Source organism: Fulvivirga sp. AWR4_260, from assembly GCF_056158185.1.
In genome coordinates, this window is the sequence record NZ_JBSWSU010000015.1 from 2,825,903 (window position 1) to 2,883,573 (window position 57,671).

The 57,671-nt window shown below is 36.0% G+C and carries 53 protein-coding genes (2 of these 53 running past the window's edge); 16 read left to right on the plus strand and 37 right to left on the minus strand.

Annotated features, from left to right (window positions below):
* From ACXACQ_RS18215 to ACXACQ_RS18260, 10 genes are all read right to left on the minus strand, one after another.
* On the minus strand, window positions 1–867 hold the start of the coding sequence (locus ACXACQ_RS18215; RefSeq protein ID WP_474977412.1) for a glycosyl hydrolase. 3,798 nt of this gene lie to the left of the window's left edge; 867 of the gene's 4,665 nt are visible here — the first part of the coding sequence; the start codon lies at window positions 865–867; the stop codon falls past the left edge of the window.
* Window positions 868–1,374: 507 nt separating this feature from the next.
* Window positions 1,375–1,881: a hypothetical protein gene (locus tag ACXACQ_RS18220; RefSeq protein ID WP_474977413.1), complete on the minus strand. Its 507-nt coding sequence runs from the start codon at window positions 1,879–1,881 to the stop codon at window positions 1,375–1,377.
* A 60-nt stretch (window positions 1,882–1,941) separates the two neighbouring features.
* On the minus strand, window positions 1,942–3,006 hold the full coding sequence (locus ACXACQ_RS18225) for a nucleotidyltransferase domain-containing protein (protein ID WP_474977414.1): 1,065 nt from the start codon (window positions 3,004–3,006) through the stop codon (window positions 1,942–1,944).
* Window positions 3,003–3,758: a nucleotidyltransferase domain-containing protein gene (locus ACXACQ_RS18230; RefSeq protein ID WP_474977416.1), complete on the minus strand. Its 756-nt coding sequence runs from the start codon at window positions 3,756–3,758 to the stop codon at window positions 3,003–3,005. The genes ACXACQ_RS18225 and ACXACQ_RS18230 overlap by 4 nt, the downstream gene beginning before the upstream one ends.
* Before the next feature lie 123 nt (window positions 3,759–3,881).
* A complete protein-coding gene (locus ACXACQ_RS18235; RefSeq protein WP_474977417.1) occupies window positions 3,882–5,495 on the minus strand; it encodes a sodium:solute symporter in 1,614 nt (537 codons plus the stop codon).
* A gap of 282 nt (window positions 5,496–5,777) precedes the next feature.
* Window positions 5,778–7,286 carry an L-arabinose isomerase gene (gene araA / locus ACXACQ_RS18240; RefSeq protein WP_474977418.1) on the minus strand — a complete coding sequence of 503 codons (1,509 nt, stop codon included), beginning with the start codon at window positions 7,284–7,286 and terminating at the stop codon, window positions 5,778–5,780.
* 27 nt (window positions 7,287–7,313) lie between these two features.
* Window positions 7,314–8,015: an L-ribulose-5-phosphate 4-epimerase gene (locus ACXACQ_RS18245; protein ID WP_474977419.1), complete on the minus strand. Its 702-nt coding sequence runs from the start codon at window positions 8,013–8,015 to the stop codon at window positions 7,314–7,316.
* On the minus strand, window positions 8,008–9,693 hold the full coding sequence (locus ACXACQ_RS18250; RefSeq protein WP_474977420.1) for a ribulokinase: 1,686 nt from the start codon (window positions 9,691–9,693) through the stop codon (window positions 8,008–8,010). Before ACXACQ_RS18250 ends, ACXACQ_RS18245 begins: the two co-directional genes overlap by 8 nt.
* Before the next feature lie 156 nt (window positions 9,694–9,849).
* Window positions 9,850–11,829: an alpha-L-arabinofuranosidase C-terminal domain-containing protein gene (locus ACXACQ_RS18255; protein WP_474977422.1), complete on the minus strand. Its 1,980-nt coding sequence runs from the start codon at window positions 11,827–11,829 to the stop codon at window positions 9,850–9,852.
* A gap of 7 nt (window positions 11,830–11,836) precedes the next feature.
* Window positions 11,837–13,390: an alpha-N-arabinofuranosidase gene (locus ACXACQ_RS18260; protein ID WP_474977423.1), complete on the minus strand. Its 1,554-nt coding sequence runs from the start codon at window positions 13,388–13,390 to the stop codon at window positions 11,837–11,839.
* Between the two features lie 247 nt (window positions 13,391–13,637).
* Between ACXACQ_RS18260 and ACXACQ_RS18265 the strand changes: the two genes are divergently transcribed.
* Both ACXACQ_RS18265 and ACXACQ_RS18270 read left to right on the plus strand, forming a co-directional pair.
* Complete coding sequence (locus ACXACQ_RS18265; protein WP_474977424.1) at window positions 13,638–14,327, plus strand: NUDIX hydrolase; 690 nt, start codon at window positions 13,638–13,640, stop codon at window positions 14,325–14,327.
* Window positions 14,328–14,456: 129 nt separating this feature from the next.
* Entirely contained in the window at window positions 14,457–15,575 is a 1,119-nt protein-coding gene (locus ACXACQ_RS18270; RefSeq protein ID WP_474977425.1) for a hypothetical protein, read from the plus strand.
* A 185-nt stretch (window positions 15,576–15,760) separates the two neighbouring features.
* Here the strand turns inward: ACXACQ_RS18270 and ACXACQ_RS18275 are convergent, their stop codons facing one another.
* From ACXACQ_RS18275 to ACXACQ_RS18285, 3 genes are all read right to left on the minus strand, one after another.
* Entirely contained in the window at window positions 15,761–16,270 is a 510-nt protein-coding gene (locus tag ACXACQ_RS18275; protein ID WP_474977426.1) for a GreA/GreB family elongation factor, read from the minus strand.
* A 160-nt stretch (window positions 16,271–16,430) separates the two neighbouring features.
* Window positions 16,431–17,843 (minus strand): MBL fold metallo-hydrolase, encoded by a 1,413-nt coding sequence (locus tag ACXACQ_RS18280; protein WP_474977427.1) that lies wholly within the window; start codon window positions 17,841–17,843, stop codon window positions 16,431–16,433.
* A 124-nt stretch (window positions 17,844–17,967) separates the two neighbouring features.
* A complete protein-coding gene (locus tag ACXACQ_RS18285; RefSeq protein ID WP_474977428.1) occupies window positions 17,968–18,315 on the minus strand; it encodes a winged helix-turn-helix transcriptional regulator in 348 nt (115 codons plus the stop codon).
* A 101-nt stretch (window positions 18,316–18,416) separates the two neighbouring features.
* On the opposite strand from ACXACQ_RS18285, the gene ACXACQ_RS18290 reads away from it, so the two are divergent.
* On the plus strand, window positions 18,417–19,160 hold the full coding sequence (locus ACXACQ_RS18290; protein ID WP_474977429.1) for an SDR family oxidoreductase: 744 nt from the start codon (window positions 18,417–18,419) through the stop codon (window positions 19,158–19,160).
* A 62-nt stretch (window positions 19,161–19,222) separates the two neighbouring features.
* On the opposite strand, the gene ACXACQ_RS18295 is transcribed toward ACXACQ_RS18290, so the two are convergent.
* Window positions 19,223–20,275 (minus strand): FkbM family methyltransferase, encoded by a 1,053-nt coding sequence (locus ACXACQ_RS18295; RefSeq protein ID WP_474977430.1) that lies wholly within the window; start codon window positions 20,273–20,275, stop codon window positions 19,223–19,225.
* A 237-nt stretch (window positions 20,276–20,512) separates the two neighbouring features.
* Here ACXACQ_RS18295 and ACXACQ_RS18300 point away from each other — a divergent pair, with 237 nt between their 5' ends.
* Window positions 20,513–21,313: a M57 family metalloprotease gene (locus tag ACXACQ_RS18300; protein ID WP_474977431.1), complete on the plus strand. Its 801-nt coding sequence runs from the start codon at window positions 20,513–20,515 to the stop codon at window positions 21,311–21,313.
* Window positions 21,314–21,369: 56 nt separating this feature from the next.
* Here the strand turns inward: ACXACQ_RS18300 and ACXACQ_RS18305 are convergent, their stop codons facing one another.
* Both ACXACQ_RS18305 and ACXACQ_RS18310 read right to left on the minus strand, forming a co-directional pair.
* Window positions 21,370–22,692 (minus strand): hypothetical protein, encoded by a 1,323-nt coding sequence (locus ACXACQ_RS18305; protein ID WP_474977432.1) that lies wholly within the window; start codon window positions 22,690–22,692, stop codon window positions 21,370–21,372.
* Window positions 22,693–23,031: 339 nt separating this feature from the next.
* The gene (locus tag ACXACQ_RS18310) at window positions 23,032–25,200 is read right to left on the minus strand and encodes a TerD family protein (RefSeq protein ID WP_474977433.1); all 2,169 of its coding nucleotides are present in this window, start codon (window positions 25,198–25,200) and stop codon (window positions 23,032–23,034) included.
* Window positions 25,201–25,315: 115 nt separating this feature from the next.
* Between ACXACQ_RS18310 and ACXACQ_RS18315 the strand changes: the two genes are divergently transcribed.
* The 6 genes from ACXACQ_RS18315 to ACXACQ_RS18340 are packed head-to-tail and all read left to right on the plus strand — an operon-like array spanning window position 25,316 to window position 31,131.
* The gene (locus tag ACXACQ_RS18315; RefSeq protein ID WP_474977434.1) at window positions 25,316–26,326 is read left to right on the plus strand and encodes a helix-turn-helix transcriptional regulator; all 1,011 of its coding nucleotides are present in this window, start codon (window positions 25,316–25,318) and stop codon (window positions 26,324–26,326) included.
* 31 nt (window positions 26,327–26,357) lie between these two features.
* Window positions 26,358–27,512 (plus strand): glycosyltransferase, encoded by a 1,155-nt coding sequence (locus ACXACQ_RS18320; RefSeq protein WP_474977435.1) that lies wholly within the window; start codon window positions 26,358–26,360, stop codon window positions 27,510–27,512.
* Between the two features lie 3 nt (window positions 27,513–27,515).
* Entirely contained in the window at window positions 27,516–28,559 is a 1,044-nt protein-coding gene (locus tag ACXACQ_RS18325) for a hypothetical protein (protein ID WP_474977436.1), read from the plus strand.
* 4 nt (window positions 28,560–28,563) lie between these two features.
* Window positions 28,564–29,664, plus strand: a complete 1,101-nt coding sequence (locus tag ACXACQ_RS18330) for a glycosyltransferase family 4 protein (RefSeq protein ID WP_474977437.1) — start codon at window positions 28,564–28,566, stop codon at window positions 29,662–29,664.
* Window positions 29,639–30,310, plus strand: coding sequence for a hypothetical protein (locus ACXACQ_RS18335; RefSeq protein WP_474977438.1), 672 nt, complete (start codon window positions 29,639–29,641; stop codon window positions 30,308–30,310). Before ACXACQ_RS18330 ends, ACXACQ_RS18335 begins: the two co-directional genes overlap by 26 nt.
* Entirely contained in the window at window positions 30,307–31,131 is an 825-nt protein-coding gene (locus tag ACXACQ_RS18340; protein WP_474977439.1) for a hypothetical protein, read from the plus strand. The genes ACXACQ_RS18335 and ACXACQ_RS18340 overlap by 4 nt, the downstream gene beginning before the upstream one ends.
* Window positions 31,132–31,134: 3 nt before the next feature.
* Here ACXACQ_RS18340 and ACXACQ_RS18345 read toward each other — a convergent pair whose 3' ends face one another.
* The 11 genes from ACXACQ_RS18345 to ACXACQ_RS18395 form a co-directional block, all read right to left on the minus strand.
* The gene (locus ACXACQ_RS18345) at window positions 31,135–31,542 is read right to left on the minus strand and encodes a hypothetical protein (RefSeq protein WP_474977440.1); all 408 of its coding nucleotides are present in this window, start codon (window positions 31,540–31,542) and stop codon (window positions 31,135–31,137) included.
* Between the two features lie 68 nt (window positions 31,543–31,610).
* Window positions 31,611–32,624: a transglutaminase domain-containing protein gene (locus tag ACXACQ_RS18350; RefSeq protein WP_474978488.1), complete on the minus strand. Its 1,014-nt coding sequence runs from the start codon at window positions 32,622–32,624 to the stop codon at window positions 31,611–31,613.
* Window positions 32,624–33,358, minus strand: coding sequence for a carboxypeptidase-like regulatory domain-containing protein (locus tag ACXACQ_RS18355; RefSeq protein WP_474977441.1), 735 nt, complete (start codon window positions 33,356–33,358; stop codon window positions 32,624–32,626). The genes ACXACQ_RS18350 and ACXACQ_RS18355 overlap by 1 nt, the downstream gene beginning before the upstream one ends.
* 230 nt (window positions 33,359–33,588) lie before the next feature.
* Complete coding sequence (locus ACXACQ_RS18360) at window positions 33,589–33,939, minus strand: hypothetical protein (protein ID WP_474977442.1); 351 nt, start codon at window positions 33,937–33,939, stop codon at window positions 33,589–33,591.
* A gap of 1,239 nt (window positions 33,940–35,178) precedes the next feature.
* Window positions 35,179–36,990: an AAA family ATPase gene (locus tag ACXACQ_RS18365; protein ID WP_474977443.1), complete on the minus strand. Its 1,812-nt coding sequence runs from the start codon at window positions 36,988–36,990 to the stop codon at window positions 35,179–35,181.
* A complete protein-coding gene (locus ACXACQ_RS18370; RefSeq protein ID WP_474977444.1) occupies window positions 36,990–37,472 on the minus strand; it encodes an ABC-three component system middle component 2 in 483 nt (160 codons plus the stop codon). Before ACXACQ_RS18370 ends, ACXACQ_RS18365 begins: the two co-directional genes overlap by 1 nt.
* On the minus strand, window positions 37,472–38,521 hold the full coding sequence (locus tag ACXACQ_RS18375; RefSeq protein WP_474977445.1) for an ABC-three component system protein: 1,050 nt from the start codon (window positions 38,519–38,521) through the stop codon (window positions 37,472–37,474). The genes ACXACQ_RS18370 and ACXACQ_RS18375 overlap by 1 nt, the downstream gene beginning before the upstream one ends.
* Window positions 38,522–38,576: 55 nt before the next feature.
* A complete protein-coding gene (locus ACXACQ_RS18380) occupies window positions 38,577–39,041 on the minus strand; it encodes a hypothetical protein (RefSeq protein WP_474977446.1) in 465 nt (154 codons plus the stop codon).
* Between the two features lie 228 nt (window positions 39,042–39,269).
* Entirely contained in the window at window positions 39,270–39,488 is a 219-nt protein-coding gene (locus tag ACXACQ_RS18385) for a hypothetical protein (protein WP_474977447.1), read from the minus strand.
* A gap of 412 nt (window positions 39,489–39,900) precedes the next feature.
* A complete protein-coding gene (locus ACXACQ_RS18390) occupies window positions 39,901–40,269 on the minus strand; it encodes a DUF779 domain-containing protein (protein WP_474977448.1) in 369 nt (122 codons plus the stop codon).
* A 92-nt stretch (window positions 40,270–40,361) separates the two neighbouring features.
* Window positions 40,362–41,885 carry an aldehyde dehydrogenase family protein gene (locus ACXACQ_RS18395; RefSeq protein WP_474977449.1) on the minus strand — a complete coding sequence of 508 codons (1,524 nt, stop codon included), beginning with the start codon at window positions 41,883–41,885 and terminating at the stop codon, window positions 40,362–40,364.
* Window positions 41,886–42,077: 192 nt separating this feature from the next.
* Here ACXACQ_RS18395 and ACXACQ_RS18400 point away from each other — a divergent pair, with 192 nt between their 5' ends.
* A complete protein-coding gene (locus ACXACQ_RS18400) occupies window positions 42,078–43,007 on the plus strand; it encodes an AraC family transcriptional regulator (RefSeq protein ID WP_474977450.1) in 930 nt (309 codons plus the stop codon).
* On the opposite strand, the gene ACXACQ_RS18405 is transcribed toward ACXACQ_RS18400, so the two are convergent.
* Both ACXACQ_RS18405 and ACXACQ_RS18410 read right to left on the minus strand, forming a co-directional pair.
* Window positions 43,004–43,909: a DUF72 domain-containing protein gene (locus tag ACXACQ_RS18405; RefSeq protein WP_474977451.1), complete on the minus strand. Its 906-nt coding sequence runs from the start codon at window positions 43,907–43,909 to the stop codon at window positions 43,004–43,006. The two genes, ACXACQ_RS18400 and ACXACQ_RS18405, sit on opposite strands and share 4 nt — an antisense overlap.
* 84 nt (window positions 43,910–43,993) lie before the next feature.
* Window positions 43,994–44,458, minus strand: coding sequence for a ferritin-like domain-containing protein (locus ACXACQ_RS18410; protein WP_474977452.1), 465 nt, complete (start codon window positions 44,456–44,458; stop codon window positions 43,994–43,996).
* Window positions 44,459–44,679: 221 nt separating this feature from the next.
* Between ACXACQ_RS18410 and ACXACQ_RS18415 the strand changes: the two genes are divergently transcribed.
* Window positions 44,680–45,030 carry a hypothetical protein gene (locus tag ACXACQ_RS18415; protein ID WP_474977453.1) on the plus strand — a complete coding sequence of 117 codons (351 nt, stop codon included), beginning with the start codon at window positions 44,680–44,682 and terminating at the stop codon, window positions 45,028–45,030.
* Here ACXACQ_RS18415 and ACXACQ_RS18420 read toward each other — a convergent pair.
* Window positions 45,027–45,929, minus strand: a complete 903-nt coding sequence (locus ACXACQ_RS18420; protein WP_474977454.1) for a histone deacetylase family protein — start codon at window positions 45,927–45,929, stop codon at window positions 45,027–45,029. The genes ACXACQ_RS18415 and ACXACQ_RS18420 overlap by 4 nt on opposite strands.
* A gap of 10 nt (window positions 45,930–45,939) precedes the next feature.
* A complete protein-coding gene (locus ACXACQ_RS18425; protein WP_474977455.1) occupies window positions 45,940–48,489 on the minus strand; it encodes a M1 family aminopeptidase in 2,550 nt (849 codons plus the stop codon).
* Window positions 48,490–48,633: 144 nt separating this feature from the next.
* Here ACXACQ_RS18425 and ACXACQ_RS18430 point away from each other — a divergent pair, with 144 nt between their 5' ends.
* Window positions 48,634–49,566, plus strand: coding sequence for a YihY/virulence factor BrkB family protein (locus ACXACQ_RS18430; RefSeq protein ID WP_474977457.1), 933 nt, complete (start codon window positions 48,634–48,636; stop codon window positions 49,564–49,566).
* Here ACXACQ_RS18430 and ACXACQ_RS18435 read toward each other — a convergent pair.
* The 3 genes from ACXACQ_RS18435 to ACXACQ_RS18445 form a co-directional block, all read right to left on the minus strand.
* Window positions 49,563–49,952: a DUF2721 domain-containing protein gene (locus tag ACXACQ_RS18435; protein ID WP_474977458.1), complete on the minus strand. Its 390-nt coding sequence runs from the start codon at window positions 49,950–49,952 to the stop codon at window positions 49,563–49,565. The genes ACXACQ_RS18430 and ACXACQ_RS18435 overlap by 4 nt on opposite strands.
* A 71-nt stretch (window positions 49,953–50,023) precedes the next feature.
* Window positions 50,024–50,743, minus strand: a complete 720-nt coding sequence (bshB1, locus tag ACXACQ_RS18440; protein ID WP_474977459.1) for a bacillithiol biosynthesis deacetylase BshB1 — start codon at window positions 50,741–50,743, stop codon at window positions 50,024–50,026.
* A 129-nt stretch (window positions 50,744–50,872) separates the two neighbouring features.
* A complete protein-coding gene (locus ACXACQ_RS18445) occupies window positions 50,873–51,301 on the minus strand; it encodes a hypothetical protein (RefSeq protein WP_474977460.1) in 429 nt (142 codons plus the stop codon).
* A 242-nt stretch (window positions 51,302–51,543) separates the two neighbouring features.
* Here ACXACQ_RS18445 and ACXACQ_RS18450 point away from each other — a divergent pair, with 242 nt between their 5' ends.
* Window positions 51,544–51,732 (plus strand): hypothetical protein, encoded by a 189-nt coding sequence (locus ACXACQ_RS18450; RefSeq protein ID WP_474977461.1) that lies wholly within the window; start codon window positions 51,544–51,546, stop codon window positions 51,730–51,732.
* Window positions 51,733–51,784: 52 nt separating this feature from the next.
* Here ACXACQ_RS18450 and ACXACQ_RS18455 read toward each other — a convergent pair whose 3' ends face one another.
* Entirely contained in the window at window positions 51,785–53,470 is a 1,686-nt protein-coding gene (locus ACXACQ_RS18455; RefSeq protein ID WP_474977462.1) for a sodium/sugar symporter, read from the minus strand.
* 306 nt (window positions 53,471–53,776) lie between these two features.
* The gene (locus ACXACQ_RS18460) at window positions 53,777–55,609 is read right to left on the minus strand and encodes a T9SS type A sorting domain-containing protein (protein WP_474977463.1); all 1,833 of its coding nucleotides are present in this window, start codon (window positions 55,607–55,609) and stop codon (window positions 53,777–53,779) included.
* 333 nt (window positions 55,610–55,942) lie between these two features.
* Here ACXACQ_RS18460 and ACXACQ_RS18465 point away from each other — a divergent pair, with 333 nt between their 5' ends.
* Window positions 55,943–56,599: a peroxiredoxin-like family protein gene (locus ACXACQ_RS18465; protein ID WP_474977464.1), complete on the plus strand. Its 657-nt coding sequence runs from the start codon at window positions 55,943–55,945 to the stop codon at window positions 56,597–56,599.
* Window positions 56,600–56,649: 50 nt separating this feature from the next.
* Here the strand turns inward: ACXACQ_RS18465 and ACXACQ_RS18470 are convergent, their stop codons facing one another.
* A complete protein-coding gene (locus tag ACXACQ_RS18470) occupies window positions 56,650–57,351 on the minus strand; it encodes a VIT1/CCC1 transporter family protein (protein WP_474977465.1) in 702 nt (233 codons plus the stop codon).
* A 120-nt stretch (window positions 57,352–57,471) separates the two neighbouring features.
* Here ACXACQ_RS18470 and ACXACQ_RS18475 point away from each other — a divergent pair, with 120 nt between their 5' ends.
* Window positions 57,472–57,671, plus strand: the start of a protein-coding gene (locus tag ACXACQ_RS18475) for an HD domain-containing protein (RefSeq protein WP_474977466.1). 409 nt of this gene lie beyond the right edge of the window; 200 of the gene's 609 nt are visible here — the first part of the coding sequence; it begins with the start codon at window positions 57,472–57,474; the stop codon falls past the right edge of the window.

Below are 57,671 nucleotides of genomic sequence, written 5' to 3' on the forward strand. Positions count from 1 at the left end.
TGCTAAATGCGCCCATTGGTGAGGTAAAAGACCTAATAAAACAGTGTTATTAGTACCTTCTTTTACATCTGGAGTTACTTTAAAGGTAGTTCTTACAGTAGATGTACTTTCGTTATAGTTCCAGCTTACATCAGTTTTACCAGGAAATACGTAAGCGAATCTTTGGTAATCATTGATAAACTGGTTCACATCCATACCTTCGGGCACCATACCCATAGACCAATAATTTCTACCAGCTAAAGTAGAAGTGTAAGTAGAACCACTACCCGTCCAAGAAGCTCCTGATGGTCCAAAAACCACATAATTAGAGCCATTCATATTATTGGTAATGATCAGTTTGTTTCCTGAAATAGATACTCCATTAGGGTTAAAGTTTACTTCCACCTTGGCTGTATTACCTGCGGCCTTAGTAAAATAAACAAAGGGCATACCCATACCAGCTGTAGCTGAGAAGTTATTTCCAGCAGCTTCCCAATTGGCGGTGAATGTCCAGTCTCCATAATCAGAAACGGTAGAACGAGAAGTACTAAGCCCTGTAACACCTACTTTAACGGCATCAACAGCACTCATTGGTTCTCTGAAATCATTAGGAGAAGCTGATAGAGGTTTAGTGTAATTAATAACTATACCTTCTGGCTCAGACCTAAATGATAGTGGGTAATTGAAAGCCTGACCTCCATGATCTTCTTTCATAAAGTTTGCCCACCAAGTATTACTTGATACAGGTTTATCTGCCGCTGCACCAGAAACCTGAGGGCTACCTTGTGGGTAAGTATTTCTTCCTGCCTCGTCAGTTCCCGGAAAAGTAGTAGTGTAACTACCGCTACCTACCGGTACACTTTGAGCATGAGCAGAAGAAAAACTCAAGTGTATGAATACAATAAAAATTAAAGCTTTGACTATAGAACAACAATTAAAAAATGTAACCGTTTTATTGTTACAACTATCGCGATGTAACAACCAGCGATTACTCCTAGAATTAGGTTTCATACAATGGGTTTTAGGTTTGAAATTTTACAAATTCGAAGTTTCTAACAATCGTTAGGAAAACAAAGAAGTTACATACTACAAATGCTCATCTAGCAATCGTTTTCTATACATCAATTATACATCATTTTACAAAAAATAACTGAAAAACAGCTAGTTAATTAAAAAACACGTTTCACGAGTACCCTACAAGAAAATTTTATTTTGAAAATTTAAGAATGGTTTTATTAGCTTAAATAGCACGTACAATTGATCCAATATTGTGTCTAAAATCCATAAATAAAAAAAGCTAGTGCGCATGCACTAGCTTTAATATTTTTAACGATTTAAAACGTTATTTAGCAATTAATATTTTATGTATATTCTGGGATATATTGTGTTAATATTTTACTCAGAAATAAATGTTGAATTTTCAGTAACATCGGACTCTTCATCTTCATCATAATAAGTGTAGGAAACTTCCATTTTAGTAGATGTTAAGCTCTCAAGTTTATGCCCAAATAAACCTTCATCGAATACTACACTCGGGTCATCCTTTTTTTTCTCATCATAAGTGAATATACTATCTTGTGCATCGTTGAACCTCCATTTACCAATAATACTTACAATATCACTATCACCGCAACCTTCCATTTCTGTTACATCACCATTGTCATACTCAAACTTACCATCTGCATAAAATGTAAAATAGTTATCTTGAGTTACCTTTTCATATCCTTCACAATCTTCTTGTTCAACTAATGGTGTAATTTGCCATTTCTTCGAAGAACCTCCTGTTAGTAGCGTTGCTTTTGAAATGTTATCACCTGAATTCTCATCTGAATCATCATCAGAACAAGAATAGAAAGCAGCAGAAGCTACTGAAAGCAAAGAAAATAATAATACTTTTTTCATTTTTAAATAATGCAATTAAGATTTATAAACCCAAACTTACATTATTAAACAAAATAAATATCATAAATTATAAATATTATTATAAAAATTATTTCTCACTAATCTTAACACACTATTAACTAGATCATTATCTAAGTCATCGGGTAAATGAGAAGAAGCATAAACTTCTTCTATAAATTTAAATGTACCATGCGCGTATTTTAATAGTTCTTCATACGTGCGAAGTCCTCTCTTTATATCTAATAATTCCTGTCTATCATTTCTTTTCACATTAATGGTCTGCTGCTCGGCTATTTCCGCACACATTCTTAATAGCCTAATGGTATGCATCATATTTTTAGAATCGTAATTCATTCCATGGGCCATGTTCGCTTTATAGCGTCTCTCACTTCTATGAGTGACCCATTCCCAGTATTGTTTATAAGATTTACAATAATTAGAATAGGCCTGTTTGTTAAAATACAAGTATGCTTTGGGCAACTCTCCTTTTCTAATTTTACTAAAATGAATATCATTCGAATTCTCTTTTTTAATAATACCTTCGTAGTCCATCTCACCAAAGTAAAGTGCATATAAATCGGCTATATGCGGTATTCTAGCCACACCGCATGTTTGCTGACTAGCTCCATGTTCATTTAAATAATCTAGCAAAAGCATACTCCCATTATTTACGGTAACATAGCAGAAGTCTAAAATCCCTTTTTTATCTTTTTCAACAGGGGTTAGCATCTTCTTTTTAAGTCCCTTAGCCTTATTTATCTGCTCCTTTGCATACCCTCCAAAACTATCCTTACAACGCTTAGACAACCAATTCACCTTCAAAAATTCATTAAATACCGGGTGTATATATCTAATACATTCGGATGGTGTATATAGCATTTCTAGCACTGTAGGGTTACTTTTTAGCAATAACTCTGCAAACTTTTTCAACTCATAAAATACAATGTCATTATTATTATCGGATACCTGACCGATGTAATTCATCCCAAAAAATTGTTCTGCAGGTAGTACAAATACCCCTTTTATATCTACATCAGAGCCTTCGGTCTCAAGACCATAGGCATGGCTTCCACTAATACATTCAAAAATAATTAACCCTTTTTCTCTAATTTGCTCTATAGTCATGATACAAGTAGGTTATAAAAAAATTCATTTAAATAGCCATCATCACAAATTTCAGCGTCTTTCAACGCACCAGCTTCTGCTGCATTTAACTGAAATGTCTCCGTCAAAAAAGAATCAAGCCAAAGCAGCCTTTCGGTATAAAACGTTTCATTTTTACCGGATTTATACTCGATAAGCTCTTCTATTTTTGTTATCAAATCTGCACTGAGCATGCTGAACATACTGTCCATTTTTATATCAGGTATTTTTCCTGTTTTCACTATCCATGTAGCACAGATAGATGCTCTTAATGCGTAAAAATATTTTTTCAACTTTACTGCTTTACCTGATGCATTGCATTCTTCTATATAATTTCTGGCCATACTCTGGTAGTGATAAAAGCCCCGCTTGGGAGAAAAATACATGTTACTAAGCCTTCTCAATTCCTGGACTACAGCAGGCTCTTGATGATACATGATGGGCGACTGTAGTCTTTCGGCAACTGCCATATTTGACTTATGAATAAGCCTAAGTACCTTCTTCAGTTCCCAACCAGTTATGTCAAGGTCTCCTTTCATTCGCTGATATGAATCTTTACCAGAATCTATTGAAAGGTGCCAGTTTATATTTTTAGAATAAATAACTCTAACATCATAATCACTATCAGGAGAAGGAAAGCCCCAAGCCCTAGAACCGGTTTCACAAGCTAATAAGATGCTACACTGTTCGTTGGCTTCTATATGTTGTAATGTTTGTATTATACTATTTTTCATGCTTCGTTTTATTTGAAGCAAAGAAACAGCATCACTACGCATCCTTTTTGCGTAGTGAGCCTAAAACAAAAAAAAACGCTACCATTACTGATAGCGCTTGTCTAGTTTTTTAAGTAATACTACTCAACTGCCATTAAAATATATCATTACGCTAACTACAATTACCAGAACCACTATCGATGTAGCCACATCTACCCAAGAATAGCTAGATTTGGATTCGCGTTTATTTTGTTCAGACAGTGTACCAAATGTTAAACCAGCGGTTTGTTCTGGCTTAGGCGCTGGAGTTAGCAGGCTCACCACAATAGTTAAAGCCACACAAAACAAGAAAAAGAAAGCACTGAATGTAAGGAAATTCATTTCGGCCAGTTTATAGAGTATGCCCGATAAGTTGGGCTTAAGCAATTCTAATGTAATTCGTAAGGCAGCCACAATTAACCCTACAACTAATGTTGTGAAAGCCCCCTGTGCATTGATTCGTTTTAAGAATATTCCCAGTAAAAATATAGCGGTTATGGGTGGGGCTATATAGCTTTGAACACTCTGCAAATATTCATACAAAACCCCAGAAATATTGGCCATAATAGGAATCCATGCTATACCACACACCACTACTATAGCCGTAGCCACCTGCCCTATTTGTACTAATTTTTTTTCAGGCGTATTAGGTCTAAGCTTTCTATAAATATCAACCGTAAATAACGTAGAACAAGAATTAAATACAGAGGCTAAGGAACTCATTAAAGCAGCTAATAAACCTGCCGCTACTAAGCCTCTTAAGCCAGAAGGCAACAGGTTGCTCATTAAAACAGGAAAAGCCTCATCAGGAGAATCCCAGTTCAATTCTCCTCTTTGCTTTAACACCAGCGCCACCACTCCAGGAATTAAAAATAAGAACACCGGCAATAACTTTAAAAAGCCTCCCCAAATAGTGCCTCTTCTCCCCTCCTTAATATTCTTGGCCGTAAGTACTCGTTGTACTATGTATTGATCTGTACACCAATACCATATTCCAACAATGGTACTACTGAAAAATAAGCTAGGCCACGGGAAATCAGGATCTGAAGCTGGCCGCCACATATTAAAGTATGCTGGTCCTAATGTGGCCTTCATACTATCAAAGCCTCCTACTGCATTTAGCCCTATGAAGGTAAGGGACAATGCGCCTATAATTAAAACTATGGTTTGTAATGTCTCTGTATAAACTACAGCTCGCATACCTCCAAGAATCGTATACGCACCTGTTAAGATTACCGTAGCCAAGGCTCCAACCCAGAAGTCAATATGTAATAAAGAAGAAACTACTATGCCTCCAGCATATATAGTCACCGAAATTTTTGTGATCACATAAGCTATTAATGAAAAGACAGAAAGTATCCACCTTGAATTCTCACTGAATCGTTTTTCAAGAAATTCAGGCATGGTAAAAACCCCACTTCGGGCATAAAAAGGTAAAAAAACCCACCCTAACATAAGAACAACCCACGCATGGAGTTCATAAATTAACATTGGAAATTTGTTACCTGCCCCAGCACCAGCCAAACCTACTACATGCTCAGAACCTATATTTGAGGCAAATATTGATGCCCCTACCACAAACCACCCCACATTTCTACCTGCAAGAAAGTAATCTTCTGTATTTTCCTGCTTTTTATAAATAACCCATAATGCTACACCAAGTAGCACTATAAAATAAATACCTATAAATACCCAGTCTAGGGTGTCCAATGTTTTCATGTATTATTTAGTTTTCGTTATAGGTTGAATAAGGACTGGCGCTTGTTGACTTATATTCAAAAAGACCATAATAGTCATAGTGACTATATTTAAACTTAAATAAATTTTCAAGCAATACAAACGATTGCATAAATGGCTAAATCCCATCTATTTACTCAAAAATGAAGAATCTATCAGCTAACTCTATTGAGAATGAAACATTTATGAAAAATGAAAATGATACAATTTTTTCATTTTTCATGTACTCATTATAACAAGAAGGAAGAAATACCATGAGAGCTCTTATAATCCATTTTTAAATAAATGAAAATACACTTCATTGGTTTTTAGTGTCTCTTTAAAATTCCTGAGCTCTGTATTTTGATCAATAACTACTAGTTCAATACCTGCTATTTCGGAAAAGTCTTCCATAAATTCTGTGCTCAGCGCCTGACTATATACAGTATGATGAGCCCCTCCCGCTAAAATCCAGGCAGTAGCTGCAGTTTCAAGATTAGGTTTAGCATCCCAAAGCACTCTGGCTACAGGCAACCTAGGTAAGTCCGCCAATGGTTTTACAGCCTCTACTTCATTTACAAGTAACCTAAACCTATTTCCTAAATCAATTAATGAAGCATTAATGGCATTGCCTGCTGCGGCATTAAACACCAGCCTAACAGGATCTTCTTTACCTCCAATAGACAGCGGGTGTATTTCGCAAGCCGGCTTTTCTGCCGCTATAGAAGTGCATATTTCCAACATATGAGAACCTAAAACATAAGACTTGTCAGGTGCAAAATGGTAAGTGTAATCTTCCATAAATGAAGTACCTCCATCCATACCATAATTCATTACTTTCATAGCCCTTAACAAGGCTGCTGTCTTCCAATCACCCTCAGCACCAAAGCCATAACCATCAGCCATCAGACGCTGAACTGCTATCCCCGGGAGTTGCTTTAGAGTTCCTAAACTTTCGAAAGTATCGGTAAAAGCCTTAAATTGACCATTTTCTAAAAAGCTACGCAGTCCTAGTTCTATACGGGCAGCTTCCTCTAAAGCATTGCGATCTTTACCACCACCTTGCAAAGATGTTGTTAATGTATAATTTGCTTCATACTCATCTATAAGGCGTTTCACCTCAGCGGCAGTTACCTCCTTTACATGCTGTATCAAGTCCGGCATATCATAACCATTTACCGAAAAGCCAAACCGCATTTGGGCCTCCACTTTATCCCCTTCAGTAACCGCTACTTCACGCATATTATCACCCAACCTAGCTACTTTGGCACCTTGTAAGTCATGCCAACCAGCTGCTACACGGCACCATACACCTATTTTTTTATGAACCCTGGTACTTTTCCAATGCCCAGTAATTACTTTGCGAGCTTTCCGCATTCTCGTCATCATAAAACCAAACTCTCTATCACCATGAGCTGATTGGTTCAAATTCATAAAGTCCATATCAATATCACCCCAAGGAATAGCATCATTATACTGTGTATGTAGGTGTAAAAATGGTTTTGTAAGAATATTTAGCCCTGAAATCCACATTTTAGCGGGTGAAAATGTATGCATCCAAGCTATTACCCCAATGCAGTTTTGAGAATGATTAGCTGCTACCATTAATTCATAAACCTGCTCTGGGGTTGTCAACAAATGTTTATAAATTATTTGTACCGGAATATCATCACTAGCATTAAAAGCAGTAGCAATAGACTGAGAGTGTAATGCTACTTGGTCTAAAGTATCTTGTCCGTATAAATGCTGACTGCCAGTAATAAACCATACTTCATTTTTGGATATATCTATCATAGTTATTAGTCATCTATAATTTCACTATTATTTCTGTCCGTAATAGGCATTTTTTCCGTGCTTACGCTCATAATGTTTATTAATAAGTGCCTTTTTTAAACGAGGTGCATTTGGATTAATTTGCAAGGTTAGTAAAGCCATATGAGCCAGCTCCTCCAGCACTTTGCTATGGTAAACGGCCTTTTCAGCACTCTTTCCCCAAGTGAATGGACCATGATTACCTATAAGCACCATCGGCACCTCTTGGTATAAAAGGTTTTTATCTCTAAAACAATCTAAGATTTGCTGTCCGGTCATATGCTCATAATCGCCCTCAATGAGTTGATTATCCATAGGGGGTGCACATGGTATATCTGCGGTGAGGTGATCGGCATGAGTTGTGCCGAAAATAGGTATATCTTTTTGTGCCTGTGCCCAAGCAACCGAATAGGTAGCATGGGTATGAGCTATTCCTCCAATATCGCTCCAATGGCTATATAAATATGCATGGGTTTTAGTATCAGAAGAGGGCCTCAAGCTGCCTTCCACTAACTGATTATTAAAATCCACAATAACAATATCTTCTGGCTTTAATATTTCATAAGGAACACCACTTGGTTTTATAGCAAAAACACCATTATTTCTATCTACTGCGCTTACATTACCAAAGGTATATACCACTAATCCAAGTTTAGGCAACTGCATATTAGCTTCATAGCACTCTCTTTTCAGTTCAATGTACCTAGTCATGAACCACCTCCTTTACGCTGTTGATAGTACTTGTTTCTACAAAATTTCCTAACAAAGAATATTGGCGATATCGACTTGCATAAACAGGTGTTACCTCAGGCATGGGCTCATAAACTCTTTCTATTTTACTTCCCATGTTTTTTGCTGCTGCTAATACATCAGTATAGAGCCCTGCAGCTACTGCTGCGTATATTGCTGCTCCTAAAGCCGGAGCCTGTTCACAAGCCGCCACTTTGATAGGCATATTCAACACATTAGCTAATGTTTGCATTATGTAAGGCGATTTTTTAGCCACTCCACCTATGCCTATCACACTGTCTATATGCACCCCCTCTTCTACAAAGCGATCTACAATTTTTTTAGCCCCAAAACATATGGCCTCTACCAAAGCTTTAAAAATATGTGGGGCCTCTGTTCCCAGAGTTAGGTTGGTAATAGCAGCCTTCAAAGCTTGGTTAGCATCAGGAGTACGCCTACCATTTATCCAGTCTAAAGCTACTACTGCTGTCTCTTGCAGGGGAATTTTCTCTGCAGCCAAACTTAGCTGCCGTAATAATCCCGCTTTTAATGCCTCTTTTTGTTCTTCTGACCAATCCATATCAGATGTTACATGGTCTAAAGGCCAAGTCAATAAGTTGGCAAACCAAGCTAAAGCATCTCCAAAAGCCGATTGTCCAGCCTCTAGCCCTATCATTCCAGGTACTACTGATCCATCTACCTGGCCACAAATGCCTTCTACTAAATTGTTTTCTATATCCTGATGGGAGGCTACAATAATATCGCAAGTGGAAGTACCCATTACTCTTACCAGTGTATGCTCTTCGGCTTTCACGCCCATAGCACCAGCATGAGCATCGAAAGTGCCCACCGCCACTACCACATCTGGAGACAACCCTAATTTGTTAGCCCACTCTTCACTCAAATGACCTGCTACCTGATCTGATGTATAAGTAGATGTGTATAAATGCTTCTTTAAGGTTACTAAAGCTGGGTCAAGCGCAGATAGAAAAGCATCATCAGGCAGGCCTCCCCAGTAGGAATGCCACATGGCTTTGTGACCAGCAGCGCACCTGCTTCGTTTAAATGTCGTTAGGTCTTTATTTGAAATAAGATGGTAAGTCAGCCAATCACAATGTTCCATCCATGTCCAAGCTGCGGCCTTTACTTGAGCATCGGCACGCATAACATGAAGTATTTTGGCCCAAAACCATTCTGAGGAATAAATCCCACCCTCATATTTGGTATAATCTTCTCCGCCCCACTCCTTCGCCCATTTATTGATCTCAGCGGCTTCTGAAATGGCTGTATGGTCTTTCCATAATATCATCATAGCATCAGGGTTATCCTCAAAACCCGCCACCATGGCTAGTGCCCTACCATCTCTATACACAGGTAGTGGTGAAGAGCCGGTAGTATCAATACAAATACCTTTTACATCGTTAACTTCAATACCAGAAGAAACCAACACACCTTTAATGGAGGCCTCCATGCCTTCCAAGTGATCGAGAGGATGCTGCCTAAATTGATTGAGAGCTGGTTGACAAAATTCTTTGTTTCTCCACCTGCTATACCAATGTACCTCAGAGGCCGCTTCTGTTCCATCGGCAACATTAACCAAAACGGCTCGTACTGAATCGGTCCCAAAGTCAAGACCAATAACATATTGTTCATTTTTCATAACTGTAGGCGTTTTTAATTAAAATTAAGTGTATTTTTTACACTTAATTTGAGTGTAATTATCCATAAAAAACCTTGGGTTTAGGATTCTAACTCAAGATTTCAAGCTTGCATACATTGCGAATTTGGATTGAGAAATAAATAATAGCTGTATTAATTATTTCACCTTTCCACTTATTACATAAAATGAATATGGTTTCAGCGTTAAATGCAGTTCACCTTTAATAAATGATACCTCCTCAGTAGTTGGACTGACTTTAGCGGGCTCTATAATAGAATTCACCTCCTCCAAATTATCAGCTGTAAGCAGTTCCACCTCGGCCTTTCCAGTAAAGCGGTGTCCTTTAAGCGTAATATTAATTTCTCTACGCTCACCGCTGGCATTTACCGCTTTTACTATAACTTGTTTCCTATTATTATTTAATACTGCAGACGCATATAAGTCCTTTTGTCCTTTAATAGCATTACCGTCACTAGTAATATATATTAGCTCCTCCCCTTTGTTATTAGAAAATAGTTTCTGCACATAATAATTAGGAGTTCCGTAGGCTTTTAAATTATCAAACCAAATAAGATCAGGAGACCACTGCCAAGCATTAATATGCGCAAATAATGGCGCGTAAGACGTCATGTATACTACATCGGCATTTCGCTCTAGTCCAGTTAAGTACGCTGCTTCTGCCAAAGCTGTATTCCAATTATTTTGATTTTCAGCACTGGCTATGGCATCACTTTGAGCAGCATATTCTCCTGCAAAAATTTTATAGTTATTTCTATCGTAATTATCATATCTTCTTGCATTTTCAAAAAACCAATCAGGTGTACGATAATAATGTTCATCCACAATTTCGGCTCGCAGTTCTTTAAGTTTATTTTCTGCAAAATCAAATTGTTCTCCATCAGGAAATGGCCCAGTACCAGAAACAATAACCATTTCAGGATATTTTGCTTTGATCGCTTTAATAAATATCTCTAATCGCTCAAAGTATTCTGGTCCCCATTGCTCATTACCTACACCGATAAACTTAAGATTAAAAGGCTCTGGATGCCCCATTTCGGCTCTTACCTTTCCCCAAGCAGACTCAATATTACCATTTGCAAATTCTACCAAATCTAATGCGTCTTGTACGTATGGGTCTAGTTCATTGAGAGGTACTAGTTCTGCTGTGTTGAATTGACATGCCATTCCACAACTTAAAATAGGCAATGGCTGCGCACCTAAGTCCTCGGCTAATAGAAAGTACTCGTAAAAGCCAAGGCCAAAACTTTGAAAATAATCTGGCGTTCTTTTGTGTGCGAACTCAGTATTCCACCTATTAACCAAAACAGGCCTATCTTCTACCGGTCCAACAGTTTTCTTCCACTGATACCTTTTTGCCAAAGTTCTCCCTTCAACTATGCAGCCGCCCGGAAACCTCAAGAAACCCGGTTTTAGGTCAAATAACAGTTGAACTAAGTCTTTTCGCAGCCCGTTAGGCCTTCCTTTCCATGTATCTTTGGGAAATAAAGAAATCATATCCAGGTCAACAGTACCTGTACCTTCAAAAGTTATCAGCATTTGAGCAGCATCGCTGGTTTTAATCGGGCTCAATTCGCAACTATACGATTGCCATTCACCTTTAATTAAATCGATTTTGCATGCGCTTAAAACCTCACTTCCACCTTGAATTAACGAAAATTTCACACTTTTTATACCGGAGTTAACCTTAGCTTGAAATGATAACTTATATATTTTGCCTTGCTCTACCCCCATTCCTCTAAAGCCTTCATTAATCAATCTATATCCTTCGGAATTATTGACCTTCACATTCAAATAGTGATTATTTGCCGCCATATTGCGCCTTATAACTGCAGCCATACCTGCCCCCTCATTTAGTGAATGTCTATCTGAATTTGGTTGCACCCAGCCCATCAATGGGTCTTCAAATTCAAATGACCGATTTTTAATCATTTCAGCATAAATACCTCCGTCTGCTGCAAAATTGATATCCTCGAAGAAGATTCCATACATGGTGGGTTGAATACTGCTGACTACATGCTCTGTATCTACCTCCCAATGCTCTGTTGATTGAGCAAATGAGAACATAGCCGCATGACAAGTCATCATTACTGAAAGCAGTATTCTTTTATATATCATTTTATACTTAAGGTTTAACTTCTATTACTATAACAGAGAAAGCAGGTATATTTAGTTTTATTTGACCTTTTCTGTATTTAAAGTCTTGGAATGAAACAGGCTCAATCTTATTGGGGGTATCGAAAGAGTTGTAGTTCTGTAGTTTTTTTGATGTAAGTACCGTTGCACTTACCGCTTTTGCATTTAGTTTACCCAAACTAATACTGACCGTTTTGCTATTGTTGGCATCAATATTCACCACTGAAATATGTACCACACCTGATTTATCTTTTGAAGCAGAAGCGGATATGGCTGGCAACTCGTAACCTTCAAATTCATAATTTTCAGTGTCAATATGCAATGGAATTAATTGAGCATCTTGATGTACTTTGTACATGTTCATAACATGATAAGTAGGTGTCAGTATCATTTTATCTTCATTGGTAAGAATTACCGCCTGAAGTACATTTACTGTCTGCGCCAAATTTGCCATTCTAACACGATCGCTATGATTATTAAAAATGTTGAGCGTAGTACCAGCAATCATAGCATCACGCATGGTATTTTGCTGAAACAGGAAGCCAGGGTTAGTACCCTCTTCAACGTTATACCACCCACCCCACTCATCTACTACTAAAGCAATCTTTTTGTCCGGATCGTATTTATCCATTATTTCAGAATGTTTAGTAACTAATTCCTCCATTTTTAAGGCCGTTTGCATGGTTGAGTAATATTGAGCTTCATTAAAATCAATGGCAGAACCTTTCTTGTCCCACTCTACAAAAGAGTATGAGTGCAATGCCACTCCTTCAATCAAATGCTTTGGAACATCCCTCATCAGAACTTCAGTCCAGTGGTAATCATCAACATTAGCACCTGATGCAATACGAAAAAGACCTTTGTTATTAGTCCAGTCTGTCATAAATGTTGCATACTGCTTATACAAGTTGGCATAATATTCTGGTGTCATGTTTCCCCCACAGCCCCACATTTCATTACCTACACCCCAATATTTTACTCCCCATGAGTTTTTTCGACCGTTTTCTAACCTCAATGCTGCCATAGGACTTACACCATCATGGTTTACATATTGCACCCAGTCTGATAGCTCCTTTACTGTACCACTGCCTACATTCGCAGCCAAATAGGCCTCAGCTCCAAGAAGCTCACACATATCTAAAAAATCGTGCGTACCAAAACTATTATCCTCTGTTACGCCTCCCCACCAACGGTTAACCATTGTAGGCCGTTGGTCTTTTGGCCCTATACCGTCTTGCCAGTGGTAAGTATCTGCAAAACAGCCTCCTGGCCATCTTAAATTAGGGATATTTAAATCTTGTAGGGCTTTAATAATATCATTTCTTACTCCATTAGTATTAGGAATTTCGTCATTGCCTTCCCCAACATAAAAGCCTTCGTATATGCAGTGTCCCAAATGCTCAGCAAAATGCCCATATATATTTTTGTTAATCACAGGCGCACTTTCAATTGGCTTCAGCTCAATGGTATTCTCTTGTGCATACCCAAAAAAGGCGCTAAAAAACAAAATGATGCTTAAGTAATACTTACGTGTTAAATTCATTTAAGTGTATTATTTACATTTATAAATGTGGTTAAGATTTCAGATATAATCAAGCAATTTAACCCAAATATTTATTTTGCAATCGTTTGTATAATTCAAATCAAGAGCCAAATAATGCTAAAAGCATCTATTGATGAGTTAGTTATAGTATAAATACGTACAAAAAAATTCTCCTATACTCTCGAAAAAGATTATATTTCAAAGTAGAGTAGCTTTTCAAGGTCAGATTTAATTTTTTTGTATTCCCATGAAGAATAATTACAATAATGAAGACAAAGTACTACTGGCCGTTGACTGTATTATTTTTGGCTTCGATAACGAAGAATTGAAATTACTGCTAATCAAAAGAGACTTTGAGCCAGAGAAAGGCAAGTGGTCTTTGATGGGCGGTTTTTTAAAACAACAAGAAACACTTGACGAAGCGGCCAGCCGAGTGTTACATCACCTGACCGGATTGCACGATGTTTATATGGAGCAACTTCACGGTTTTAGTAAAATAGATCGTGACCCCGTAGAAAGAACAATTTCTTTAGCTTACTATGCACTTATCAATATTAATGATCATGATAAAGAGCTTATTGCTAATTACGGAGCTAAATGGTTCTCATTGGATAAAATGCCTTCATTAATTTTTGACCATAATGAAATGGTTGAACATGCGATCAGCCGTTTGAGATACCGAACTTCAACAGAACCTATAGGTTTTGAATTGCTACCTCCAAAATTTACTATGCGCCAATTGCAAAAACTGTATGAGGCGATATATGGGCATGAAATGGATAAGCGCAATTTCAACAAAAAAATTAACGCCATGCACCTGCTTATTCGGTTAGATGAAAAGGATATGACCTCATCAAAAAAAGGTTCTTATCTATTTAAATTTGATGAAACCAAGTACCACAATAAGGTGAAGGAAGGCTTTTCTTTTAAAGTTTAAATAAATATAATTTTAAAATTAATTTTTATACCTTTTAAGTAAATTAATGATATATTTATAACCAAAAAATTCATATAATATCTTATGAAGAGATTGGTTGTTTGCTTTATGTTATTGCCTTGCCTGGTTATGGCAAAAGAAAATAATGCTGCTATTGAGTCGGTACTTTTACAGAATACTCATTTAATAGACCAGCTTGCGCTATTGGCTCCTATGTCTATCAACCCATACATAGCTGTGTTTTTTACTGCATTATTTTCTAAGCTTGGCTATAGCACTGATTTTGTAGCAACGCACCCTTTTTATGACAGTTGGTTGATATTAATAACCACAGGCATACTTTTCTTATTCACGGCCCTTGTAGGTACGGTCATCAGTACAAACAAGGCTACTGCTACTATTAACCTGGCTGATAAATACCTTTCTAATCAGGCCGCTTTGATTATTAATATTATCATAATGGCCACGCCTATGCTCATCAATGATAGCCCGGAGGCCAATCAAATAGTGTATCAAGCGGGTATATTCAATCTTAGCTTAAATACAATTTTAATTATAACAGGCACCGTTTACTTCCTCATTGTAGTAATGACCGTAAGGCTCTTTATAGAAATACTCATATTACTGTCGCCCATTCCATTAATTGATACCGTGCTTGAAGTCATTAAAGTTGCACTTACCATAGCATTTGTTATTATCAGTATTTTAAGCCCAACTACATCGGTTATCATATCGGTAATAATGTTTTTGGTTGGGTTGTTCTTCTATAGAAAAGCACGCGTATTAGTTGAAAAAACAAAATATTTCTTCATTTACCCTATTCTGAATTTATTTAGAAGTAATAAATCATTACTGGAACACAATGAAAACTTCTCTATTAAGGTATATACAAAAAAAGCTTTTGGGCGCATCAAATCTGGGAGAATTGCCACCCTTCACAAGTCCAATGGAAATCTATTACTAACAAAAAGAAAATACATATTTTTTAAAACAGACGAAGTGGTCCACTTCGAAAGACTTACTTTAATAGAAAGTGCGTTATCTTGTTCTGTAGTTGATGAAAACAATAATGCTGTTATAGCTTTAAATAACTCCTACAAAAAACATCGGGCTCATATTGCAGAAGAACTACAATTGGTGATTGTAACTCAAGAAACACCTATCATTACTATGCACAAAAGTTTACTACTGAAGGTGAAAAATATGTTTAACAGCAAGGACATTGCCTTAGTAAAGACTGATCTTTAACTCACACATAGGGAATGTGCAGTTTCAACGACTAGGCACCATAGCGGCAATAATGAAGTGGAGACAGTAGTCACCAAAGGTTGGAAAAGGCAATTTTTATATCCATTGCCTATTTTTTGGCATCTTTCAAGGAAATTTTCTGTAAAGATGCGATGGGAATAAATAGAGCATTACTCTTGCAAGTATTAACTAAAGGAATAATTAATATCAACAATTTCAAATGTTCTTTTTCCATTAGAGAGTTCTAATACAGCCTTCTCTCCCACTTTCTTTTCGATCAACAACCTGGCTATAGGGGAAATAAATGAAATTTTGTTGTTTTTAATATCAGCCTCATCCACTCCTACTATTTGATATTTCTGCACGTTGGGATTATTATTGATCTTTAACGATACGGTGGCTCCAAACCTCACTTCATCTTTAGGCTGGCTATTTATGTCAACTTGCTTGGCACTATTTATTCGTTCGTTGAGTAGTTTTAACTTTGCATTAATAAAATTAACCGCAATGCGTTTTTCGTTTTCTGTTACACCATTTTGGTTATCTCTTTCCTTTAACAAACCTTCTCTTTCGTGAAGTAACTTTTCGAAACCATCTCTGGTTACATAGTTAGTAACTCCATTGGGTAGATCCGCTCTGGGTGGCACCATGGGTATCTCTTCCTGATCCTCTTCTTTTACAAATCCTCTACTCATATGCTATCTTTTCTATTTTAACAGTTTTACGATAAGATTGTTATCTTCAGAAACCAAAAGGAGACGCCAATAAGTTAGCGTCTCCATCTGTTTTTTTTATTACTATTACTTGTAAGTCTTTTATAATTGTCTGATAACCTCCATTCAAAAGTTATCGAGATCAATTAAAAACCTTGCTTTGACAAACAAAGTCAGTTTTAGGCACTTCTGTTTTGGCAATGGCTCCAAAGCCTCCCTCAACTTCGGAAAAATTCCGGTATCCACGAGATTGTAATATACTTGCAGCAATCATACTACGATAGCCTCCGGCACAATGCAAATAAAAATGCTCACTTGTATTAATATCCTTCACCCAGTCGTTGATAAAAGCTAAAGGTTTGTTATAAGCTTCGTCCACATGCTCCGCAGCATATTCTGTGGCCTTTCTAACATCAATCACTGTACTTTTCCCTACCTCTACCCTTGAAGCAAACTCCTCCGCAGTTATGCGATCTACCACATCCACCTCTTTACCAGCAGCTTTCCAAGACTCAAAACCTCCTTTAAGGTGGCCTAATACGTTGTCAAATCCTACCCTGCTTAATCGAGTAACGGCCTCTTCTTCATTTCCATCATCAGTTATTAATAGTATCGGTTGTTTAACATCTACAATCATGGCTCCTACCCAAGGCGCAAAGTCTCCTTTTAAACCTATACTGATCGACTGAGGCACAAACCCTTGTGCAAAATCAGCACTGCCTCTTGTATCTAATATTAAGGCATCTGAAGATTCGGCTACCGTTTCAAACTCTTCTACAGAAAGAGCTTTCATTCCATTGTTTAGCACCTCCTCAAAACTCTCGTACCCTTTTTTATTCATGGCTACATTCATTCCAAAGTATTGTGGAGGAGGTAAAAGACCATCAGTAACCGCTTGGATAAAAGCCTCTTTGTTAGGTTGCTTCAAAGCATAATTCACTTCCTTTTGGTTGCCTAGCGAGTCGACCGTTTCCTTCATCATATTTTTACCGCAAGCCGACCCTGCTCCATGTGCCGGATAAACGGTAACATCATTTGGCAATGGTAATATCTTGGTATATAGACTTTCATAAAGTAAGCCCGCCAACTCTTCTTGTGACATATCAGCTGCTTTCTGGGCCAAGTCAGGTCGTCCTACATCTCCTAGAAAGAGAGTATCGCCACTGAAAAGTGCAGTTTCTTTACCTTTTTCATCTCTCAATAAATAACAAGAGCTCTCCATAGTATGACCAGGAGTATGCAATACCTCAAGAGTAAGATCACCTATATTAAACGACTGACCGTCTTTCGCTATAGTAGCCTCAAACTCTGGTTGAGCCTTAGGGCCATAAATAATTGGTGCCCCCGTGGCTTTACTCAAATCTATATGCCCACTAACAAAATCTGCATGAAAATGCGTTTCAAAAATATATTTTAACGCTACATCGTCTTTTTTCAACCTGTCAAGGTATGGTTGAGTTTCTCGTAAAGGGTCTATTATTGCAGCCTCTCCATTTGAGGTAATATAGTAAGCCCCCTGAGCAAGACATCCGGTATAAATTTGTTCTATTTTCATATCTGAATTTCTTCTTTGCTTTCTTGTTAATACAAATGTGCTATAATTCAATCATTTTATTTGTTACTTATGTCACACAAGTGGCATTGTTCATAATAATAGATATCATTCTAACATTAAAGTACTATCCCATAATAACTTTACGGTGTTCTGCACCCCAAGAAGCCAAATTATTGATTATTGTTTGTAAGGTTTTTCCATACTCTGTAAGCTCATAATAAACTGTAACTGGTTGGGTGTCTAACACCACCCTTTTTACAAGTTTATTGATTTCGAGTTCCTTTAACTCCTTGCTTAGCATTTTGTTAGAAATGCCTTCTACATCGTTAAGTATGTCCGAAAACCTTCTCTTGTTGAAGTAACAAACTGACGATATAATTTGTATTTTCCATTTACCACTGAGCACATACATGGCATCATTGATGGCCATTATTCTCTGCTTGTTATAATCTTTTGATTCACATCCATTCATAAGTTACTTGGTTACCTCTAGGTTACAATTACTTTTCTATACAAAGTTACAAAAAGAAACAATACTCATCTAGGTTTGTAGCTCATCAAAACAAATATTAAATGAATTTCGATAATAAAAATGTGGTAATTACAGGGGCTAGCTCTGGTATAGGATTGGCGAGTGCCAAAGCGTTTATCAATGCAGGAGCTACAGTTTGGATTACGAGCCGCAGTGCTGCTAACTTGGAAAGAACCGCGAAGGAAATCAACAGTGAAAAGCTCAAAACTATTGTATCTGACACTTCAAGTCTTGCAGGCATCAGCAGCTTAGAACAAGCTATAGAGGAAAGTGGTGTAAAAGTAGATGTATTATTCTTAAATGCTGGAATTGCGGTATTCTCGCCTATTCAAGAAGTGACAGAGTCTGACTTTGATGCTCAGTTCAATACGAACGTTAAGGGGGCATTTTTCACTATGCAAAAACTCTTACCTCATCTTAACGATGGTTCATCTATAATTTTCACTTCTTCAACAGTGGCTACGGCAGCAAATTTGGGAGGAAGTATCTATTCGGCCACTAAAGGTGCATTAAACAAAATTGCTCAAATAGCCGCTAATGAATTAGCCGAAAGAAATATTAGAGTTAACATAGTGAGTCCTGGTCCTATTTCCACTCCAGGTCTTGATAATGCAGTAGCTGAAGAAATGAAAGGCATGTTGGCCGCTGCTACTGCTCAGCAACGAATTGGACATCCTGATGAAATTGCTAAGCCTGTTCTATTTTTAGCTTCAGATGAAGCAAGTTTTATTTCAGGAACTGAGCTGGTTATTGATGGAGGCTACCTCACCTATGCTTTAAAATAAAGGATATAATTCATTCTTAGAACTAACAGCTACTAAGTGAACTAAAAGTAGCTGTTGGTTTTCTAATGAGGCATCAACTCTTTAGGATAACCTAATAAAATTACTTCTGAGTGACATAAATTTTTTGAAGTATCAGGAGTTAATTTACGAATCATAAAATGATAATTGGTCAATTCTTTTTCCAACAAAGGTGCTATTTCAAAAAATTCAATAGGATTATGATAAATGGCTATTGAAAGTACTGGTCTAAACTTATTTAATGATTTTAATGCACCTTTTACAAAGTGCATAGCATACCCTTCAATATCCACCTTAATAAATTTAGGCTTGATCTTGTTTTCATCGACTAGTTTGTCGAAAGATTTCTGCTCTATTTCTATATAGTCATATTTTCCCCTTTTTCGCATTAATGAAAAACCGGCTGACCCAGTATCGGGAAGCTGCATTTTTGGAAGGTTATCATTATCACTTATAGCCAATTGAAATATTTGATATTTTGCATTTGCTATGCCAGCAGCAGCCAAATTTTTTCTGTATTTCTTAATACTATTCAGAGATATTTCAACTGAGTATATTTTTCTATAATTATATGAGCTTAATGCTATTGCAGAATCCCCTATATAAGCACCAATATCCATAAAATCTTCTCCTTCAATATAATCCAAGACTTCTTCTGGCATTAATTTTAGTCCGTGATAAAAATAAAAGACAGAGGCATCATAACTATCCATTGATACTCTATGATTAGAACTCATTTTTTTTAGATATGCTTTAATTTCACTTTTAGCACTCTCCTCTTCTAACTCTAGTAATCCTCCGTAAATGGGTTCTTTTTTTGATATGCTTTTTTTATGCTGTTCATCGGGATAATACATAAATCGATCTACAACTTTTTTAACTACCACCTTTGATTCATGATCCATCCCTTTAACCAACTCATGAACCAAATTCTCAACAGAATTATTATTAATATAAGTTTTGAAACTCCCACCTAAACTGTCAGTGATATAAATCATGTAGGGTTCTCGAAATTTGTTCCACCAATTAATCAAACCAACAATAGGAAAATATACAAAAGGAGCATTTGATCTTAAAAAAGAGCCTAATTTAGACATAAATAAAAATGTGTTGTAGGTAATTCAAATTAGTAAAACAGAAAAATAGCAATTTAATTATATACATCAAGTAACAAGTAGTAGTTATTAAAAGGATACACCCTAGTTAACTGACCTTAACCTCAACAAATGTATTTCAAAGTAACATCTAGTCATTCAAAGCATAAGAGGCTGCACAGTTAATTCATCACATTATTTTAAATGAATAATTATTTATCAATCTAAACCCTAAAGTTTATGAACTATTCATTTAAAACACACTGGCTCAAAGCATTGCCTAATTTAATGCTCTCGGGATTGATTTTTCTAAGTTCCTGCCAGTCGGAAGAGGAAAATGTGAATCCTATAACATCATCTACTGTAGAATCATCACTCCATACTCATGTCGATTTTCTTGTGAGTACTACAGGTTTCACTAAAGAGGATATAGAATTCTCTAATGAAACTCAAACTTTTTATATTAATCATGATATACTTATCTCGAAGGAATCAGTAGAAGAGTATATGCAAAGAGAGGGCAACCTTCATACTGCAAGAGAAGAACAGTACCGCTACACTTATTTAGTGGGCCAAAATCGGATTAAGAACGTGAGGTATTTCATCAAAAGTGGTGTACCAACAGGCTGGAAACAAGCTGTAAAAAAAGCAGTAAATAAATGGAATGGTATTACTAACACCAAAGTGCATATGTCTGTAGTCACTAATGCGGCCAATGCTGATGTAATTGTAAACTCTATTAAAGAAGAAGGTGCTAACTGGGTCGCAAGGGCCACTTTGCCCTCTGCAGATCATAAATCGGGAGCTATGCTAACCATCAACAGAGCCTTCAATAGCATGGGGGCTCCAAGCAAATTATTTGCTATGGTCCATGAAATGGGACACAACATCGGTTTTTTACATACCGATCAAACAGATGGAAAACACATAGTGGGTACACCACAAAAAGACCCTAACTCAGTTATGAATTCATTTGTATTACCATGGAATGGTTTTACTACTGGCGATAAAAAAGCTGTAAGAAAACTTTACCCTATGTAAACAAAAAAGAGGCTACTCATTGTAGCCTCTTTTCAATTATACCTATTAAGATTCATTTACTTGGCCAAGTTTTTTGCTTTCTCTAGCCACTCTTTACTCTTCTCATTAAGCTCATCACCAGCCTGCTCAAGCTTATCGGTACTGGAGTATTTCTCTAAATTGTCTACAAAGGAGTTCAGGTTATGAAAGGTCCGAAACATTTCTTCCGTATGAGGTACACCTTGCTGTTTGAGCACCTTTTCCCAATCAATTTGGGCTAGCACATGAAAAATATACTTAGTGGCTATTTTAGCTAAAAAGTACTTATCATATACCCCGTTCAAAACCTTACCAGCTTCTCTATTTTTCACATAGGCTACGGCTTCATCCAGTGTTTCCTTTTCTCTTGATGAAAGTAAATTACTTGCTCTTAATTTTTCTAGCGCTAATGCCGCCTTTTCATGCTTCTCGTATTTAAGGTATAAATAAGCTTCGATAGAATATGTTAACTCATTATTTAAGCCAATTTTATTAGCATCATTAAGAAAAACTTCTAAATCCTGCAAAGCACGTTTCTCGTCAACCTCCCTTTCCATCATTAGCCTATCAAACCCACGAAATAAATAATTCAGAGAATGATATGCTGTATAAGTCTTAGTCTGACTTAAGGTTGTCCATCCAAAAAACTGTTTTGTATAAGTCAGATCAATATTAGTAGTTGAATTCAACCAAGCGATATTATTCGACATTTCGTCTTCTGACAAGTAATAATATCCTTTCTCAAAGAATAAGAATCCTCGTACAAACTGCAATAATGACTTTACCTCGGAGTCAGGCAACAACTTAGGCTTAGTTTTGACACATTCATACAATGATACTTCTTTGCCTAAATCCTTGCTAGGAATAACCAGTAAGCTTAAAATAGCATGTTCAAGGTTTTGAATGTACTCTTTCTGCACCTCCCCTACTACTAATGGCTTTCCACTATTGGCGGCTACTTTATCATAATTTTTACGAGTATATACTTCTAAAAGTGTTGGAAATATATCTTCATCCGTTTTCATGATGAAAGATTTCATTTCAGAGTAGTCCTTGTAAATTCTTATATAATCAACTAATGAAAGACTTTCTGTTTCTAATGAATCATATTGGATAACGGTATTAAAAATCCAATCCATTTCAGATTTAAATGATTGAAATTCTGGTGAAATAGTATCTTGCTCAGCAGAAGCTCTTATCAAAATTTTACCGAATTTGTAAGTAACCACCTTATAGGAATCTAGACTTTCTTCTAATGCTAGTCTGTCTTTTGCTAGCAGCTCCTCATCAGACATTTCACCATCATCACAACTTATAAAAACAGCTAATAATATTGAATACAAAAAATATGACCACCTCATTTTCGTGTAAAACTTTTAAAATTTTCATTTTGCAATCAGCAAAATTAAAGTATTCATAAATCAAAAAAATTACCTCTAAGTAATTTTCATCAAATAACTAATGGAGTAATAAAATGGAAATTGCTTGGTCTATAGTTTAAGGTGAATGAAGGAAGACCAAGCTAGGCCATTATTGAAAGGGGCAATTACAGTTATTAAAAAAACCAATTTTCGTAGCAGGGCTCGAACCTGCAATAGAAGGAAATAAACCGTTAATCCTCTTTCTTTTATAGCTCGGTAATTGCAGTCTCTTATTTCCTGGAGTTATGAAGGAAGAGACTGCTAGTCCGAGACAATTTTTTATATCAATTCTGTTAGTATTTTCTCTACATCACTTGCGTTATAAGTGCATTCTTTTATACCAAAACTAATGTCTGCATCAGACTTATTTTCCACACGAACTCCTCCTCTAAATGAAGCATTTACATTTGCCAGCTCAAATATGTTAGGTTTCGTATGTACGAACTTTGATAATTCAGAACATAAAAGAGATACATCACTTTCTGCACCCTCTACATTGTTATGCATCACTTTGCCATTTACATATAAATCAGTCATCACTATTTGCTGAGCCTCCATATCTACAAAAAACGGTAATGCATAAGCCCCTTTTCCATTAAGGTCAAATTTGTTAGCCACTGTTTTTGCATCAAAAGCTTTTATTGATGCATCCACCTTTTCTCGAAACATCCAGCCAGCATGGCATTCCATATCCAAAAAGTTATTACCGGCATACTTATATACCTGTGGCACCAAATACCTTACATTATCAGGAATTGCGGTCAATGATATATCAATAAACTCGGCAGCACCATAAGGAGCAGACTGAATATCGCCCGAATGAATAATTCCATCATCTTGCAAATTTGTGTAGCTCACATGTCCTGCATATTTCCAATCTTTGTCATATTGAATAATTGAAAGATCTAGGTCTGTTGTTCTATCCGCCTCTTTCCAATAAACAAATAACCTCATTACTTTATCAAAACTCACATTAAGTTTACTACCTCTGCCTACCGAAATAATACCATCAGAAGCCTTACGTTGCTGTAAAGGAACAGTATAGTTCTGCAATTCAGGGTCAATCCATATTTTTTGTCCTTTCCAGCCTGTTTTAGCTTGTAGTTTTTGCTCAATAGCACCAGTGATTATACTCAATACTTGCGTTAAACTGCTGCCTTTCATTCCATGGTAAGCATTGTTTTCCAACACTTTAATCTTCCCCTTTTTATTTACCACAGTTCTATATTCTAACTCATTGATGGTTTCAAAATATGTATTTAAAATTAAGAGGTTTTTCACTTCCATCTGCAATGCTACCGTTTCAAATTCAAAAAGTATACTTGCTGTCTGATGTGGAAACTTTCTTAAAATTTCATGTATTTTTCTTCCAAAAACACCAGGTTTAGTTTTTAGGTGAGCCAGTAAATCGGCTACTGCGCCTGCCTCAATATGCTTTTCTGTAATAGCTGCATAAGTAACCAGTGTGCCGTTGCGTAACTGATCATAAACTTTGGCTACCACAGGATATTTACTCGCATATTCTGCTGGGTGCAAATAACGCCCAAGCTCTAACCATAATCCTCTATAAGCTTTAAATGCTTCACCTAATTCTGAGCAGTTATTTAAAATATCAAGTACAGCCCTACGCTCCTTTCTCTTCAGCTTTGGAAATTTTATCTTATCAGTTAAACTCACATCTGTGCTCGTAAGTGCAGCAAATAGTCTCAATAAATCTACCGGATTATGAATGATTTGTTTTAAAACTTCATATGCTTCATTGTTCCACAACCAATGCATTACGAATGCTTTGGTCTCTTTAAAGATTACATTTTTGAATTCTACCTTTTCTACTCCAAAAAAATCAAGTAATTGAATAAGGTCAGCATGCAATTCCTCTTTAATAGAAGACTTAGCATAAAGTAAGTTTTGCATGTATTTTACCAGTTCGCCTTCAAGTTGATCATCACCAATTAATTTCAAATCAATCCATTCGGTATGGCTATCTGTTTTTTTATCATGGTTAACTTTCAAACAGGCTTTATACAATTCCTCCGACTGCATCTGTGTAATTGGATCCGCCCCAAAGTCTTTAATATTAAATAACCAAGCAGGAATTTTCACTCCATTATTCAGACTTTCTACACTGGATAAATCGCCCCAAGCATTTTCCAAATACCCTATCATCCTTTTCAAAAAATACGCTTGCTTATTAGGCACTTCATTAGGAAACCCAGCAAATAATGGCACATAATCCACATTTGCTCCTTTTTTTGATTTCAACACTTGCATTAAATGCTTATAATCATATAAAAATGAAGGAGACATCTCATTGAGCAATTCTGGGTTGGTTACCCTATAACCTAACTTATTCAGCTCTGCCATAAATACCAATTTCTGCGTTTGACTCCAGCCACTGCCTTTGGTCATTGATATCATGTTTAGTCGGTTAATTGCTATAGTTTTCATATCTCTTTTTCTTAATGATGACACAAAGCAACGCCTCTACTACGCAATCTTTTTGCGTAGTAAAAAATATTTTAATATTTTTCCGAAAATTTTATTCATACCCTTTATTAAATCTATGCCTGCCAATAGAAATGCACTAATACGATACAAAACCATTGATAACTGTTTGCGAAACCGGTATAGACCTTGGACACTTGATGACTTGATAGAGGCTTGCTCTGAAGCTCTTTATGAATATGAAGGCATTGACAAGGGTGTGAGTAAACGTACCATACAAATGGACATACAAATGATGCGCAGTGAAAAACTGGGGTATAATGCACCTATTATTGTTATCGACAAAAAATACTATACTTACGAAGACCCTGATTACAGCATCACCAACATACCAATTACAGATCAGGATTTAAACAAACTGACCGAAGTAGTAGATATTCTGAAGCAATTTAAAGGATTCACCCATTTTCAGGATTTAACCGGCATGATACAAAAGCTAGAAGATAAAGTGCATGTATCAAAAACTAAAGAAAGACCCATCATTGACCTAGAAAAAAATGAGGATTTAAAAGGTTTACAGTATATAGATGATCTATATCAGGCCATACTAAAGAGAAAATGTATTGCCATTACTTATCAATCTTTTAAAGCTAAAAATCCTGGGAAATTTAATTTCCACCCGGCTCTACTAAAAGAATATAGAAACAGGTGGTTTATACTTGGAAAAAGAAAACCTTCTCAACCTTACCAACTATTGGCACTGGATAGAATTGAAGATTTAGATATTTCAGAGCAAGATTGTATTACTTTTGAAGAAAGCGAGATTACCAATTTCTTTAATCATGTAATTGGAGTAACAGTTAACCATGGTGAAATGCCTCAAATAGTTAAGCTTTACATCAAACACTCCAATGCACCATATGTATTAACAAAACCACTGCACCACAGTCAGCAACTGATTAGTGAAGACGATGAGGGTATTACAATTACTATTAATGTGCAAATTAACTTCGAGCTGGAAAGAGAAATACTAGGTTTTGGTAACAGCATAAAAGTAATATCACCCGAAAGGTTAACAGAGAGAATACTCAAAAAATTAAATAGGTCCATCGCTCTATACGATGCATAATAAAAGTCACTAAACATAGAACTCAGATCTTTTGAAATCAGACTATAAATCAATATTCGCGACTTTTGACCCTTACCCATCATATAAAGGGTCGGCTATCCATATCGATAAAGTTACGGAAACGTTATCACAGGTTTTTCCTAGCACGCTTGTGCTTACCCTAAATAAGCATTATAGCAAAAAGCTCCCAAAAGGCATTAAACATGTGGAAGCTCCAGTAGAAGAGAAAAATTATTTAAAAAGAGGAACAGCCTTTTCAGCATGGCTAGATCAAACACTAAATAGTCAACATCATATCCAGGTAGGACATTTCAGGGATATTTGGAGTGGTATGCCTATTTTAAAACGTAAGCACATCACCAGTATATTTGAAGTTAATGGTCTACCCTCCATAGAGCTAGTCAACCGATATCCATACATTGGTAACGATACTATTAAGAAAATCAGATCTATGGAAGACCACTGTCTTCAAGAAAGCCAATTGATAATATGCCCATCTGAAACCATTAAAAATCACCTCATCACCAGAAATGTATGGGCTGATAAGATACATGTATTGCCGAATGGAGCAGATATCCCTCCTACCTATAACAAACCTCTCCACTTGCCCGAAAAATATATAGTATATTTTGGGGCACTTCAGCCTTGGCAAGGCGTTGACGTACTGCTTAAGGCCATGAATTACTTACAAGATAAACCAGAATTGAAGTTAGTAATATGCTCATCACATAAGCCTAAATTTGCCCGCCCATACCAGAAGCTTATAGAAAAACTAGAGCTGGCCGATCAGATAATATGGCAATATCAGCTCCATAAGGATAAACTGCACCAAATACTTCAGCATGCCATTTGCACCATGACTCCACTTACCGAGTGTAGTCGCAACTTAGAACAAGGCTGTTCTCCTTTAAAAATATTTGAAAGTATGGCCTGTAAAACTCCAATCATAGCCTCTGACTTACCTGTTATTAGAGAAATACTAACCCCTGACGAAGAGGTAAAACTTTTCAGGCCCGACAGGCCCGCGGACCTTGCAAGGTGCATTCGTTTTTTAACCGATTATCCTGATTTTAGGAATGAATTATCAAAAAATGCATTTTTAAAATTAGAAAATCACTATACTTGGAGTATTATTAACAAAAAGCTAGAAAACATTTATAGCAATATTTTCAACCTTGTATTTTAATCAATGAGTAATTATTCAGTAAAGTATAAGCACTTATCTCCGGAGCAAAAAGAGTTTGTAAGCAAAAAAACAATAAGTGCTACTTTTAAAATTGGTAAGTGGCTCAACCTGCTAGGCAAAATTTCTAAGTTTGATAAGCACAATGACGCTTTAATAAATAAACTATTCGGTTACATCATTGGAGCCTTTGTCCTATCCTTCTTTAGTCTTTTTACTATACCATTCTTGCCCACCCTTGCATTTCCTATTATCGTATTTTGCATAGGTATAGGTGTAGCTCTCATCGTATACAGAAATAACCTTAAAGCAAAAGATGTAAATGATTACCTCCGAAGCTTTTTTATTCCTGTATTGAGCGTATTAGAAAAAAAATGTGGCCCTGAAGAAAAAATTTCTGCCACAGTAGATTTTCGTGACCCTAGAAGGGTCCTAACCCCCACAAAATCAAAAGTAGGTGTTAGAACTTTAAAGACGTATAATCCTAAATATATTATAGCTCGATTAACATTAAAAGATGAATCTGTGCTGGAGTTTGTGGTAGCAGATGATATCAAAGACTTTACATGGAAAAAACGCAGTGCCAGTGGAAAAACTAAATTCAAGAAAAAATCGAAATTTGTACACCACTGTTTCATTAAAATAACACTTCCAAAATCTTCGTATAAACTGATAAATAACCAGCCTAATGATGGATCTATCAAGATTGAACAACAGGGCGATTATTACATAGTGAAAGGGAAAATAAAACTTAAGAGTGAAGGCGAAAACAAGGTATTGCCAGTAAGTCTTTTCCTAGATCAGATGCAGAATATTTATAATTTATTTGAAGCCCAATATGCTACCATTGCTAATCCACAAAAGCCAGAAAACGATGATGAGCATGAAAATAATACCACCTACGTGCATCATTATACCGAAGAAAATGTGATTATGCCTTACATCTGGAGCTCGCATTATTTTAACGATTATGATTATGACGGCTTTGAGTATGCTGAGTCAGGAGATAATTTAATGGATGATGATGCCGTAACAGCATTCGATAGTTAATATTATGCCCAGAATACTATGGCTAACCGATAATTATCCTCCTCAGCGAGGGGGAATGGCTCAATCGTGTGATAGGATCATCGATGGACTGCGAAAAACAGGAGATGAAATCGAAATCATACATTTTGTTGACAAGCAAAAATCATTAACAAGAAAGCAACAGGTAAACGGTGGTTATACTGCCATTGCTTTTGACCATAGCGAAGCACATGTACTCAATATCACCTGGAATTACATTTCCGCATTAGGAAACTTCGATTACATAGTTTGCTTTGGTGGTTATCTTTCCATGATAGGCGCTCCTATTTTTTCTAAATGGATGTCTACACCTCTAATATCAATGATTCGGGGCAATGACTTCGATGTTTCAATATTTACCCCCAGAAAGCGAGGCGTGTTAGAAGATTTGCTAGTACAATCAAAACATGTTTTGACTGTAAGCAGTGATAAAGCCTTTAAAATAGAAAAATGGCTCAGTCACCCTAGCGCACACTTCATTGCCAATAGCATAGATACCGAACAGTGGCAACCATCGGCTAGTGAAGTGAAGTTTGCTGAAGAATGGAGAAACAGTCAGGGGAAAGATCGTATTAAGCTAGGTATATTTGGTCACTTAAAAGCCAAGAAAGGCGTAGACTTCTTTCTTGATGCGCTAAGTAAAACCAGCCTTATTGATAAAACTCACCTTCTGTTAATTGGAGAGACGGAAGAACATTTAGAGGAGTCTCTAAACACTACTGACTTCTCTTACAGCCTGCTTTCCTTTCATGATAGATACGAGCTCATGAAATATTACCTGTGCTGTGACGCTCTTATTATTCCCTCATTTTATGAAGGTATGCCCAATGTGCTTTTAGAAGCTGGGGCTTTGGGAATACCTGTTATTGCCTCAGCTGTAGACGGCATGAAGGATGTTATTCAACACAAAGAAAATGGTCTTTTATTCTCTGCTAATAATGCCGATGAATGTAGAAAAACGCTACATTATTTCTGCTCATTGAAGCGAGATGAACAATTGCAATTGGGGCAATCCATTCAATCTACTATAATCAATGCTTATACACCAAAACATGAAACTGATGCTTACAAAAAATTCCTTGTTTAATTTAGCCAAGGCTATTTGTCTGGTTTTAATAATTAGCAACTGTGGCGGTAATCAAAATGATAGTGCTGCAAACAATGAAGAATTACATGAAACCGCTTCAGCAAACTCCAATGCACAAGAAGTAGTTACCTCGCAAGATTACAAATCGGTTTATATCAATGATAAGAATAATAACTCACTGGCTGAAATACAGCTTCAGTCTGAAGAGATCATTATTAAAAGCCCAGGTAATACTTTATTTGGCAAAATAAAGAGTGAGAAGCGAAAATATTATAACCCAAACAACGAATTCAGGTACGCCATTAAATTTAAAGACAATGGAGATTTCAAGGTAAGAGATCATAATGAAGAACTTCTGTGGAAGGTGAAATTAGGAGATGGTAAAATTAAGATTGCCAATAATGAAGAAATGACTTCTCCTTATGCTGTTTACCTTTACGAAGATGGAAAGGTGAAATTAAAGAAAGATGAGGAGGAGATTTCTAGTATCAGAATCGATCCTAATGAAAGTTATTTTAATATAAATGACACCTATTACCTGAGCAATTTTTATAATTCATTGGCTATTGGCGTATTTCTTATCAAAGAAATTCCTGATGAGCAAAAGTTTCTCATTTGCGCTGAACTGATAAAAAGAAAACTATGATATTGTTTTATGCTTTAGGAGGTGGCTTTGGCCACCTTACAAGAGTAAAAACATTTATTAACAATTATAATATCAGTGAACCTTTCACTGTATGCACCAATAATCCGCTGGTGTATCGCTTATTTCACAAAGAGCAAATTACTTTCTTATCTGATAGCGTACCATTTACTACATCAGAATTAGCCGCTGAGTTAAAAAAGGTGATAGACAAGATGAAGCCAGATCAGGTTTACATTGACACCTTTCCGTTAGGCATTTTAGGAGAGCTGACCTTTCTCTCTCAACTGGACATTGCTATTAACTTATTGTGTAGAAGGCTCAAGTGGAATACTTATAGTAAGACAATAGAAACATCGCTTCCATTTTCTAATGCTTATGTTTTCGAAGCGTTGGAAGCCAGCCATTTGGCTTACCTTAATAAAAACGGTAAAAATATAATACCAGCAAAGCTTACCTACGAAACCGCTACACAACAACCTGAGTTAATCAAATCGCTGGTCAACCCGATTTGGCTCATCGTTCACAGCTCTGATGCAGACGAGCTGCAAGTAATATTTGATCATGCAGTAGACATTTCTAAGCTTCAAAAAGTGACACCAACGTTTGTTATCATTAGTGATCAACAGTTTATTACAGACTTACCTGTACACTTTACCCCAAAAGAAGAACCTGTAGACTGGTACCCCTACGCAGATAAAATTTTTACTGCTGCAGGGTTTAATACTTGGCATCAATTGGTTGCCTGGCGCGCAAAACACACTGTCCTCCCCTTTCCTCGTAAATTTGATGATCAATTTTGGAGAGCTAAAAGCAAACCATAGTACTTATTTCATTTTTTTCTCTTTTTCTACCATAGCCGGGTAAATAGGCGCAAAATCATAGGTAGGATAAAACTCCGTACTGAAACCTCCCCAAGCACCACTTTCAAACACCATATTCACTTCTCTAATATACTCTGGCTTCAGTTTTAAAGTAACAATTTGTCCTAAGCCCATGGCCACATTCCACGACAGTACCTTTGCGTGGCTTGCCTGCAGCTTAGAATAGAACTGCTGTTTCATCACCCTATTTTGAATAGTATCTACAGGGTTCTCTTGATGATGCTTCAGTATCACGGTAAGCATTATACTATCATTATCTATATAGTAAGCAGAACGCATGGGGTTACTGCGTCTCTGAGCATAACCATTAAAGGCCATCATCATTATAGCTATTATCAAAAATTTCCTCATATAGTTATTTCCTTTTATTCACTGGATTGATAACGTTTAACACATTCTGGGGTTAAGCATCTTATATTTTATTTAGTCACTTTTATTTTATTGGTGGCCAAATATTCACCATTTGCTTTCAAATGCAGTAAGTAAGTACCCCTATGCGTGAAATTCGCTTTGTATTCAATCATTTTCCCCACTAGTTTTGGTTTATCAATTGCTACTAAATTATTACTGCCTACATGTACAATTTCTATAGACAAATGAGATTCATCCAACTCTTCAGCATTATCACCAAACTGATAAGTAAGTAACAGCGGATTATTTTTGGATAAATTAACCACAAAAACCGATTCAGGGTTAAATAAATAATTATACTTCATAGCTGCTCGATAAACCAATGTAGCATTTAGAAACTGTTCTAAATTGGGCTCTCCAACAGGGGTATCCATCCATTGAATATCTTGAGGATAATGGTTAGACAAAAAAACTTGTGGAACAGTTAAATAATACCCCTCGTTAAAGTCCTTGACAAAGGCTTTAGAATGAGCATCGATATAACCTGCAGCCCACGTAGGGTCACATAAATACCAATCTCCATTAAAATTAACCGCATTCCAAGAATGGTTAACTACACCTTCACCTCCTATATTAGCGGTAACACTTCTTCCATAACCATTAATGATAACACATTCTATACCTGCACGCATTGCCATCTCTTTTAAAAGATAAGAATAGCCTGTACATAAAGTGGCGTGGTGCTTAATCAATTGATCCAATACGCGTGGTGCCAATTGCTGGTTCCACTTTTTAAGGGCATCAGAATCATTTTTAAGCTTTAGTCGTTTTTTGGAGTTTTGATTAAATAGATAATAATCACTTTTGATATTGTCCGCAATCCATTTAAAAATAGCACGAAACTTCAACTCATCACTTTCAAATGGCGTGGTGAGTTTTGCTGTAAGTTCATCCAATTTCAGTAGGCTGTAATCAGGATAAAGTGCTGCTACGCTGTCTGCAGCATAATAATCCTGAGCTTGGCAGTTTAAATTATAGCTAAATATTATCCCCCACAGCAAAGAGATCACAAACGCCTTCATCACCTGAAAATATTCTTTACCTTATTCCAGCATTTAGAAAAGAAGGATGGCTCAGTATATGCACCTCCAACTACTGCAACATCACCCATCAACTCGTAGTATTCCATCACCATTTCTATTTCAATAACTTGGTCGGAAAGGTCCTTTACTTCATACTCCTGCGTTTCAAAACCAATAAAGTTGAAGACCAAAACATCTCCAATTTGAAAATCATATGTCAGACTAAATTCACCATTAATGTCTGTTGACGTACCTTGAGCAGACCCTTTTATTATTACACTCGCTTCAGGAATTACCTCTCCATTTTCATCTTTTAAAACACCTTTAATGGTATATGATGTCTTTCCTAAACTATCCGCTGGGTAATAAAATGAAGGAGAAAATTCCTTATCAGCTTTAGCGTTACGCTCATTTATATTAGCCAAAGCTCGAGCTGATGGCACAAATAAGAAAGATGCCAAACTGACTACACCTAAAGCAAAGGTCTTAAAATATGGAATGGAGAAAGTATGGTTTGGAAGCGGATAAGAAGTTAATTGTGAAGCTTTAAACTTGCCGCATACATTGTTATTACTATTAGCGAAATATGCCTTTATCTCACTATCAGACATAGAAGTAAAGTCAATTACTGTCTTTTGACATTGACTGCAAAATCCACCTTCAGGTGTAATTTCAAAATTAGACCATTTTTCATGGCAAGGTTGGTCGATGGTAATTGTAAGTTGCTTTTTCATAAGTATTAGTGTTTATGAAAGGATGCAGCAACTTATGAAATTCCATAAATAGATTTAATTATTTTTTATAAAAGTTCTATTAATGTGGTGTTGGAAAAGAGGTTTGCCTATGAGTAGTTGCTTGGTTTTGCACTTAACTTTGCTAGTATATACCAAACTGAAAATCCTCACTTATTTTCAGAAATAGGCGAAAAAGAACAATTACTTATAGCCTTTGTTGTGTACAATTTTTAATATTTTCTTTTTTCTCCAATTACTGAATTGTCATCTCGATTAATATGTATATCTCCAGCGTAAACATCACAATTCAGTTGTTTTTTTATCTTACTTGCGATTTCTGATTCATTTAATTCAGCTCCATTATTAGATTCCACTTTTATCATAATAGGTTTTTCATATTCTCCTTTTTCCCAATTGTGAGGACGACTAATATTCAAATAGAAATTTGATTTTTTGTCACTTGATTCAATCCATTCCCAAACATTTTCATAATCTCGGTATAAATTGTCAACTCTGAAAATTTTTTCAAATTCAGGTTGCAAATCAGATAGCTCTTTATTTATATAAATCCAGAATTTCATCTTCGCAAATTACCAATAACGCCTGTATATGGCACAGTGCACACCACAAAGGCTATAAAACAACAAAATAGCATAATCGACTGGAAACTACCAACAGTTGCAAACAACCGCTGCGATTCACAAGACAACAGAACTTGCGAACTAAAATAACCAGAAAACCACTATCAGCTCACAGCAGCAGATGAACGGTCAAACCTCACAAAAATCAGTTCATTGCTCTGTTTGCACATGCCCCATATTACATGTTAGGCCATATGCTGTTTTGTCCGTAAGTCGTTTGCCCTCTCGATAAGCTCGTGTATCCCAGAGTTTGACAGTTCTTTCATGGTCCGGATGTCCATGCGTTTGTCAAGCCGGTCTGCAGGGAATTCGTTTGAAAGTCCGACAGCCCAGATCGTCTTGCTTTTACTTGCCGGTTCAGGATCAGTCAGCACAGTTAGAAAAAGAGTCTTGCCCACAGGATTCCAAGTTGACGTTATTTCAAATAAATTTGACACCCACCAGTCCAAGCGTTGTTCGCTCTCCTTAATTTGCCAGCCATGCTGTTCAAGTTGTGTTAGAAGTTGAGTTATTCTACTATCAGTTTGCATTGCAATTTATATGGCCGAACATTTATACCTCTTATATACTAAATATAAAATTAAGTTGAGAAAAATATCAACGTATCACTTAATTATATAAATTAAAAATTTTAAAATAATATTCCCTTCTTAAATCATTCCTTAATACTATTAAGTGCTTATTTTAAGCTTGGAAAGTTCGTTGTTCAGTAAAATTGAAATGTAATGTCAGTTACCTTGATGTCGAATGGTCGCGTAAGAGTAAAAATATGGTCTGGTATAGCAGTGAACTAAAAAACAACAATAGTAAGGGTTAATCCAGATAGGGTTATTAGAATTGCTGTTATCCAATTCTTCATCTTGAAGTTGATGAGCTTGTAAATGCCAAATGTTACAATCAACCAGAACGACAAGATTGTCAAGAAGCTGGCCGTTAAAGGCAGGATGTAAACAACTGAACAGAGAGCAATACTTACAGTCAATGATGAATCTCAACTCCTCTTTGGCCTGGACACAAAGGAGGCTACATACAAGTAGCTCCAACTAGTGTGGCGATACTACACAAGATAAAACTCTCGTGCAACGAATCACCTGAAGTCCTCTTTTCGCTTCCGAAATATAAGAAAAATCCTATTTAATTACTTGCTTTTTAAGACAGCACCTCGATTAGCCGTATTTTTTAATTGTGCGGAATGAACCCTTTTTGCCTACTATACTTAATATGATTTATTCTATCGATTATATCTGTTGGTGGTTCCTCGTTTTCAATTATTATAATCTGGTCGAATTCATTTTTAGAAGTTACATATCTATAAAAGTCCATTGCTAAATCATCACTTATTATAATCTCACCTTCATTATCAGGCTTACGATACGTGACTAACGGAGAGTCCAAAATAGGCACACCTATTGAATAGTCTTTTTGAGATATTAATTCTTGTAGAGCGACAATGAATGCCGAATAAATTATTGCACGATAGCCTTTACCAGAAAGGCTCCTATTCTCTCCAGAAATCACAAAATCATTTTGTTTCTCACTATAGCTAACACTTGTTAAGTTTGGATAATTATAACCTTCAAGTACTGTTTTTATGATATTTGAAAGTTCTGTTAAAGATGACGTTGTAATATTTTCAAAAGATTTTTTAGAACTAGTACTAGGTATTGAGTTCTCTAATTTTTCTTTTTCTTTTATAAATTTTTCTAGTTGCTCAAATTTATACAATGCACCAAGAACATCACTTTTCTTTTCATTTTCTAGATTGATTTGTTTAATGATGCTCCCCATTGTCAACCCAACACCTTTATCAAGTTCTAAAGTATAATTGTCTATGTTTTGTTCTAAACTTTGGATTGTATTTGAGATATCGTCAAACTCTTCCTTAAGAACTTTTTCTGATTCAAAAAGCTCTTGAAGTAACGTTTCGATTTTCTCTATTTCTGTACTACAAGAATCGATTATTTTCTGAATATCAGCATCTGAGCATTCTTGCTGAATTTCTCCATCACAAAGTGGACAATTGCCGTTTTCAGAATGATCCCCTTCGTTTAATAATATACTTGTTTCAATGGTCGATTTTAAACGAGCAACGTCTGAACGATAATGTGACTTTAATAGGTCTGTTCTTTTATACAATTCGTCAAGCACTCTCTTTCTTGATTTTCTTGTGTAAAGTTCTTCTAAGTCTTTCGCTCTTTTACTCTCGATTTCATTATAGTAATTTTGAAGGTCAGAGTGTTTTTCGTTTAATTTTTCTACTTCAGAATTAATTTGTGAGAGAATTAAAGAAGGAGCAACTTTGTAAGTTTTAAGCTCTTGTTCATTTTCAACTATCAGTTCTTTGAGTATCTCCAATTTCCCTTTTCTATTTGCTATTTGGTTTTGAGATAGCGATTCAATAACAGTACTATCATCTTTACCTGTTGCAATTAATTTCAAGACATTAGACTCTTCCGTTGCTTTGGTATAATGACTAACGATCAGAGAATCCTCAGTAGTTATTTGAGTCTCATTAACCATCGAGAATTTTACAACATCTCTATATGAAATTGGTCTAGTTTTACCCTGTTGATTTGTTCTAATTTTTTTACCATATAAATTGTTCAGCTTCAACAGAAAAGCTGAAACTGTTTTTTCGTTTTTAGGATTGTGTTTTCTATTAAGTAACTCAAATTCATCAGTTTCTTTAATGTTATCAATACTCGAGCTATAGAGTTTGAAATTTCCGCCTTTTAAATCACTTAATAGAGTAAAAGGTTTATTCTGGGAATTTAAAATTTCCAAATATATAAAATCATAGTGTTTTGCTTGTTTAATAGGTTTTGGGGGTTTTGAACCTCCAAACATATAGTTTAAGCATTGAAATATAAAAGTCTTACCTACATTGGAAGGGCCAGTAATGATGTTAACACCTTTTTGAAAAACTATACTTGCTTTTTCAACAGAATTCCCTGTCAGTCTTAATTCCTTTAATATAAACCCTGTTTTCATTATTGTAAAATTTCAAAATTAAACTCATTGTCTATCTCTGATAATTTAGGAGTCATAATCTTTTTTAGCTCTTGTTTAGTGCGCTTTGAAAATTTATCAATGGCCCATTTTGCTCTATTTTGAAGTTTAATTGAATATATTTCTTCAAGTGACTCTAGAAAGGGCATTGCATTCTCTGTTGCCTTATATTCTATGCCGTTAATATTGAATTGTTTTTCGATTAAATTTTTAGCGACAAAGAGGTTGAGTCCTTTCTCAATAATTGAACCTCTAACCATTATTTCACCTGACCGGTAAGGTACCGCAGGATGCAAGCTTTCTACTGTTTTGTCAATATCTGCCGAATGAATAGTTAGATAATCTAGATAGACAAGGGTTTGTAAATCAAATGATTTTGGAAATGCTTCATTCAAAATAGTTAAGATCCTAAGGCCAGCTTCAACACTATTATTGAATGGATTTATGTTTTTATTATTTTCCATTATATCCATTTAATTTTTTTATCATTAATTAATTGATGACATATTCCGCTACGGTCATTGATAATACTTACATCCTTTAAAGGATTCGAAGAGATTACAATTTTACGTGCTTCCTTTTCTACTTCCTTTACTTTTATAAAACTGTTAGAGTGTTCATCTTCAACAATATCAATAATACCTGCTAAAATTTCGTTTTGAAAATCTTCAAAAGTGTCAACTGGTAAGCTATCTCTAGAGAAATTCCTTAATTGTTCTGCGTGATGAAAGCTTATCCTTGCTCTACTAAAATGATTTTTATAATGCTCTTTTGCATCTAATTCTTCCACCTTGTTATAAACTTCTTTGCTTTCGGAAGCATAAGCAGATAGTAATTGATTTACATATGTCGTTTCAGAATTTTGAATCTTGCTAGGAATTGTGCTTGCATCTAATTTTTCACGTTCTGGTAATCCTCCACCAAACCTTATTAGGTGATTTGGATGATTAATATGTTCCTTTAAAATGTTTTTGGTGTGGATTTTTTCAAAAATTGAAAAATCAAAATTGTTTACCCATTTTAGTAATTCCCCCTCTAATATAATTTGTTTGCTAGATATTTCATTTTCACAATATTTCACCCAATTTTTTTTGATGGCTTCCTTTAATTCGCTTGGATTCTGTAATAATTTGGAGAGGGAAGTTCCACAACCTTTTGGAGAAACGAAATAGAATTTTCTAGGTTTGGGATATTCTTTTTGAAAAGTATGATATAAAATTTTACCAAATTCTTTATATACTAGAGTTGGTGTTAATGCATTATTGTAATGTTTACATTGATAACAATCCCAAACATAGTTGGCTTTACGCTTGTTAGAAACATAGCCAACAACGTCTCTTCCTTTGTCTCCTGCACCTCCAAACCTTTCAGTTTCTAAATATTCATTTTTTTTTATTTCAATCCATTCTTCAATAAATTCTTCCCAGTCATCAAATGACATATGTTCAATCAACTTAAGAGGTATTATTCTCTTACCATAATTGATTTGATGTGATGTTTTGTAGTATGCCATTTTTTCTAGTTACCGCTAACGTTTTTCGTATGATGTCGTAGCTCCCGCAGGATAGCTATGCATTATACACATTGTTAGGCAATGTTTTCTTTATCCAATTGTTAAAATCTGTTATGTTTTCTATTTCATCATAAGTCCAACAATCGCAGTTCAGGCTTTCACTGAATCCATAGTACCTTAAAATAAGCCCTTTACCCATAGTTTGATTTTTCGAGAGAACTTTAAGTCTTTCAATTAACCAACTGAGATAAATCTCATCTTTAGAATTATCTAGTTTTAGAAAAAGTTTGAGTATCCCAATTCCAAGTCGACTTCTTTTACTTAAAATTTCATCCAGTTTAGCCGTTAGGAAGGAGTCATTTAAAAAGTCTACATTTTTTAAATTCTCATCATTTTCTATTAAGAAATGTTCAAACTCAAAATCTTTTAGAATTGGAGCACTAGCGTGTAAAATACTCTGTGTTTGATCATTTACTTCCTCTGTTTTTATAATCGATATGTTAGGGATATCTATTCCCAATTCGATATAAGCTTTTGTCTTGTGATGGCCATCTAATAAATAACAAGCTGTAAAGTCAGCATTTATTGGACTGTATAATTCATAGGTAATTGTTTTTGGTCGTAAACCAGTTTGAATTAGCTCTTTATAGTAATCTACCCTTTCCTTATCTATTGATTCATTCGGAGTAGTAAAAAATATGTTTGATTTATCATAAGGGTATGGATAAAAAGCAACTGAATCAAATACCTATTCTTTAGTTCCTTCAATCAAAACTTGATTTAATCTATGGGTTAAAGTTTTTCGCTTATCAGAAGAAAAATTGGATAAAGCATAGTATTCTCCTACACTACCAGCACAATCAGGCCAATTAACCGTTAGTGCTGTTCCTTCAATTACTAAACAACTTGCGAATTCATCAAAAAGTAATTGAATTATGTTCTGTCCATTTGATATTTTTACTTCCATCTAATATCGCCTAATATCCGTATGACCGAACATTTATGTCCCTTACACAACTAATATAAAATTAAGTTAAGTAAAAATATTAATATATCATTCAATTAGGTAAATAAAAAATTGTTAAAATCATATTCCATTGAAAATGAACAATTTACTTAGCGGTATATTTTCCGGATATTATAAGTATAATATTACTTATTAAATGATTCCTTAATTACTATTAAAGGTGTAGTTTAAAATATGGAATGGAGAAAGTATTATTTTGAAGCGAATAAGAAGTTAATTATGATACTATAAACTTTTAGGTCACGCCTCATGGCTAGGTTAGGCGATAGTAACTTTAAGTTGCTTTTTCATAAGTATAGGTGTTTATGAAATGTGGTAGCAACTCATCTAATTCTATTAATAAAATTATTTTTTATGAAATTTTTTCCTTATCCAAGGATTCTAATTCAGCTTCAGTAAACAACCTTGACTTAATAATGAACCGTATTCCCATCGGAATTTCTAAAGAAAAGCTAGATCCCCTTCCAGGAACCACATCTAAGGTGAGGTGGGTATGTTTCCAGTATTCAAATTGATCTCTTGACATATAGAAAGAGGTCTCTGCTATTTCACCCAGCTTCACATCATTATCCCCAATTCTAAATTCTCCTTTTTCAAAGCACATAGGCGAAGAGCCATCACAGCAACCTCCACTTTGGTGAAACATGAGATCACCATACAATGTCTTCAATTCATTGATTATTTCAAGAGCCTTTTCCGTTGCGTCTATTCTTGATACCATATTTGTAATGTAAAAAAGTATAACCGACAGGTAAAAGTCACTCTTCACGCTTTTGCACCTGCCGGTTAATACTATTAGAAACTGGTTATACACTAAAAAAATCCTAATCTGTTTTTATCATAAGATATGAGCATATTTTTGGTATTTCTGTAATGATTCAGCATCATTTTATGTGTTTCTCTTCCAAACCCTGATTTCTTATACCCTCCAAAAGGCGCATGTGCCGGATAAGCATGATAGCAGTTTACCCAAACACGACCAGCTTTGATGGCTCGGGGCATTTTATAAATTTCGTGGGCATCTCTAGTCCATAGCCCCGCTCCCAATCCATAAAGTGTATCATTGGCAATATTAAGAGCCTCCTCTGTGTCCTTAAACGTGGTTACAGAAGTAACAGGCCCGAAAATTTCTTCCTGAAAAACTCTCATTTTATTATGCCCTTTTAATATGGTAGGTTCTATATAGTAGCCTCCTTCCAAGCCAGAATTAAGCTTAGCTGCACGGCCTCCACAAAGTGCTTCGGCTCCTTCCTTCTCTCCAATATCAAAGTATGAAAGTATCTTTTCATACTGATCGTTAGAAGCCTGTGCTCCCATCATAGTGTCATCAGCCAAAGGATTACCCAATTTAATAGCTTTTGTTCTCGCTACTACTCGCTCTATGAAATTATCATAAATTGATTCGTGAACTAACATACGAGACGGGCAAGTACATACTTCACCTTGATTAAGTGCAAACATAACGGCTCCTTCAATACATTTATCAAAAAATGCATCATCAGCATCCATAATGCTTGGCATAAATATATTTGGAGACTTACCGCCCAGCTCCATGGTTACCGGAATAAGGTTTTCAGAAGCATATTGCATGATCAGTCTACCTGTAGTAGTTTCTCCGGTAAATGCTACTTTGGCCACCCTAGGAGATGTAGCCAGCGGCTTTCCTGCCTCTTGACCAAAACCTGTTACAACATTGATAATCCCAGGAGGCAATACTTCCTGAATAAGCTCCATGAGTATCATGATACTGGTAGGGGTCTGCTCTGCCGGCTTTACCACCGTGCAGCAGCCAGCAGCTAAAGCAGGTGCTATTTTCCAACATGCCATTAATAGAGGGAAATTCCAAGGAATAATCTGCCCTACTACACCTAATGGTTCTTGTAAGTTAAGACTTACGGTATTGGCATCATGCTCAGACATGGTGCTTTCATCTGCTCTTATCACCCCAGCGAAGTACCTAAAATGATCAACACAAAGTGGTATATCAGCTGCTCTGGTTTCTCTTATGGCCTTGCCATTATCTACCGTCTCTACCTGAGCCAGATATTCTAAGTTTTGCTCTATAATATCGGCTATTCTGAGTAAAACATTGCTGCGCTCTGCTGCTGGAGTAACCGACCATTTTTCAAAAGCCTTATGAGCGGCATCTAACGCCTTGTCTATGTCGTTTTTATTACCACGAGCAGCACTGGTAAATGGCTTCCCGTCTATAGGACTTATGTTATTAAAATATTCTCCTGAACTAGGTGTTACCCACTCTCCTCCAATAAAATGGTCATAATGGGGTTTGAAATTTGGCCGTTTTACGGCCTGTGATTCTTGCGTTAAAGTTTCCATAGTAGCGTAGTTTATAAAAACATCAAGCTACAGGTTTATTTATACTAAAACTTTGCTCAGCGTCTATATAAATAGACTCATGGTACAAAAATGGTCAATTTCAATAATAGCAAACGATTTAAATTATTATTTTATCAAAAAAATAGCGAAATTGATATAAATACAATAATGATAAACATAAAATGAATAGATATGCAAGGGTATTTCATTAAAACCTCGCTTACTAGCGATAAAGACAGACTTTTATCATTAATAGAAAACCAATCGACCTTCACTTTCGAAAATTCTGAATTGCATTTATTTGAAACTCACCAGCAGGCTCTGAATGTTGAACTTTCGTTTAATGATTTTGCATTAACCAGCATGCTGCAGGGCAGAAAAATCATGTCAGTGGGTAGTTCAAACAGATTTAATTACTTACCTGGAGAATCAGTTATTGTTCCAGCCCAATCCACATTAAAAATAGATTTTCCTGAAGCCACAATGCAATCACCTACAAAGTGCCTTGCCATCAGTATCTCGAAGGATATTATAAATAGGACTATCAATGGCCTGCAGGAAAGAAAACCTAAAGCTCCAAATTGGGGAGAGTGGCAACTAGACCCTAACTTAATTCACTTGACTAATACCTTAGAGCTCTCTGATATAATTGGCAGAATTATTAACATCGCCCAAAATGAACAAGGCAGGGTAAAAGACTATATGCTTGAATTAACAGAACAGGAATTACTAGTGAGGCTTATGCAAACACAGGCACGCTACATCTTCTCTGCTAACTACAATGCGCTCTCCACCAATAATGCGCTAGCTTCTGCTATTGCTTTTATAAAGGAAAACTTAAGATCTAAAATTAATTTAGATAAGGTGGCAGAAAAAGGGGGCATGAGCCGAGCCAGCTTTTATAAGAAATTTAAAGAAAGTTTAGGCGAAACCCCTTCACAATACATTCTTAAAGAAAGAATAAAACTGGCTAAGCATGAGTTAAAGCATCAAGCTGCCAGCATCACCCAAGTTTGTTTTTCTTGTGGATTCGAAAATTTATCTCATTTCATTAGAGCGTTTAAAAACCATGAAGGAATAACCCCCAGGGCATGGCGTAATCATGCTACCCATGGATGCTAAAAACTTAATTCAAATTGCTGCTGAAACCTTGGTAGCTGAAGCTGCAAATTGCAAGCTTTATTGAGCCCTTTAATAAAATAATCGCACGTTTTAGGCGTATTAGTTTCATCTTCTTGGTGCACATAAAAGTGTAGTTCTTCTAAGCCATGCTCCTGCCACTGTTTTACTTTTTTCACCCATTCATCTAATCGTTTATAATCTGAAGGATGAAAGTTATACCCATTGAATCTAACAAATGCTTTAGGAACAGTCAGCCTTTGGTGCAAAACATCTCTCCGCATGGCTACATCAGTAATTATAACTCCTTTTTTCAAGTCCTCGCACATATCAAACACTTCATTAAAAACTACCGCATCATCATACCAAGACTCTCCTCTAAGCTCTAAAAACATTTCAAAGTCTTCAGGCAGAGATTTCAAGTAAGCCTCTAGCCTACTCAGGTATTTGCTGCTAAAGTTATCTGGCATCTGAAGAAAAGCAGGTCCTAAATTGTCACCAAACTCTAAAGCAGCCTCCAGAAAGTAATCAGTAAGTGGCTGCGCTTCATCATTGAGCCGCCTAATGTGACTAATACTTCTCGAAAACTTAGGACAGAATTTAAAACCTTCGGGTGCATTCTCTTTCCATTTAATAACATTCTCCTTTTTAATGCTATAAAATGTGGTGTTTAATTCAATACCAGTAAAGTTATGTACATACTCCTTTAAAAAATTCTTTTCCGAAGTTCCTTTAGGGTATATCAGCCCTACCCATTCCTTTCGGCCCCATTTAGCACAGCCAACGTGAACTTTTAATGGAGCTGTGCCTTTCTTTAACACACGAGCAGTATACTCATTATCCTCCGGCAAAGTAAAATCAACTTGATCTAAAAGCTTATTATCCTCAGGTTTTCCAAATTTCATAGGTCTGCTTATAATTTAGAATTGCAATAATAAAAAGGCCACTTCTTAAAGTGGCCTGATATGGTTAATATTTTGGTATATTAATTAATCGTGAGCAACATGAAAATTATCTTTCAGCTCCATTATTTGAAAAAGAGCTTCGTCTATTTTTGCTTTCTGGTCTCTTAGCAAGATATGAGTAGATTCTGGCAAGGCTTCTAATCCCAAAGCCTCATTGTAATCTTCCCAAATAGCCATCTCCCCTTTTCTACATTCCTCCAAAATACTTTCTTCATCATTTTTTGTAATGGCATGCTTCAGGTCCATCCATTTTCTATGGATATCTCCTGCCACACTTGTCCCACTCTTTTTCACTTTGCCTCCTAGGTTTTGAATCTCTCCTTTCAGTTCATGACCAAACTTATATCTCTGCTCTATATAAGTCTTGAAGAAAGTTTTCAATTCAGAATTATTCACCTCCTCCAAGGCCTCTCTGTAGCCATACTCAGCATCATAATTACGGGTAATCAGGTGATTTAATTTATCTATAATTTTATCTGTAGTATTCATAATTTTATTGTTTAACGGTTCTAAATCGTTTCACCATTATGAATACCAATATGCTGCCAAGTCACTATTTAACCTTAAGGCACGTATTTCCACAAGTACTGAGTAACATAATCCATAGTGTATGAGTATTTACTGTCACATAAAGCCTTTTTTCAGATGTTATAAAATGGATTAAAATTTGTTATACAACCTGTGAATAACATAAAACTTAATACACCACCATGAAATACGGAGTTTCAGTACCTAACCCGCAAGAGTCCATTATCTATCATCCCGTTTATGGAAAAATTGGTCATGTAATAGATTATTTAAAAGGTGATCAACTGTATTTAATATTTGAAGAAAGAAGCGTAAGTAACCTTACTGAAGGAAAACACGATTTACGAGCGCTACCGCTTCGTTACCTTTATGCTGATACTCTAACAAAAGAATTGAGAGTTGATTTTAGTCCAGAGTGGATCAAAAGTGCACCTATGTTTACGGCTAGTGAATTAGCAGAAAGAAAAGAAACTCTGCTACAAGCCATTGACAATTATTACGCTGAGCATAGTGGCTTTAATCAAGTAGCCTAAAAGTAAATTTCCTGCGCCAGACGGTAAGTGTTTGCATGTGCCTCTATAATATGCTTGATTTGCACACTATATCCGCCTCCCATAGATATGGTTAATGGAATGTTATTTTCATGAGCTAATGTCAACACCATTTTATCACGTTGCCGGCAACCGCTCATTGTCACTGCTAACCTTCCCAATTTATCGGTTTCTAAAATATCAACCCCTGACTGATAAAATATAAAATCAGGCTCCACTCGATCCAATAATATTTTTAAATTTTTATCCAATATAGCCAAATACTCTCTATCCTCAATTTTATCTGGCAGCCTAATATCTAAGTCACTTTTCTCCTTATGCATTGGGTAATTATGAGCACCATGCATACTAAACGTGAAGACCCTATTTTCATTTTGAAAGATTTCTGCCGTACCATTTCCTTGATGTACATCCAAATCTATCACCAGTATTTTTTTAATAGCTGTATTAGCCAGTAAATCGTATGCGGCAACAGCTATGTCATTAAATAAACAAAAGCCCTCACCTCTATCTGTAAATGCATGGTGTGTGCCTCCGGCTATGTTCATGGCAACGCCATACTTTAATGCATAATATGCTGCCTGTACTGTGCCCTGAGCGATATGCACCTCTCTTTCTACCAGCTCTTGGGTTAGTGGAAAACCTGTTTTTCTTATTTCGTGCTTATCGAGTAGTAAATTAGTTAAACGATAATAATAATCTTTTGTATGAGCTCTCTGAATGACTTCAGCCGTAGCCTTTTCGGGTGCAAAAAAATTATCATCACTAACTGTGCCTTCATAAAGTAGTTGCTCTGGGAGTAGTTCATACTTTGACATCGGAAAACGATGATTTGGAGGCAATGAAAGCACGTAGTTGGGTCTCCAAGCTATTTTAAGCATAATATGAATCTTAATCTTTTTTTAAAACAGACGCTCTAAATAATATATCGGATGACTGCAATATTTTGTTTCGAAGGTTCGCTTGTAATGTGGTATTGCTATCGAGATAGTTCTGCACTATGGCAGCAGCCTCCTCACTGGTATGCCCATGTAAAGATCTCCCTACCCAACCTTTTGGAAAAAAAATATCTCCTGTCAGCTGAATTTCAGGCAAGATATTTAAGCTTTGTTCAAGGTACTTAACGCTACTCTTGGCCCTTAATGGATGATGCAAATAGTACAATCCATCCAACACCCAATCTTCATTAACACGATTAGCTTCCATTAGAAGTGACGCAAAAAAATCATCTCGCACCTGCTGCTGGCTCGACACCGCAGGTAAAACAAATTGAAATTTGGCCTTCCGGTCAGGGTTAGTAATTTGCTGCAGCTGCTGTGTTAATATAGTGTCAGCATTCGGAATATTGCGCAGAGCTAACTCTAAAGCTAACCTGGTATAATCTCTTTCTGCCAAATGTAAACCTTCCACCTCCATGTCTTGAGCCCATAACTTTTCTAATATATTCAAACTGCCGTTGGTAATACTCACATTTACCAAGGCATTAAAGTATGTAGCCTTCAGTCTTTCATCTGAAGTATTCAAAACCATATTTAACAACACCCCCTCTAACATAGGAGCTATTTTGATCCTTTTATCGTCTGAAATAAAATGCCAAAAAACAGATACTGTGATATCAGCTATGTAATTCACTATCAGGTTTTCTTTCTCTGAAGACAAGCTATTAACACATTTCTTCAATAGTTGTACAGGAGCAATCTTACCCCTCAGCATTGCTTCATATAGATTTAACCAAGTTGCCCCTCTAAATTCTGCGGGCAACAATGAATCTATACCATTAAGCTGCTCTACTAACAAAACTGAATCTGCATCAAAATACCCATAACTTCTGCCACGTGCATTTAAATACACATTAGCATTTTCTTTCAACGTTATATTTACGGGCTTTAAAGTATCTAATCCATTTATGGCTACCAAAGTATCATTTGCTCCGGTTTGAACTAACACTTGGTATTTCTGAGGCCAACTCTTGGCTATTCCCTCCTTCTCATAGGTATTAATTAAAATACTGCTATTATTCTGGCTATACTTAACTGTTGGCATGCCTTTTCCTTTTACCCATTGTTGATTCCATTTTTTTATATCGAATGAAACGTCATCACTCAATATGTTAATCAGGTCATCCCAACTGGCATTATCAAAGCTATAGGTGGTAAGGTATTTTCTCAAGCCATTCTGAAAAGTGCTATCTCCTACGGCCTCTTCCAACATACGCATGGCAATAGGCGCCTTATGGTATATGATAGAACCGTACAGCGTACCTGCGTTTTTTAAATTATGCAAATTTTGCTGAATAGGATGAGTGCCATCAGTTCTATCAATAGCATACGCAGCAGGAAAGTGCGACATTAAGAACTGTAAATCATGATTGATTTCAGGGTATTCTGGATCCACTATTTTCGATGCCATAAAATTGGCAAATACTTCTTTTAACCAAACATCATCAAACCACTTCATGGTTACTAAATCACCAAACCACATATGAGCCGTTTCATGCGCTATTACTTCTGCCCTGCCCAATTGCTGTTGCAAAGTAGATGACTCATCTAAAAGAATACCTTGTGCTTTGTAAAGCACGCAGCCGGGATGCTCCATGCCGCCATACTGAAAACTAGGAATCAATACAAAATCAAACTTTTCAAAAGGGTATTTGATACCAGAATAGGCTTCAAGCCATTTAATAGATTTTTCATGCCATCGAAATACTTCATCTATATTATTATTAAGCCTTACCGAATCTGTTTCACGATGATACATATTTACTGTATAGCCATTAATATTACGGCTCACCACATCAAATTTACCTGCTGAAAAAGCAAATAAGTAAGAACTTATAGGCGCACTTTCATTAAAAGCATAAGTAGCTCTTCCATCTACAACCTCCTTATGCTTTAGCCCGCCATTTGCCACTGCTTTCCACTCTGCAGGTACTTCCAGCGTAAGTTGATACTTCGCTTTTAAGTCTGGCTGATCAAAAACAGGAAAACAAGTAGATGCTCTATCCGGAACAAACAGCGTATATAAGTAATCACTTCTTCGGTTCAATGACTTCTCGCCTGCGATAAAATCAATTTCTATAACATTTTCACCTCGAACCAGGTTTTTGTTAGAAACTAATATATGTTCATTGATTAGAGTAATCTCAGAATTCTCTCCGTTTACAACCACATTATTCACTCTTCCCTTATCAACGTTAAAATCAAGAATTACTTCTTGCCTTTCTACTAAACTGAATGTTAACCTTTCATGGCCTTCGATAGGCTGAGAGTCATCTTCATGGATATTAAAATTCAGCGCATACTTTATATTTCTAATATTTGACTTTCTTGAAGCAGCCAACTCTGCAGAAATGCCTTTTTCTATTATTTTAGTTTTATAACTATGGCAGGCGGAAGAGATAAATAGTATGAGTAAAAAATAGAGATGAGAGTATTTAATCATGGCATAAACATAACAAAAATTGTGCTGCTTTGACGTAACTTATTGTAAGGAAAGGTTAGTATTGCATTTTAATCTGTTTATAAAAAAGTTAGAACAACCTGACTTCTAATGGTTAACTTTTATTATAATAGCTAAATGGCTTCTGTGAATACACCTAAGAATAAAATAAAAAATTATCTAGATCTGGTTGTTTGCGCATTTAAAACGCTTAAACGAAACCAACCTTTAATTTTAGGATCATCTACCGCATTTTTTACTTTATTTTCATTGCCTCCAATTATCATTATTCTGGTAAACATACTGAGTCTATACTTTAAACAAGAAGTGCTATCAGAATCTTTATTTAATGAAATACAAAAATACTTTGGGCTAAATACAGCTACTACTATACAAAATATAGTTCAAAACTTCAGAAAACAGGCCAGCAGCACATGGATTACCATTTTTGGTAGTTTGTTCTTAACATTTGTAGCTACTACACTTTTCCATGTTATTAGAGAAGCTATAAATAGAATATGGAGTATTAGAACCAAAACCTCTACACCTATAAAGCAAAACCTTACTCAAAGGCTTATTTCGCTAATATTAATTATTACAAGTGGGCTGCTATTTTTTGGATCTTTAGTAGCCGATGCTTCTATAGCGGTTTTGAACCAATATTTAGATGAAATTATCCCTCAAATTGATGCGATAATAATCAAAATAATCAGTATCATTTTATCACTTATTACGGTAACCTTGTGGTTCGCTATCTTGTTCAACTATCTGCCAGATGGTAAGCTAAGCAAGAAAACAGCGATTATTGGAGGGCTCTTCACTGCTATTTTTTTCAACATTGGAAAATATATATTAGGCCACTTTTTAATAACCGATAACATCACCAACATTTTTGGCACTTCGGCTTCTATCATGGCCCTTCTATTATTTATTTTTTACTCTTCTATGATCATGTATTTTGGTGCGGCATTTACAAGAGAGTACGCAGAGTTTACTAATAAACCAATTACTCCAAAAAAGAATGCCGAACTGTATAAGCTCACCCCTGTTAATGATACAGAGTTAAACACTACTAGTTAATCTTCCATGTCTTTAAGTTCAATATTTAAAGCGTAAGTGCTAATTTGCAATTCCCTCAAAGAGATGGCTAAACTTACTAGAAGGCAAATCATACTAGCTCCAAATATATAATTTCCCCAAGTTTCTTTATTTTGAAATAGCATAAACATGCTTAATACACAAAGGAAGAAGCTAAAAACACCAGTAATTTGCATATTTCTAATGAGCGTCAATCTTGACTTCAAATTATTGATCTGGCCCACTAAAATCATATCTGGGTCTTCCTTATGCCTATCATAGAGGCTTCTTATTAAACTGGCTATGGCTAAGAAGCGATTAGTATACGCCAGCAATAAAAGGGAAATGGCAGGAAATAAAAGTGCGGGAGTAGTTATGGTTATTGACATAAGAATCAGTTTATATAGTGCAAAGATATAAACCTCCCGCTTAATTTATATTTAATCGATTATGATATACATCATAGCAAATGGTGTAAGTCTTGCACGCCCAAATTTCTATTTATAGTAAAACCTTCACCATACTGAACGCCAATGCTATGCCCGTGATCTACACCTCTTGCCTCCACCATTTTCATAAAGGCTGGCGAAGAAATAAATGTTTCTGGCTCATCGCTATTAGGATCAAAAAATTGTGATTTAAAAGCACTAATTGCTTTCATTTTCTGGTCCCAGAATTCACTTACATCTACTACAAAATCGGGTTCTATAGCATCGCTCTGAATATAATGATATACTGATTTTGGTCTCCATGGCAACAAAGCATCACCCTCCTCATCCATCAGTTCTATTTTGCTTAATCCTGACAAGAAATAAGCATTTTTCACCAATTCAGCTGCTTTACCATGATCAGGATGTCTATCTCTTATAGCATTAGCTAATACAATATTGGGCTGATATTTTCTAATAGCCCTGGCCACTTCTAATTGATGTTCTTTGTCATTTTTAAAATAAGCATCCTCAAAGCCTAAATTATCTCTAACAGAAAGCCCTAAAATTTCTGCTGAATTATGAGCCTCTACCTCCCTAATTTCGGCTGACCCTCTGGTTCCCATCTCTCCCCTTGTAAAATCTATTACTCCAACTTTATATCCTTGAGCGATATGAGCCGCTAAGGTACCTGCACAACTCAATTCCGTATCATCAGGATGGGCAGCAAATGCCAAAATATCTAATTTCATGCCTTTAATATGATTTTTGTTATCCGACAAATGTACTCAAAACCCATAAAAACGGATGCTAATTCAATAAAAAAGCCCATCCTAAAAAAGGACAGGCTTAAGACACAACAACAATTTAACTCACTCGCTCTATCTCCAAGCTATTATGCTACAATCATCCACTATTATATAATGACCAGCATAATCTTCCACTGAGTAACTCATTGAGAGTTGATTTCCATTGATGGAACCTTCCCCCTCAATATCGTATCCGTTTACCGACTGATACGGAATATTAAAATATCTTCCTTCAACATCTGCAATTACATCAATGCCTGCCCCGTAGAAATTCCTTATTAAAATAGATCCGGGGTGCCCTGAAAATTTCACAATATCTATGGTGTAATATGAATAAGCATTATATGTAGCACTATATTCCTCGGCATCGTATACTCCAATAAATTTATCACGTGCATCTACATACACAACTACAGGTGTAGGCTCCTCAACTATTACCACATCACATGAACTCATTGCTAAACCTGCTAAAACCAAAATTCCTAGTATATATTTTTTCATGGCTATAATTGATTGGTATATAAACAGTTAAACAACAATAAGGCCAAAAACAAAACTTAACTTTAATTAACTGAAAATCAGATAATTACATATTAAAAAATACTTCAAAAATCTTATCACACAATAATTAGTATTGATATAAATCTGACCTAAAATAATTGAAATCAAAAAAAAGATCGACAATGCAAGCAGAACGGCATGAGGCTTGAGCCTTAACCTAGATAAACAAAAAAGATATAAATATGAAAAGTGATAACACACTACTGAAAAACGGTAATCCACCTGAAGAACAACCAATACCAGATTACCCTGAAAAGCTTCCCAAGCAGCCTAACGAGCCGCTTCCTCCAAAGGAGCCGATTACGCCCACGCCACAAGAGCCCATAACTCCACAGCCAAAAGAACCTATAACTCAACCTCCTAAAAAATAAAAAAGGCGAGCTTAAATAGGCTCGCCTTCTTCTATGATGTATTTATTCTATCTTACCAGAAGAATGAATATAAGAATGCTAAAATAATTAAGATAGCAAATGCTGATATGTTAAAAGCAGGACCTGTTTTAAATAAGCTTTTTGATAAAACTATACCCTTTTCGTTGTATTGTCCTTTACCTTCAATTTGACTAATTACTAATATGATTAATAATGATACTGCACAAGTAATCATCATTTGGTGCATGAAAGGTAAAGTCACAAATAAAGCAGAATCAGACCATCCGTTAGGAGCCACTTTGAAATAAAGTGCAATAGGAATAGATACTAACACACCAATAATGGCTGCATTGTTTGTAGCTCTTCTCCAGAATAAACCAGCTAAGAATACCGCAAGAATTCCGGGACTTACTACTCCTGTATACTCTTGGATAAACTGGAATGCCTGTCCTAAACTACCTAACTCAGGCGCAATGAATACTGCAATTAACAATGCTACAGCAGCCGTCATACGACCTACGTTTACAGTTTGCTTATCGTTAGCTGACTTATTAATATAAGGCTTGTATATATCCATTGTAAAAATAGTAGCTGTTGAGTTAAGCATAGAAGCTAATGAACTTACAATGGCAGCAGCCAAAGCAGCTAACACTAAGCCTTTTAAACCTGCAGGCACTAAAGTTTTGATTAACCACGGGTAAGCATTATCATTGGCGATGTTACCATCAGCACTTAAGAACCCTGAAGCTACTGAATCTGTAGTAACATGACCTGTAGCATCAGCTTGCATAACATAAGCTACAATACCAGGAATAACAACGATTAAAGGAATGATTAACTTCAAAAATCCTGCGAAAGCAATACCTTTTTGAGACTCTTTTAAGCTCTTAGCAGCTAAAGTTCTTTGAATAATATACTGATTGAAACCCCAGTAATAAAGGTTAGCAACCCACATACCACCAACTAATACGGCAATACCAGGTAGATCCCACCAAGCATCTTTCCCATTAGGCGTCATGACTTCTCCCCTTTCCAGTATCATAGAGAATTTCTCTGGCACCACATCATACATATGCTTTAAGCCAGCGATTACACCTTCGCCAGGTACTAAGTTATCTAATGCGATATACGCAGTAATAAGACCTCCAATTATAAGTAAAACTACTTGAAGAACATCTGTCCAAGCTACGGCAGATAATCCACCCCATAATGAGTATGCAGCAGCAAATAAGGCCAATCCTATAATACTGTACATCATAAAATTACCATCACCATTACCTATGATAGTATCTAATGCCTTAGCTCCTAAGTAAAGAACTGATGTTAAATTCACAAAAACGTATAGTGCCAACCAAAATATGGCCAATATAGTTTTGAGGTTAGTACTGTACCTTTTTTCTATAAATTCGGGGATGGTATATAGACCTTTTTCAATAAAAATAGGCAAGAAAAACTTACCCACTATAAGCAAGGTTAGTGCAGCCATCCACTCATATGAGGCTATGGCTAAACCTACGGCAAAACCAGAGCCGGTCATACCAATAAATTGCTCAGCTGAAATATTAGCAGCAATGAGAGAGGCTCCGATAGCCCACCATGGTAGCGATTTACTCGCTAAGAAATAATCTTCTGCATTTTTTTGATGTCCTTTCTTATCTCGGGACACGTACAATCCTATCCCCAGAATTAAAAGGCAGTAGGATACAAAGATGACAATGTCTATTGTAGCAAAATTCATTTGAGATTGAATACTTTAAGAATTATGAATTACTTTTTATATACCAAAACGATTTCGGTAAAGACTTTTACAAAATTTCGACTTTAAATAACGCTGAAATAAGCTGTACTTCAAAACTTTGCTCGAATTTTTCTTTAACAAACGTTGTTGATATATGTTATAGTGTATAATTAAGCAGCGGTAAATATACATTTTCTACCTCTATTTACACTTCTAATAATGCTTAACTTATATTTTCAATCACAAAGCAATCAAAGAGTTATATTTCAAACCCTTTGATTATTTCTACATCAGAAAAAATTCTTACTATTTTAAATACACTTTAGTAAAATATTTGTTTTTGTATGACTCTAAAGACAATACATACCATCCTTGTTGTAAGTCTGATACGTCCATGGATATAACGCCTGCATTTAATTGAAGCTCCTGACTTTTTACCACGCCCTTTCTTCCATCAATATCTAGCAATGTAATTGACCTAAATTCTTCTTTGTTATCATCTATGACAATATTCAATTTATCTACCACAGGATTAGGGAACACATTAAAGGGTAATGTGTCTAAAATATTTAATTGACCTGTTTTATTATCATCCACAAGATTATCTAATATGATAGGAGTCTCTGACAGTTCAATATTAGTAGATGAAGTCTCAAACATTTTACCTGTTGAGGAGTAGTTCCATTTCATGTAGTTTAGGTGATTTAACCCAAAAGAAGAAGGAAATGAATATTTTGCTGTAGCATAATCTACCCTATCAGCAGTAGTACGCGCCCACAGAACATAACGAAATTTACCATCATTAGCTTTAAAGGCTGCTCCATTTACATCTTCAGGCATATTCATTGCCTCTGTTCTAGCTTTATCATATACATAGCCATATAGTAAATCAGACGTTGTTTTATAGGTAATTCCTAAATCATCCGTAGTTTGATTAAATGGTTCTTGAGCATTTACATTAAGATATAGGCCCATCAGGTCATGCGGCCTATCAGTTGACTCATAATTTTTCTCATCAGATAGATTATATACATAAAACTGGCTTATCCTGGCCTTTTGAGTAAGTACTAATGCCTTCATCATGAAGTTTCGCTGTACTTTCTTCCCTCCTATATATTCACCAAAAGCCTTTTTAGGAATATTACATTCCGTTATAATGACCTTCTTTTTCGGGTACTGTCTTCCATAACCATAGTTGGACAACACCTCTTCAAACATTTCATATTTGTTTACCACACTTTCTGCTGCGGCATCGGAATGTCTCTCAAAAACAAATTCTTGCACATCGGCATTCCAAGTTCTCAAACTGCCATCGGAGTGCGGATAACTATGGTAGCTCAGTACATCAAAGTAAGCCCCTCCTTTCAAAGGGTATGCATTGGTTACTTTTCCATCATCAGGGTTATCGGTATTTCTAAGCACTGCATCTAAAAAGCCGCCAGATCCAATACCACCAATAGCTACAAAAGCTTTACTATCTACATATTTAATTACTTCATAACTGATGTGTAGCAGCCTTATGTAGTGATAAAGTGGTGCATTAAGAGAGGGCAAAGCACACGGATCAGGATCATTATCCCACCAATTCCCCTCCACTCCTGAGGGCTTCCAACCGTTGGCACCCGAATCGTAATCGGGTTCATTCCATATTTCCCAGAATTTCACATACCCCTTATATCTCGATACCATTTTATATAGGTACAAAGCATAATAATTGTCATCGTTTACTGGTGTTCCATTGGCACCATTGTCCCAAATGGGCAGATACATATTTTTAAATAATTTGGATTCTCCTGCAGAGCTACAATACTTGGTATTGTCTCTATGTGCCTCTGATGGGTACCCCACAAAAACAGTAAAATCCTGCCCTCCATTTTGGCTTATAGTCTCATAATTGGGTAGTCGAATGTCATATCCATACTGCTCAAGAAAGAATTCGTATAAAGCCATTCGCAACGTTTTTACTCCTACACCCCGAAGGTCTTCACTTTGAATACCTGTGGCCAAAGCAGCGGTTTCATCAAAACCCCAACCGCTATAACTGCCCATGCCACTGCCATAGGAAAATGGTGTATTATAACCAGGTATCTGATCATTAGCAGTATAATCAATTTGACCATAAATTAGACCTGCTTGCATTATTAAAGCCCAACAAACAACACAACACAACAATAATGATCTCATAGCTTATATAGTAGATTTAACTTAATGTTGAATTTATAAAGAGGCTATTAAACGTGTATTGCACAGTTCTGTATTACTTCAATATAAACGGTTAGGCGTAGATATTTGCCTTGAAATTAAAGCGGAGAATTATCAGAGCTTATTCTGATATAAATATCTCTATTCTATTTATCAATAAAATAGAAATAAATAACAATCGGGAAGTATATACAAGTAATCAGGAAAATTGAGCATGTATCATAATCAAGTGTGGAGATAAGTTTGTAAAAACATTTTAACGCTATAGCTATGTCTTTACAAGAACAATTGAACACATTAAGAGATCAGGTAAAAGCCATTAACCCGCAAGCAGTAGAAGCTACAGACAAAAATACCGCTAGTTTACAATCTACTGGGTTAATCAATAAAAGTAAGCAAACTGGAGATACAGTAGCAAATTTCACCCTACCAGACGCCACAGGAGTGAAAACAAGCTTAAATGAAGCTTTAAAAAAAGGCCCAGTGGTATTAACCTTTTATCGGGGTACATGGTGTCCTTATTGCAACCTTCAACTCATTGCTCTTCAAAAAGCCTTGCCGATATTTAAATCGCATGGTGCCACATTAATGGCTATATCGCCCGAGTCACCAGACAACAGCTTATCTGCCATTGAAAAAAACAAACTACAATACCCTGTACTAAGCGACCATAATAATAGTGTTGCCAAGGCTTTTGGTATTATATATAAGGTCCCTCCTTACTTAGAAAAGATATATGCCGGTTTTGGTGTTGACATTAAAAAGAAAAACAATGCAGATCAAATAGAACTGCCCATACCCGCAACTTACGTAATTGATGAAGAGGCTCGTATTGTCTATGCATATGCTAACGAAGACCATACTTACCGCCCTGATATTGATGAGGTGATTGAAGCATTAAAAGCCACAAAAAATTCAATTGCCTGATAACCATTTAGTGAGTCTGAACAAGCACCTCAGACTCACTTGTATATTACTTAAAGCACGTTTACATTAAAAAGGTAGCCAACTAAAGCAGTGATACCCATAGCGGCAGTACCCCAAAAGGTTATTCTCAAAATGGCTATTCCTATTTTAGAACCTCCCGCTTTGGCAGCAAAAGAACCGAGTATTAGCAAAAATAGTATAGCAAAACCATACTGTAACCACACCATATATTTTACAGGTAAAAATATAGATACCAAAAGAGGTAAAATACCCCCAAAAGTAAAAGCTGCAGCAGATGCAAAAGCTGCCTGCAAAGGCTTAGCCTGAGTTATTTCATTGATTCCTAATTCATCTCTGGCATGTGCTTCCAAAGCATTATGAGCAGTCAACTCCTCAGCCACTAATCGCGCAGTCTCCTTCTTCAAACCTCTACCTTCATATATTTTAGCCAATTCTGACAGTTCCAGCTCTGGCATTTTCTCCAGCTCTACAGCTTCTCTTTCTAAATCGGCCTTTTCTATATCTGCTTGTGAGCTAACAGAAACATACTCTCCTGCTGCCATAGATAACGCTCCTGCCACCATACCTGCTAAGGCTGCTATTACCACTGACTCCCTATTATGAGATGCTGCCGCCACACCAATGGCAATACTCGCTGTAGACAAAATACCATCATTGGCACCTAAAACCGCTGCTCTAATCCAGCCGCTCCTGTTTACATAATGTTTTTCTAATTGATCTTCTTCATGCATACCAGAAAGCCTTTTTTCCTTTAAACCTTATCATCACACGTTCGTAAAAATTCTAAAACTAAAATAAAAACATCTATCCATACTTTTCTTATAACTTCGTAAGTACTTAAAGTAAAACACATGAATGTAACTATAGATCAAAAAGAATTATCACAAGTTATTGATTTTATCATTGAGGTAGATAAACTAAAAGCAGTAACTAGAAAAGTAAAACCGCTTCATTGCGAAGAAAGGTATGAAAATTCGGCAGAACACAGCTGGCAAATCACCCTACTGGCGCTATCCTTAAGTCAGTACTGCAACAATAAAATAGATATTAA

Excerpts from the sequence above, each read along its gene's own strand:
- ACXACQ_RS18450 (WP_474977461.1), top strand. The coding sequence starts at position 51,544 with ATGAAAAGTGATAACACACTACTGAAAAACGGTAATCCACCTGAAGAA.
- ACXACQ_RS18295 (WP_474977430.1), bottom strand. The coding sequence starts at position 20,275 with ATGTCTAAATTAGGCTCTTTTTTAAGATCAAATGCTCCTTTTGTATAT.
- ACXACQ_RS18260 (WP_474977423.1), bottom strand. The coding sequence starts at position 13,390 with ATGAATTTAACACGTAAGTATTACTTAAGCATCATTTTGTTTTTTAGC.
- ACXACQ_RS18420 (WP_474977454.1), bottom strand. The coding sequence starts at position 45,929 with ATGCTTAAAATAGCTTGGAGACCCAACTACGTGCTTTCATTGCCTCCA.
- ACXACQ_RS18460 (WP_474977463.1), bottom strand. The coding sequence starts at position 55,609 with ATGCAAGCAGGTCTAATTTATGGTCAAATTGATTATACTGCTAATGAT.
- ACXACQ_RS18220 (WP_474977413.1), bottom strand. The coding sequence starts at position 1,881 with ATGAAAAAAGTATTATTATTTTCTTTGCTTTCAGTAGCTTCTGCTGCT.
- ACXACQ_RS18280 (WP_474977427.1), bottom strand. The coding sequence starts at position 17,843 with ATGAAAATAGAACAAATTTATACCGGATGTCTTGCTCAGGGGGCTTAC.
- ACXACQ_RS18465 (WP_474977464.1), top strand. The coding sequence starts at position 55,943 with ATGTCTTTACAAGAACAATTGAACACATTAAGAGATCAGGTAAAAGCC.
- ACXACQ_RS18405 (WP_474977451.1), bottom strand. The coding sequence starts at position 43,909 with ATGAAATTTGGAAAACCTGAGGATAATAAGCTTTTAGATCAAGTTGAT.
- ACXACQ_RS18395 (WP_474977449.1), bottom strand. The coding sequence starts at position 41,885 with ATGGAAACTTTAACGCAAGAATCACAGGCCGTAAAACGGCCAAATTTC.
- ACXACQ_RS18225 (WP_474977414.1), bottom strand. The coding sequence starts at position 3,006 with ATGACTATAGAGCAAATTAGAGAAAAAGGGTTAATTATTTTTGAATGT.
- ACXACQ_RS18355 (WP_474977441.1), bottom strand. The coding sequence starts at position 33,358 with ATGAAAAAGCAACTTACAATTACCATCGACCAACCTTGCCATGAAAAA.
- ACXACQ_RS18315 (WP_474977434.1), top strand. The coding sequence starts at position 25,316 with ATGCCTGCCAATAGAAATGCACTAATACGATACAAAACCATTGATAAC.
- ACXACQ_RS18350 (WP_474978488.1), bottom strand. The coding sequence starts at position 32,624 with ATGAAGGCGTTTGTGATCTCTTTGCTGTGGGGGATAATATTTAGCTAT.
- ACXACQ_RS18270 (WP_474977425.1), top strand. The coding sequence starts at position 14,457 with ATGGCAAAAGAAAATAATGCTGCTATTGAGTCGGTACTTTTACAGAAT.
- ACXACQ_RS18340 (WP_474977439.1), top strand. The coding sequence starts at position 30,307 with ATGATATTGTTTTATGCTTTAGGAGGTGGCTTTGGCCACCTTACAAGA.
- ACXACQ_RS18425 (WP_474977455.1), bottom strand. The coding sequence starts at position 48,489 with ATGATTAAATACTCTCATCTCTATTTTTTACTCATACTATTTATCTCT.
- ACXACQ_RS18400 (WP_474977450.1), top strand. The coding sequence starts at position 42,078 with ATGCAAGGGTATTTCATTAAAACCTCGCTTACTAGCGATAAAGACAGA.
- ACXACQ_RS18290 (WP_474977429.1), top strand. The coding sequence starts at position 18,417 with ATGAATTTCGATAATAAAAATGTGGTAATTACAGGGGCTAGCTCTGGT.
- ACXACQ_RS18245 (WP_474977419.1), bottom strand. The coding sequence starts at position 8,015 with ATGACTAGGTACATTGAACTGAAAAGAGAGTGCTATGAAGCTAATATG.
- ACXACQ_RS18385 (WP_474977447.1), bottom strand. The coding sequence starts at position 39,488 with ATGGAAGTAAAAATATCAAATGGACAGAACATAATTCAATTACTTTTT.
- ACXACQ_RS18235 (WP_474977417.1), bottom strand. The coding sequence starts at position 5,495 with ATGAAAACATTGGACACCCTAGACTGGGTATTTATAGGTATTTATTTT.
- ACXACQ_RS18410 (WP_474977452.1), bottom strand. The coding sequence starts at position 44,458 with ATGAATACTACAGATAAAATTATAGATAAATTAAATCACCTGATTACC.
- ACXACQ_RS18445 (WP_474977460.1), bottom strand. The coding sequence starts at position 51,301 with ATGAAAAAATATATACTAGGAATTTTGGTTTTAGCAGGTTTAGCAATG.
- ACXACQ_RS18365 (WP_474977443.1), bottom strand. The coding sequence starts at position 36,990 with ATGAAAACAGGGTTTATATTAAAGGAATTAAGACTGACAGGGAATTCT.
- ACXACQ_RS18255 (WP_474977422.1), bottom strand. The coding sequence starts at position 11,829 with ATGATATATAAAAGAATACTGCTTTCAGTAATGATGACTTGTCATGCG.
- ACXACQ_RS18230 (WP_474977416.1), bottom strand. The coding sequence starts at position 3,758 with ATGAAAAATAGTATAATACAAACATTACAACATATAGAAGCCAACGAA.
- araA (WP_474977418.1), bottom strand. The coding sequence starts at position 7,286 with ATGATAGATATATCCAAAAATGAAGTATGGTTTATTACTGGCAGTCAG.
- ACXACQ_RS18265 (WP_474977424.1), top strand. The coding sequence starts at position 13,638 with ATGAAGAATAATTACAATAATGAAGACAAAGTACTACTGGCCGTTGAC.
- ACXACQ_RS18250 (WP_474977420.1), bottom strand. The coding sequence starts at position 9,693 with ATGAAAAATGAACAATATGTTATTGGTCTTGACTTTGGGACCGATTCA.
- ACXACQ_RS18455 (WP_474977462.1), bottom strand. The coding sequence starts at position 53,470 with ATGAATTTTGCTACAATAGACATTGTCATCTTTGTATCCTACTGCCTT.
- ACXACQ_RS18375 (WP_474977445.1), bottom strand. The coding sequence starts at position 38,521 with ATGGCATACTACAAAACATCACATCAAATCAATTATGGTAAGAGAATA.
- ACXACQ_RS18275 (WP_474977426.1), bottom strand. The coding sequence starts at position 16,270 with ATGAGTAGAGGATTTGTAAAAGAAGAGGATCAGGAAGAGATACCCATG.
- ACXACQ_RS18285 (WP_474977428.1), bottom strand. The coding sequence starts at position 18,315 with ATGAATGGATGTGAATCAAAAGATTATAACAAGCAGAGAATAATGGCC.
- ACXACQ_RS18300 (WP_474977431.1), top strand. The coding sequence starts at position 20,513 with ATGAACTATTCATTTAAAACACACTGGCTCAAAGCATTGCCTAATTTA.
- ACXACQ_RS18310 (WP_474977433.1), bottom strand. The coding sequence starts at position 25,200 with ATGAAAACTATAGCAATTAACCGACTAAACATGATATCAATGACCAAA.
- ACXACQ_RS18370 (WP_474977444.1), bottom strand. The coding sequence starts at position 37,472 with ATGGAAAATAATAAAAACATAAATCCATTCAATAATAGTGTTGAAGCT.
- ACXACQ_RS18325 (WP_474977436.1), top strand. The coding sequence starts at position 27,516 with ATGAGTAATTATTCAGTAAAGTATAAGCACTTATCTCCGGAGCAAAAA.
- ACXACQ_RS18435 (WP_474977458.1), bottom strand. The coding sequence starts at position 49,952 with ATGTCAATAACCATAACTACTCCCGCACTTTTATTTCCTGCCATTTCC.
- ACXACQ_RS18330 (WP_474977437.1), top strand. The coding sequence starts at position 28,564 with ATGCCCAGAATACTATGGCTAACCGATAATTATCCTCCTCAGCGAGGG.
- ACXACQ_RS18345 (WP_474977440.1), bottom strand. The coding sequence starts at position 31,542 with ATGAGGAAATTTTTGATAATAGCTATAATGATGATGGCCTTTAATGGT.
- ACXACQ_RS18470 (WP_474977465.1), bottom strand. The coding sequence starts at position 57,351 with ATGCATGAAGAAGATCAATTAGAAAAACATTATGTAAACAGGAGCGGC.
- ACXACQ_RS18415 (WP_474977453.1), top strand. The coding sequence starts at position 44,680 with ATGAAATACGGAGTTTCAGTACCTAACCCGCAAGAGTCCATTATCTAT.
- ACXACQ_RS18335 (WP_474977438.1), top strand. The coding sequence starts at position 29,639 with ATGCTTACAAAAAATTCCTTGTTTAATTTAGCCAAGGCTATTTGTCTG.
- bshB1 (WP_474977459.1), bottom strand. The coding sequence starts at position 50,743 with ATGAAATTAGATATTTTGGCATTTGCTGCCCATCCTGATGATACGGAA.
- ACXACQ_RS18390 (WP_474977448.1), bottom strand. The coding sequence starts at position 40,269 with ATGGTATCAAGAATAGACGCAACGGAAAAGGCTCTTGAAATAATCAAT.
- ACXACQ_RS18360 (WP_474977442.1), bottom strand. The coding sequence starts at position 33,939 with ATGAAATTCTGGATTTATATAAATAAAGAGCTATCTGATTTGCAACCT.
- ACXACQ_RS18305 (WP_474977432.1), bottom strand. The coding sequence starts at position 22,692 with ATGAGGTGGTCATATTTTTTGTATTCAATATTATTAGCTGTTTTTATA.